At 68.4% G+C, this 56,946-nt stretch carries 50 protein-coding genes (2 of these 50 cut by a window edge); 29 read left to right on the forward strand and 21 right to left on the reverse strand.

What is annotated here, in order from left to right:
* On the forward strand, positions 1 to 496 hold the 3' portion of the coding sequence (locus G3T36_RS14270; RefSeq protein ID WP_163290488.1) for a glycosyltransferase. 491 nt of this gene lie to the left of the window's left edge; the window shows 496 of its 987 coding nt (coding positions 492-987); its start codon lies off the left edge, out of view; its stop codon occupies positions 494 to 496.
* On the opposite strand, the gene G3T36_RS14275 is transcribed toward G3T36_RS14270, so the two are convergent.
* Genes G3T36_RS14275 through G3T36_RS14285 form a run of 3 tightly spaced genes read right to left on the reverse strand, consistent with a single transcriptional unit; the run spans position 468 to position 4,270 of the window.
* Positions 468 to 1,778, reverse strand: a complete 1,311-nt coding sequence (locus tag G3T36_RS14275; RefSeq protein WP_163290489.1) for an O-antigen ligase family protein — start codon at positions 1,776 to 1,778, stop codon at positions 468 to 470. The genes G3T36_RS14270 and G3T36_RS14275 overlap by 29 nt on opposite strands.
* Positions 1,779 to 1,787: 9 nt before the next feature.
* Positions 1,788 to 3,074 carry an O-antigen ligase family protein gene (locus G3T36_RS14280; protein ID WP_163290490.1) on the reverse strand — a complete coding sequence of 429 codons (1,287 nt, stop codon included), beginning with the start codon at positions 3,072 to 3,074 and terminating at the stop codon, positions 1,788 to 1,790.
* A 17-nt stretch (positions 3,075 to 3,091) separates the two neighbouring features.
* A complete protein-coding gene (locus G3T36_RS14285) occupies positions 3,092 to 4,270 on the reverse strand; it encodes an acyl-CoA dehydrogenase family protein (RefSeq protein ID WP_163290491.1) in 1,179 nt (392 codons plus the stop codon).
* Positions 4,271 to 4,380: 110 nt separating this feature from the next.
* Between G3T36_RS14285 and manA the strand changes: the two genes are divergently transcribed.
* The 5 genes from manA (at position 4,381) to G3T36_RS14310 (ending at position 11,711) form a co-directional block, all read left to right on the forward strand.
* Positions 4,381 to 5,616: a mannose-6-phosphate isomerase, class I gene (gene manA, locus G3T36_RS14290; RefSeq protein WP_163290492.1), complete on the forward strand. Its 1,236-nt coding sequence runs from the start codon at positions 4,381 to 4,383 to the stop codon at positions 5,614 to 5,616.
* A gap of 45 nt (positions 5,617 to 5,661) precedes the next feature.
* Positions 5,662 to 6,624 carry a UDP-glucose 4-epimerase GalE gene (gene galE, locus G3T36_RS14295; RefSeq protein ID WP_163290493.1) on the forward strand — a complete coding sequence of 321 codons (963 nt, stop codon included), beginning with the start codon at positions 5,662 to 5,664 and terminating at the stop codon, positions 6,622 to 6,624.
* 188 nt (positions 6,625 to 6,812) lie between these two features.
* The gene (locus tag G3T36_RS14300) at positions 6,813 to 7,133 is read left to right on the forward strand and encodes a WhiB family transcriptional regulator (RefSeq protein WP_163290494.1); all 321 of its coding nucleotides are present in this window, start codon (positions 6,813 to 6,815) and stop codon (positions 7,131 to 7,133) included.
* 59 nt (positions 7,134 to 7,192) lie between these two features.
* On the forward strand, positions 7,193 to 10,279 hold the full coding sequence (locus tag G3T36_RS14305; RefSeq protein ID WP_163290495.1) for a glycosyltransferase family 2 protein: 3,087 nt from the start codon (positions 7,193 to 7,195) through the stop codon (positions 10,277 to 10,279).
* The gene (locus tag G3T36_RS14310) at positions 10,269 to 11,711 is read left to right on the forward strand and encodes a DUF5719 family protein (protein ID WP_163290496.1); all 1,443 of its coding nucleotides are present in this window, start codon (positions 10,269 to 10,271) and stop codon (positions 11,709 to 11,711) included. The genes G3T36_RS14305 and G3T36_RS14310 overlap by 11 nt, the downstream gene beginning before the upstream one ends.
* Before the next feature lie 32 nt (positions 11,712 to 11,743).
* Here the strand turns inward: G3T36_RS14310 and G3T36_RS14315 are convergent, their stop codons facing one another.
* On the reverse strand, positions 11,744 to 12,187 hold the full coding sequence (locus G3T36_RS14315) for a metallopeptidase family protein (protein WP_163290497.1): 444 nt from the start codon (positions 12,185 to 12,187) through the stop codon (positions 11,744 to 11,746).
* Between the two features lie 42 nt (positions 12,188 to 12,229).
* Here G3T36_RS14315 and G3T36_RS14320 point away from each other — a divergent pair, with 42 nt between their 5' ends.
* The 3 genes from G3T36_RS14320 to ahcY all read left to right on the forward strand — a co-directional run bounded on the left by G3T36_RS14320 (position 12,230) and on the right by ahcY (position 15,444).
* Positions 12,230 to 12,451, forward strand: coding sequence for a DUF3499 family protein (locus tag G3T36_RS14320; protein WP_163290498.1), 222 nt, complete (start codon positions 12,230 to 12,232; stop codon positions 12,449 to 12,451).
* On the forward strand, positions 12,448 to 13,887 hold the full coding sequence (locus tag G3T36_RS14325; protein ID WP_338031588.1) for a phosphomannomutase/phosphoglucomutase: 1,440 nt from the start codon (positions 12,448 to 12,450) through the stop codon (positions 13,885 to 13,887). Before G3T36_RS14320 ends, G3T36_RS14325 begins: the two co-directional genes overlap by 4 nt.
* Positions 13,888 to 13,950: 63 nt before the next feature.
* Positions 13,951 to 15,444, forward strand: coding sequence for an adenosylhomocysteinase (ahcY, locus tag G3T36_RS14330; protein ID WP_163290499.1), 1,494 nt, complete (start codon positions 13,951 to 13,953; stop codon positions 15,442 to 15,444).
* Between the two features lie 7 nt (positions 15,445 to 15,451).
* Here the strand turns inward: ahcY and G3T36_RS14335 are convergent, their stop codons facing one another.
* A complete protein-coding gene (locus tag G3T36_RS14335; RefSeq protein ID WP_163290500.1) occupies positions 15,452 to 16,360 on the reverse strand; it encodes a cyclase family protein in 909 nt (302 codons plus the stop codon).
* A gap of 1 nt (position 16,361) precedes the next feature.
* Positions 16,362 to 17,213, reverse strand: coding sequence for an RDD family protein (locus tag G3T36_RS14340; protein WP_163290501.1), 852 nt, complete (start codon positions 17,211 to 17,213; stop codon positions 16,362 to 16,364).
* Between the two features lie 17 nt (positions 17,214 to 17,230).
* Here G3T36_RS14340 and G3T36_RS14345 point away from each other — a divergent pair, with 17 nt between their 5' ends.
* The gene (locus G3T36_RS14345; protein ID WP_163290502.1) at positions 17,231 to 18,226 is read left to right on the forward strand and encodes a stage II sporulation protein M; all 996 of its coding nucleotides are present in this window, start codon (positions 17,231 to 17,233) and stop codon (positions 18,224 to 18,226) included.
* Between the two features lie 7 nt (positions 18,227 to 18,233).
* Here G3T36_RS14345 and G3T36_RS14350 read toward each other — a convergent pair whose 3' ends face one another.
* Positions 18,234 to 19,301, reverse strand: coding sequence for a glycosyltransferase family protein (locus tag G3T36_RS14350; protein ID WP_193571233.1), 1,068 nt, complete (start codon positions 19,299 to 19,301; stop codon positions 18,234 to 18,236).
* A 120-nt stretch (positions 19,302 to 19,421) separates the two neighbouring features.
* Between G3T36_RS14350 and G3T36_RS14355 the strand changes: the two genes are divergently transcribed.
* Positions 19,422 to 20,585 (forward strand): TDP-N-acetylfucosamine:lipid II N-acetylfucosaminyltransferase family protein, encoded by a 1,164-nt coding sequence (locus tag G3T36_RS14355; RefSeq protein WP_163290503.1) that lies wholly within the window; start codon positions 19,422 to 19,424, stop codon positions 20,583 to 20,585.
* Positions 20,586 to 20,611: 26 nt separating this feature from the next.
* On the opposite strand, the gene G3T36_RS14360 is transcribed toward G3T36_RS14355, so the two are convergent.
* From G3T36_RS14360 to G3T36_RS14380, 5 genes are read right to left on the reverse strand one after another with little or no spacing between them, the layout of a single operon-like run.
* Positions 20,612 to 21,943 (reverse strand): DUF58 domain-containing protein, encoded by a 1,332-nt coding sequence (locus G3T36_RS14360; protein ID WP_163290504.1) that lies wholly within the window; start codon positions 21,941 to 21,943, stop codon positions 20,612 to 20,614.
* A gap of 8 nt (positions 21,944 to 21,951) precedes the next feature.
* Entirely contained in the window at positions 21,952 to 22,959 is a 1,008-nt protein-coding gene (locus G3T36_RS14365; protein ID WP_163290505.1) for an AAA family ATPase, read from the reverse strand.
* Positions 22,956 to 24,176: a DUF4350 domain-containing protein gene (locus G3T36_RS14370; protein ID WP_163290506.1), complete on the reverse strand. Its 1,221-nt coding sequence runs from the start codon at positions 24,174 to 24,176 to the stop codon at positions 22,956 to 22,958. The genes G3T36_RS14365 and G3T36_RS14370 overlap by 4 nt, the downstream gene beginning before the upstream one ends.
* Positions 24,173 to 24,856, reverse strand: coding sequence for a DUF4129 domain-containing protein (locus tag G3T36_RS14375; RefSeq protein WP_163290507.1), 684 nt, complete (start codon positions 24,854 to 24,856; stop codon positions 24,173 to 24,175). Before G3T36_RS14375 ends, G3T36_RS14370 begins: the two co-directional genes overlap by 4 nt.
* On the reverse strand, positions 24,853 to 26,103 hold the full coding sequence (locus G3T36_RS14380) for a DUF7847 domain-containing protein (RefSeq protein ID WP_163290508.1): 1,251 nt from the start codon (positions 26,101 to 26,103) through the stop codon (positions 24,853 to 24,855). Before G3T36_RS14380 ends, G3T36_RS14375 begins: the two co-directional genes overlap by 4 nt.
* A 175-nt stretch (positions 26,104 to 26,278) precedes the next feature.
* On the opposite strand from G3T36_RS14380, the gene mtrA reads away from it, so the two are divergent.
* The 6 genes from mtrA (at position 26,279) to secA (ending at position 35,056) form a co-directional block, all read left to right on the forward strand.
* Positions 26,279 to 26,962 carry an MtrAB system response regulator MtrA gene (gene mtrA / locus G3T36_RS14385; protein ID WP_163290509.1) on the forward strand — a complete coding sequence of 228 codons (684 nt, stop codon included), beginning with the start codon at positions 26,279 to 26,281 and terminating at the stop codon, positions 26,960 to 26,962.
* Positions 26,963 to 26,970: 8 nt separating this feature from the next.
* Positions 26,971 to 28,749, forward strand: coding sequence for an MtrAB system histidine kinase MtrB (gene mtrB / locus G3T36_RS14390; RefSeq protein ID WP_420811052.1), 1,779 nt, complete (start codon positions 26,971 to 26,973; stop codon positions 28,747 to 28,749).
* On the forward strand, positions 28,746 to 30,464 hold the full coding sequence (locus G3T36_RS14395) for an LpqB family beta-propeller domain-containing protein (protein ID WP_338031589.1): 1,719 nt from the start codon (positions 28,746 to 28,748) through the stop codon (positions 30,462 to 30,464). The genes mtrB and G3T36_RS14395 overlap by 4 nt, the downstream gene beginning before the upstream one ends.
* A 106-nt stretch (positions 30,465 to 30,570) precedes the next feature.
* Positions 30,571 to 31,311: a ComF family protein gene (locus tag G3T36_RS14400; protein WP_163290510.1), complete on the forward strand. Its 741-nt coding sequence runs from the start codon at positions 30,571 to 30,573 to the stop codon at positions 31,309 to 31,311.
* A gap of 88 nt (positions 31,312 to 31,399) precedes the next feature.
* Positions 31,400 to 32,101: a ribosome hibernation-promoting factor, HPF/YfiA family gene (hpf, locus tag G3T36_RS14405; protein ID WP_163290511.1), complete on the forward strand. Its 702-nt coding sequence runs from the start codon at positions 31,400 to 31,402 to the stop codon at positions 32,099 to 32,101.
* Between the two features lie 147 nt (positions 32,102 to 32,248).
* Positions 32,249 to 35,056, forward strand: a complete 2,808-nt coding sequence (gene secA, locus G3T36_RS14410; RefSeq protein ID WP_163290512.1) for a preprotein translocase subunit SecA — start codon at positions 32,249 to 32,251, stop codon at positions 35,054 to 35,056.
* 66 nt (positions 35,057 to 35,122) lie between these two features.
* Here the strand turns inward: secA and G3T36_RS14415 are convergent, their stop codons facing one another.
* Positions 35,123 to 35,584: an Rv3235 family protein gene (locus G3T36_RS14415; protein ID WP_240148551.1), complete on the reverse strand. Its 462-nt coding sequence runs from the start codon at positions 35,582 to 35,584 to the stop codon at positions 35,123 to 35,125.
* Between the two features lie 222 nt (positions 35,585 to 35,806).
* On the opposite strand from G3T36_RS14415, the gene G3T36_RS14420 reads away from it, so the two are divergent.
* On the forward strand, positions 35,807 to 37,300 hold the full coding sequence (locus G3T36_RS14420) for a histidine kinase N-terminal domain-containing protein (RefSeq protein ID WP_163290513.1): 1,494 nt from the start codon (positions 35,807 to 35,809) through the stop codon (positions 37,298 to 37,300).
* Between the two features lie 3 nt (positions 37,301 to 37,303).
* Complete coding sequence (locus G3T36_RS14425; protein ID WP_163290514.1) at positions 37,304 to 37,702, forward strand: avidin-fold protein; 399 nt, start codon at positions 37,304 to 37,306, stop codon at positions 37,700 to 37,702.
* On the opposite strand, the gene G3T36_RS14430 is transcribed toward G3T36_RS14425, so the two are convergent.
* Positions 37,665 to 37,913 carry a WhiB family transcriptional regulator gene (locus G3T36_RS14430; protein ID WP_055890939.1) on the reverse strand — a complete coding sequence of 83 codons (249 nt, stop codon included), beginning with the start codon at positions 37,911 to 37,913 and terminating at the stop codon, positions 37,665 to 37,667. The two genes, G3T36_RS14425 and G3T36_RS14430, sit on opposite strands and share 38 nt — an antisense overlap.
* A 246-nt stretch (positions 37,914 to 38,159) precedes the next feature.
* Between G3T36_RS14430 and G3T36_RS14435 the strand changes: the two genes are divergently transcribed.
* The 7 genes from G3T36_RS14435 (at position 38,160) to G3T36_RS14465 (ending at position 44,453) form a co-directional block, all read left to right on the forward strand.
* On the forward strand, positions 38,160 to 38,552 hold the full coding sequence (locus G3T36_RS14435; RefSeq protein ID WP_338031590.1) for a hypothetical protein: 393 nt from the start codon (positions 38,160 to 38,162) through the stop codon (positions 38,550 to 38,552).
* Between the two features lie 47 nt (positions 38,553 to 38,599).
* Positions 38,600 to 39,373 (forward strand): DUF1684 domain-containing protein, encoded by a 774-nt coding sequence (locus G3T36_RS14440; RefSeq protein WP_338031591.1) that lies wholly within the window; start codon positions 38,600 to 38,602, stop codon positions 39,371 to 39,373.
* Between the two features lie 109 nt (positions 39,374 to 39,482).
* On the forward strand, positions 39,483 to 40,979 hold the full coding sequence (locus tag G3T36_RS14445) for an ABC transporter substrate-binding protein (protein WP_163290517.1): 1,497 nt from the start codon (positions 39,483 to 39,485) through the stop codon (positions 40,977 to 40,979).
* A 78-nt stretch (positions 40,980 to 41,057) separates the two neighbouring features.
* Positions 41,058 to 42,020 (forward strand): ABC transporter permease, encoded by a 963-nt coding sequence (locus G3T36_RS14450; RefSeq protein ID WP_163290518.1) that lies wholly within the window; start codon positions 41,058 to 41,060, stop codon positions 42,018 to 42,020.
* On the forward strand, positions 42,017 to 42,886 hold the full coding sequence (locus G3T36_RS14455; protein WP_163290519.1) for an ABC transporter permease: 870 nt from the start codon (positions 42,017 to 42,019) through the stop codon (positions 42,884 to 42,886). The genes G3T36_RS14450 and G3T36_RS14455 overlap by 4 nt, the downstream gene beginning before the upstream one ends.
* Positions 42,883 to 43,692 (forward strand): ATP-binding cassette domain-containing protein, encoded by an 810-nt coding sequence (locus G3T36_RS14460; RefSeq protein ID WP_163290520.1) that lies wholly within the window; start codon positions 42,883 to 42,885, stop codon positions 43,690 to 43,692. The genes G3T36_RS14455 and G3T36_RS14460 overlap by 4 nt, the downstream gene beginning before the upstream one ends.
* The gene (locus tag G3T36_RS14465) at positions 43,689 to 44,453 is read left to right on the forward strand and encodes an ABC transporter ATP-binding protein (RefSeq protein ID WP_163290521.1); all 765 of its coding nucleotides are present in this window, start codon (positions 43,689 to 43,691) and stop codon (positions 44,451 to 44,453) included. The genes G3T36_RS14460 and G3T36_RS14465 overlap by 4 nt, the downstream gene beginning before the upstream one ends.
* 22 nt (positions 44,454 to 44,475) lie before the next feature.
* Here the strand turns inward: G3T36_RS14465 and bcp are convergent, their stop codons facing one another.
* The 3 genes from bcp to aroA are packed head-to-tail and all read right to left on the reverse strand — an operon-like array spanning position 44,476 to position 47,455.
* Positions 44,476 to 44,952, reverse strand: a complete 477-nt coding sequence (gene bcp, locus G3T36_RS14470; RefSeq protein ID WP_163290522.1) for a thioredoxin-dependent thiol peroxidase — start codon at positions 44,950 to 44,952, stop codon at positions 44,476 to 44,478.
* Positions 44,953 to 44,961: 9 nt separating this feature from the next.
* Entirely contained in the window at positions 44,962 to 46,023 is a 1,062-nt protein-coding gene (gene rsgA / locus G3T36_RS14475; protein ID WP_163290726.1) for a ribosome small subunit-dependent GTPase A, read from the reverse strand.
* A gap of 58 nt (positions 46,024 to 46,081) precedes the next feature.
* Positions 46,082 to 47,455, reverse strand: coding sequence for a 3-phosphoshikimate 1-carboxyvinyltransferase (gene aroA, locus G3T36_RS14480; RefSeq protein WP_163290523.1), 1,374 nt, complete (start codon positions 47,453 to 47,455; stop codon positions 46,082 to 46,084).
* A gap of 150 nt (positions 47,456 to 47,605) precedes the next feature.
* On the opposite strand from aroA, the gene G3T36_RS14485 reads away from it, so the two are divergent.
* Together G3T36_RS14485 and G3T36_RS14490 are read left to right on the forward strand one after the other, a co-directional pair.
* Positions 47,606 to 48,199, forward strand: coding sequence for a sigma-70 family RNA polymerase sigma factor (locus tag G3T36_RS14485; RefSeq protein ID WP_193571234.1), 594 nt, complete (start codon positions 47,606 to 47,608; stop codon positions 48,197 to 48,199).
* Positions 48,196 to 48,441, forward strand: coding sequence for a zf-HC2 domain-containing protein (locus tag G3T36_RS14490; RefSeq protein WP_163290525.1), 246 nt, complete (start codon positions 48,196 to 48,198; stop codon positions 48,439 to 48,441). Before G3T36_RS14485 ends, G3T36_RS14490 begins: the two co-directional genes overlap by 4 nt.
* A gap of 23 nt (positions 48,442 to 48,464) precedes the next feature.
* Here the strand turns inward: G3T36_RS14490 and G3T36_RS14495 are convergent, their stop codons facing one another.
* Together G3T36_RS14495 and G3T36_RS14500 are read right to left on the reverse strand one after the other, a co-directional pair.
* On the reverse strand, positions 48,465 to 49,247 hold the full coding sequence (locus tag G3T36_RS14495; protein WP_163290526.1) for a VOC family protein: 783 nt from the start codon (positions 49,245 to 49,247) through the stop codon (positions 48,465 to 48,467).
* Positions 49,248 to 49,401: 154 nt separating this feature from the next.
* Positions 49,402 to 53,280 (reverse strand): multifunctional oxoglutarate decarboxylase/oxoglutarate dehydrogenase thiamine pyrophosphate-binding subunit/dihydrolipoyllysine-residue succinyltransferase subunit, encoded by a 3,879-nt coding sequence (locus tag G3T36_RS14500; RefSeq protein WP_338031592.1) that lies wholly within the window; start codon positions 53,278 to 53,280, stop codon positions 49,402 to 49,404.
* A gap of 136 nt (positions 53,281 to 53,416) precedes the next feature.
* On the opposite strand from G3T36_RS14500, the gene guaB1 reads away from it, so the two are divergent.
* A complete protein-coding gene (gene guaB1 / locus G3T36_RS14505) occupies positions 53,417 to 54,856 on the forward strand; it encodes a GMP reductase (RefSeq protein WP_163290528.1) in 1,440 nt (479 codons plus the stop codon).
* Between the two features lie 79 nt (positions 54,857 to 54,935).
* Here guaB1 and gap read toward each other — a convergent pair whose 3' ends face one another.
* Together gap and G3T36_RS14515 are read right to left on the reverse strand one after the other, a co-directional pair.
* Positions 54,936 to 55,931, reverse strand: coding sequence for a type I glyceraldehyde-3-phosphate dehydrogenase (gene gap, locus G3T36_RS14510; protein ID WP_163290529.1), 996 nt, complete (start codon positions 55,929 to 55,931; stop codon positions 54,936 to 54,938).
* A 173-nt stretch (positions 55,932 to 56,104) separates the two neighbouring features.
* Positions 56,105 to 56,946: the 3' portion of a GlxA family transcriptional regulator gene (locus G3T36_RS14515; RefSeq protein ID WP_163290530.1), read on the reverse strand. The gene runs 106 nt beyond the window's last position; only the last 842 of its 948 coding nucleotides appear in the window; its start codon lies off the right edge, out of view — the gene reads right to left on this strand; its stop codon occupies positions 56,105 to 56,107.

The raw sequence follows: 56,946 nt of genomic DNA on the forward strand, positions 1-56,946 counted from the left end.
GCGACGCAACCTGGCGACCGGCGCCACCGTGGTGTTCAGGCGTGAGCTCCTCGACCGGGCCCGGCCGTTCCCGCCCGACTGGGTACACGACGAATGGCTGGCCATCATGGCTGCGGCCACGGGCCGGGTCGGGGTCGTGCGCGAGACGACGATCGACTACCGGCAGCACGGGGCCAACCAGATCGGCGTCACCGAGCCGACGCTGCGGTACAAGGTCCAGCGGATGCTCGAACCGCGCGGCGACCGGAACATCAAGCTCGCGAAACAGTTCGCTGCGCTGGCCGACCGCCTCGAGACGCTCGGCGAAGCCGTTCCCGCGGCGTACATGAGCGCCGCGCGCCAGAAGGCCGACTTCGAGGCGACGCGGGCGGCCATGCCGCCGAACCGCATCCGCCGGGTCGGCACCGTCTTCGGACTCGCGCGACGGCGTCTCTACAGCCGCTTCGCGAGCCGCGGACGCCTGGACATCATCCGCGACCTTCTCCAGCCGGTCTAGGTTCGTGCCGCGGCAGGGCGCTGCGCCAGCTCATGCCCTGTGACGCCTTCACGGCGCACACGACGAGCAGCAGCCAGCCGGACTCGACGAGGATCGAACTCTCGAACACGCTGGTCACCAGGAGCGAGACGAGGACGAGCGGCGCCCAGACATACACCACGCTCCGCTTGTTGGAGGCGAGGAGCCACGACCGCCCGAACGCGAGGGCGATCAGGGCGACGAACAGGATGACCCCGATCAGGCCGACCTGGAGGTACACGTCGAGGTAGGCGTTCAGCCCGTTCGCGTGCTCCGCACCCGTGTTGGCCTGGATCGCCGTGAACGGGTACAGGTCTTCCGGCCACCCGCCGACCCAGCCCCAGCCGAGGATCTGGTTGACGGGGATGAGTTGCCAGATCTGGATCCAGAGGCGGTAGCGCACGAAGAAGTCGGAGCGTGCGTTCAGAAGGTCGATGACCCTGGTGCGGTACACGTACGCCAGCACGAGGGCGAGGACGGTGATCGCGGCCAGGCCCCACTGGTAGTACTTGCGCTGGTTCGCCGGGACCTTGCGCACGGCGTAGAGAGCGAGCGTCGCGAGCCCGACGAGGACGGACACGGCGGCGATCACCGGGGAGTGCGCGAGCAGGATGCAGAGCACGGACAACGCGATGCTCGCCGCCGCCGTCGCCGGCCGCACCGAGCGCGTGCGGAGTTCGACGAGGAAGGTGACGAACGCGATGAGGGCGACGATGCTGAGCTGGTTGCGGCTGCCGAAGAGACCCTGGATCGGTCCGCCCAGGGCGATGTTTCCCTGGATTCCGAGGAAACGGATCGGCAGGTCGATGAGCAGGCCGCTCAACACCTCGAGGGCGAGCGATACCGACAGGAGCACGCGCAGGACGTCGCCGACGACGCGCACGATCTGGATCGCGTCGCGCACGAGTGCGATGTAGATGCCGAGGAAGGCGAACGTCATCTGGTAGCCGATTCCGGCGAGCGTCGCCCACTGGTAGTTGCTCCAGAAGATCGACAGGGCGCACCAGCCCACGAAGACCAGGATCGAGATCGGGAGAAGGCCGTGCCACTCGATCGTCTCGCGCTGGGCGATGAACGAGATCGCAGCGAGGAGGACGAGGGCGGCGAGCGCTCCGATGAGCCCCGGCCAGCCCATGACGCTCCGGATGGCGTGGGTCGAGAACCCGACGCCGACCGCGACGAGAGACAGGGCGGACGCGAACCGGGCGGAGCCGAAGAACTCGGTGAAGGCGGCCGGCACCAGGGGTCGACGGGTCACGGCCATGCGCCAATCCTACGGCGCGGCACGTTTCGTCTTCACGGATACGACGACCAGGAGCATCCAGCCGGCCTCGACCAGCATCCTGCTCTCCGCCGCGCTCTGGGCGATCAGCGCCGCGATGAGGAGCAGGGGCAGAAGAGTGAGCGCACGGTACGGCAGGGTGTCGGACACCGCGACGCGCGGGCGGTCGACCGCGAAGAACCAGCTCCTCGTCAGCGTTGTGGCGACGAGGAGGATGAAGACGACGAGACCGACGACGCCGAGCTGGAGCCAGACGTCGAGCCACGCGTTGTGCGCCTGGAGATAGACCACGCCCTTGCGCACGGCGAGGGTCTTGAACGGTTCGACCCACGGCGCCCAGTAGCTGACCCAGCCCCAGCCGAAGACCGGCCGCTGGACGGCGAGTGCCGTGACCGAATGCCAGATGTCGAGCCTGCCGGTGAGGTCCTCGCTTTTGCCGAGGAGCTTGAGGAGCTGCCCCGAGAAGACCCAGACGGCGGCGACTCCGAGGACGACGGAGGCGAGCATGGTCAGGTAGACGGGGCGCCTGCGATCCGGTCGCACCCGCCGCATCCACAGGGCGAACAGGAGCACGACGAGCGTGAAGACGGCGGTGATGATGACGGTGGCCGAGCGGGTGAGTACCAGGGTGAGCGCGGCCACGACGAGCCAGGCGATGCCCGACCCGCGTCGAACGACACCGTCGGCGAACTGGATTCCGAAGACGACCAGGGCGAGGAGCGCGACCATCGCGAGCAGGTTGCTGTTGCCCTGGATGCCCTGGATCTGGCCGCCGTGGAAGAGAAGCCCCCGACTCCAGTAGAACGCCTGGGGGACCTTCTCGGTGCCGTAGTCGGTCCAGAACGGCAGGACCGGGTGGCGGATGAAGGCGGCGACGATGAACTCGAAGGCCAGTGAGAGCCCGAGGATCCAGCGGAAGGCATGCGACAGGGCGCGCAGCAACTGGGGCCACTCGAGGCACAGGGCCAGGAAGAGGGCGGTGATCGTCGTCACCCATTGCAGGAAGACGCCGAGTGCGCTCGCACCGGGGTAGTCCGACCAGGCGATCGACAGGGTGGCGAGCAGCAGGAACAGGGCGAGCGTGACAGGCAGCCGACGCCAGAGGAGCGGGGGGCGGATGCGCACCAGCAGCACCACGCTGCCGACCACCAGCCCGAGGGCGATCACCCCCCAGCCGTACCAGCTGAGCAGGTTGCGCCAGAAGTCGCCGGCGAACAGCGTGAAGACCAGCAGGGTCGAGAACGCGCCGACGGCGATCGGTTTACGCGCAGTGCTCATCAGGCAAGGCTATTGGATCAGACGAAGGCTGCCTTGCCCGTGATGCTGCGGCCCACGATGAGCGTGTTCATCTCGCGCGTGCCCTCGTACGAGTAGAGGGCCTCGGCGTCGGCGAAGAACCGGATCACGTCGTAGTCGAGCACGATTCCGTTGCCGCCCAGGATCTCGCGGCACCAGGAGACGGTCTCGCGCATCCGGGAGGTGGCGAACGCCTTGGCGAGGGCCGAGTGCTCGTCGCGCTGTTCGCCGCGGTCGAGCATCTCGGAGACACGGGTGCACAGGCCGATGCTCGCGGTGATGTTGCCGAGAGATTTCACGAGCAGGTCCTGGATGAGCTGGTGCGAGGCCAGCGGCTTGCCGAACTGCACACGTTCCGTCGCGTAGCGCAGGGCGGCCTCGTATGCGCCGACGGCGACGCCGATGGCGGACCATGCGACTTCGGCGCGGGTCAGGCGGAGCACCTTCGCGGTGTCCTTGAAGCTGTTCGCACCCTGGAGTCGCAGGCGCTCCGGTACGACCACGTTCTCGAGCGTGATGTCCGCGTTCTGCACCATCCGCAGCGACTGCTTGCCTTCGATCTTCGTCGCGGTGTATCCCGGCGTCGACGTCGGCACGATGAACCCTTTGACCTGGCCGTCCTCGGCGCTCTTCGCCCAGACGATCGTGATGTCGCTGAAGGTGGCGTTGCCGATCCAGCGCTTCGAACCGTTGAGCACCCAGTCCTCGCCGGAGCGGGTCGCGATCGTCTGGAGGCCCTGCGCGGAATCCGACCCCGACTGCGGCTCGGTGAGTGCGAACGCACCGAGTACCTCACCGGAGGCGAGTTTCGGCAGCCATTCGGCGCGCTGCTCGGCGGAGCCGGTGACACCGAGCGCACCGACCACGAGGCCGTTCTGCACCCCGACGTACGTGCTCACGCTCGCATCGACGCGACCGAGCTCCAGGGCGACCCAGCCGCGGAAGACCGCCGAGTTCTCGAACGCCTTCGTCTCGTCCCAGCCGAGACCGATCACGCCACGGCTGTGCAGGCCCGGGATGACGGCCGGAGGGAACTCCGCCCGTTCCCAGTGCTCGTTGACGATCGGCTTGACGTCGTTCTCGAGGTACTCGCGAAGAACGGCGATGAAGTCCTTCTCGCGATCGGTGAGGAGCTTCTCGTAGCCGTAGAAGTCGCTGGCGAGGGTCTCGAATGCCATGTCTGCTCCGTTGCGTCAGGTTGCTGGTCCGCACGTCAGCCTATTGACGTGCGCTGGGCGCGCAAAAGCGGTTGGTAGTTTGGTCTAACGATCGAAAGGGACCGTCTCGGATGTTTGTGCGCATCGGCAACACCCCTCGCGACTACGACTGGGGGTCGCGGACCGCGATCGCGGAACTGCTCGGATCCGTCCCGTCGGGGGCGCCGGAGGCGGAGCTGTGGCTGGGTGCGCATCCGGGTTCGCCGAGTGCCATCCTCGATTCTGCCGAGACGGATGGGGCGCGTGACCTCGCTACGTGGATCGACCGTGAACCGCGCCTCGCCCTCGGGGAGACCGCGGCGGCCGGCGAGAAGCCGCACCTCCCCTACTTGATGAAAGTACTTGCGGCAGACCGGCCGCTGTCGCTCCAGGCGCATCCGTCCAGCGGGCAGGCCGGAGAGGGCTTCGCCCGCGAGAACGCCCGCGGTCTGCCCCTCGATTCGCCGGAGCGCAATTACAAGGACGCGTTCCACAAGCCCGAGCTCATCTACGCGCTGAGCGAGACCTTCGACGCGCTGAGCGGCTATCGCGACCCGGCAGTGAGCGCACGCGTGCTCGACGCGCTCGCCGAGGGGTCGGACCCCGAAGGCCTCAGGCTCGTGGGCCTTCTGACGGGCCGCCTGCGGCACGCCCCCGCGGGAGAGGCGCTCCGCGACTCGACCGCGTGGCTCCTCGGAGCGGATCCGGACGTCCGGTCCCTCGTCGAGGTCGTGACCGGCGCTGCGGCACGACGCGGCACGGCTGGTGACCCTGAGGTCGCTTCGGCGGCCGACACCGTCGCGATGCTCGCGCAGGCGTTCCCCGGCGACCCCGGCATCGTGCTCGCCCTGCTGCTCAACCGGATCGCCCTGAGGCGCGGCGAGGTGCTCTACCTCCCGGCAGGAAACATCCACGCCTACCTGCACGGGCTCGGGATCGAACTGATGGCGGCCTCGGACAACGTTCTGCGCGGCGGCCTCACGAGCAAGCGCGTCGATGTGCCCGAACTGCTCGCGGTACTCGACTTCTCGCCGTTCACTGCGAAGCCCCTGGAGCCGGAGTCGCCGGCACCGGGGCTCGAGACCTATCGTCCCGACGTCCCCGATTTCGCGCTCGACGTCGTGCAGCTCGACGGCGCCGTGTCGTCGGTGACCGTCCGGCTACCGGGAGCTGCGACAGCTGTCTGCACCGAAGGGTCACTCGAGTTCCGGGGGGCGAGCCACGCCGTCCGCCTGTCGCGCGGCGAAGCAATGTTCGTGACACCGGACGAGCGCGAGCTCGTGATCTCCGGGTCGGGTACCGTGTTCATCGCCGTCCCGAACCGCTAGGCCGCCGCGATAGGGTTCTTGTTTCGGACCATCGAGGAGGGCGCCATGGCGTGGTTGGTGACGGGCGGGGCGGGCTACATCGGTTCGCATGTGGTCAGGGCGTTCCGCGAGGAAGGGATCGACGTCGTCGTGGTCGACGACCTGTCGAGCGGGCACGCCGAGTTCGTTCCGGTCGATGTTCCCTTCTATCGGGGGACGCTGCTCGACGGTGAGCTCCTCGAGACCGTCTTCCGCGAGCACAGAATCGCGGGGGTCGTGCACATCGCGGGGTTCAAGTACGCCGGCGTCTCCGTGCAGCGGCCCCTCCACACGTACGAGCAGAACGTCACCGCGACGGCAGTGCTGCTCGCCGCGATGCAGGAGGCGGGGATCGACGCGATCGTCTTCTCGTCGAGCGCCGCCGTCTATGGGACCCCTGACACCGACCTCGTCACCGAGGAGACGCCCCGGTCACCCGAGTCGCCCTATGGGGAGTCGAAGCTCATCGGGGAGTGGCTGCTGCGCGACCAGGGCGTGGCCGTCGGGCTTCGTCACACCTCTCTGCGCTATTTCAACGTCGTCGGCTCCGGCTCGGTCGAGCTCAGGGACACCAGCCCCCACAACCTGTTCCCGATGGTGTTCGATGCCCTCGTCGACGGGCGCACCCCGCGCATCAACGGGAACGACTACCCGACTCCGGACGGAACCTGCGTGCGCGACTACATCCATGTCTCGGATCTGGCGGTCTCGCATGTGGCAGCGGCGAAACGCCTGGATGCGGGCGAGCGGGTGGAGCCCGTCTACAACCTCGGGAGCGGTGACGGGGTGTCGGTGGGCGAGATCATGGCCACGGTGGCCTCCGTGACCGGAATTCCCTTCACCCCAGAAGTGGGGCCGCGACGAGCGGGGGATCCAGCCCGTATTGTCGCATCAGGCCAACTCGCGGCCAGAGACCTCGACTGGCGGATGCGCCACTCTCTGACCGAGATGGTAGACAGCGCATGGGCTGCACGGCAGGCCGTTTCCTGATCATTCACAGGAAACAGGGGTAGAACACCCGGGCGTGTCGCGATTGTTGCCGTCCGTCGGCGCGTCGCAAACCCTCGAGGGCCAGTTGAGGCTTTACGATTCGCGACTTGACTAGTGAGAATTACACGGGTGTAATTACTTACAACACGTCCGCTGACGTGGATGCACGATATGGGTGGGAGATCGATATGGCTGGTCCGGAATATCGCTCTGGGGTACCCGACGACTGGTTTGTCGATCCCGTCAGGCTGGGAGTGCCCGGGGTTCGACAGTCGGTCGACGACGACAACCCGCTGGCGTGGCAGTCGGATTCGTTGTGCGCACAGACCGATCCTGAGGCGTTCTTCCCTGAAAAGGGCGGGTCGACCCGCGATGCGAAGAAGATCTGCGCCTCGTGCGAGGTCCGCGCACAGTGTCTCGAGTACGCGCTCGCCAACGACGAGCGGTTCGGCATCTGGGGCGGCCTCTCCGAGCGCGAGCGCCGCAAGCTGCGCAAGCGCGCCGTCTGATTTCCGGCGCGCCCGTACGCTGACACGTGATCCACGGGCGCCAACTTAGGCTGTCTCCGATGTATCCGAGAGTCACAGCCGTCATCGTCGCCCGCAATGGAGGCGACCACCTTCAGCGCACGCTCGACGCCCTCGCAGCCCAGACGCGACAGCCCGACGTGATCGTCGCCGTCGACTGCGCATCGACCGACGATGCGGCCCAGCTTCTCGCCGCATCCGCCCCCACCCACCTCGTGTCGCTCCAGGAGAAGCTGCCCTTCGGCGCCGCTGTCGCGACAGGGCTCCGCGTCACGCCGCCCGCGTCCAGCGAGCACGACTGGCTCTGGCTCCTCGCTCAGGACACGGCACCGGAACCGGGAGCCCTCGAAGCCCTTCTCGGCGCGGTCGAGGTGTCGCCCTCGGTGGCGGCGGCGGGCCCGAAGCTCGTCGAATGGGACGACCGCAACACGATCCGCGAGTACGGCGAAGCGATGACCCAGTTCGGGACCGCCGTGAACCTGGTCGAGAACGAACTCGACCAGGCACAGCACGATGGCCTGAGCGACGTCCTCGCCGTCTCGCCCGCCGGGCTCATCGTGCGGCAGTCGGTCTGGGACGAACTCGGCGGCTTCGATCCGGCGCTTCCGGTGGTCGACGACGGCCTGGACTTCTGCGTGAGGGTGCGCCTCGCCGGTTTCCGGGTGGTCCTCGTCCCCTCGGCCCGCATCGCGATCGCGGGTGACGGCGTGGCAGGACCGAACTCGTCCCGCAAGGGCCGTGTGCGCCGGAGGCTGATCCGCGCGCGCCGCGCGGCGCAGCTCCATCGGCGGATGGTCTATGCGCCGGCCGCCGCTGTGCCGATCCACTGGCTCAGCCTGGTCCCCCTGGCCTTCTTCCGTTCGATCGGGCGTATCGTCGGCAAAGAACCGGGTGCGATCACCGGGGAGTTCGCAGCCGCGTTCCGGACGGCGTTCGCGGGAATCCGTGTCAGCTCTGCGCGGCGCAACCTGGCCCGCCACCGGGTGGTGGGCTGGGCGGCCATCGCGCCCCTGCGCATCCCGATCGCCGAGGTGCGGCGCGCCCGCGCGCTGAAGCGGGAGGCGGCCTACGTCACGCTCCAGGGCGAGCGGCGCGACCTCAACTTCTTCGGCGGAGGCGGCGCCTGGGTCGTCCTCGCCGCAGCAGTGCTCGGGATCGCGCTGTTCTTCCCGCTGCTCGGGTCCGACGCTCTCGCCGGCGGCGCGCTGCTTCCCATGCCGTCGAGCGTCGGCGACCTGTGGAACACGCTCGGCTACGGCTGGCGCGATGTCGGGCTCGGCTTCGTCGGCGCCGCCGATCCCTTCGCGGCTGTGCTCGCCGTGTTCGGGACACTGACGTTCTGGCAGCCGTCGCTCTTCCTCGTCGTTCTCTACTTCGCTGCGCTGCCGCTGGCAGCACTCGGTGCCTGGATGCTCGCATCCCGTCTCACCCAACGCTCCAGCCTGCGCGCGTTCGCCGCCCTGGCCTGGGCGATCGCGCCACCCCTTCTGATCGCCATGCAGACCGGCCGCCCCGCCGCGATCCTGGCCCATCTGCTTCTGCCGTGGCTGTTCTTCGCCGGTCTGTCGGCTGCGCGCTCGTGGGCTGCGGCAGGCACGACGGCACTGCTGGCCGCTGCGACGGTCGCCTGCGCACCCTCGCTCATTCCAGCGCTCCTCGTCATCTGGGTGATCGCCCTCGTGCTGAGCCGCCGTCGATTCGCGCGGCTCATCGTGGTGCTGATTCCGTCAGCCGTTCTGTTCGCTCCGCTGGTCTGGCAGCAGGCGCTGCGGGGCGCGTGGGTCTCGGTGTTCGCGGATCCGGGCGTGGTGACGGAGAGCAGGCCCGTCCCCGCCTGGCAGCTCGCGCTCGGGTTTCCCGACGGGATGCTCGGGGGATGGCATGCCGTGGCGACCGCCCTCCACATCTCGGGGGTCGCCCCGAACGTCGTCGTAGCCGTGCTGCTCGCCCCGCTGGCCATCCTGGCCCTGCTGTCGCTCTTCCTGCGCGGTTCATCGCGCGCCGTCCTCGCCCTCGTGGTCGCGCTGCTCGGGTTTGCGACGGCGGTCGCGGCCACCCTCGTCTCGGTCTCCGTGTCGGCATCCGTGGCTGTGCTCATCTGGCCGGGCACGGGAGTCAGCCTGTACTGGCTCGGGCTCGTGTGCGCCGCGATCATCGGGCTGGGAGCCGTCGGCCGGTTCGCCGCGCTTCCGGCATTCGCCGCACTCGCGACCATCGCCATCGCCGCCACCCCGGCCGCTATCGCCATGCCGCTCGGCGTATCGTCCGTCCGGGCGAGCGACGGACGCACGCTGCCCGCTGTCGTCACGGCGAACGCGTCGAGTGCTCCCCGAACCGGCACCCTGAGGCTCACGGCGCAGCCGGATGGCGGGATCGGAGCGGAGGTCCTGCGCGGTTCGGGTGCGACGCTGTCAGGCCAGAGCACGCTCAGCAGCACGGACCGCACCCTGTCCGACGAGGAACGCTCCCTCGCGACACTCGCCGGCAACCTGTCGTCGAAGAGCGGCTTCGACCCGACCCAGCAGCTGAAATCCCTGGGGATCGACTACATCCTGCTCGCGCCGCCTGTCACGGCTCTCGGCGCCGACGCCACTCCGGCGGCGAAGGCGACCGCACTGCGTGCCACGGTGGCGCTCGACGCCGACGCCGCACTCGTGCCGGTCGGCCCGACGGCGACGGGCGCACTCTGGAGCTTCGAGCGCGGAACGACGGACGCCCCGCCGGCAGCGCAGGTCCCGCCGGATGCGGGCGCCCCCTGGCGAACGATCGTTCTCGCTGTGCAAGCCGTGGTGATCGGACTGATCCTCCTGCTCTCCATCCCGACGCGGCGGACGTACGAGAGCCTCGCCGCGGAGTCCGTCCGCCGGCCGAAGGGGACGAAGAAGCCGGGTGGGGCGCCGGCCGCCGAGTCGGACGGCGAATCGGAACCCGATAGCGGTGACGAGGCTGAGGACGACGACGATGTCGTCGACTCCGGGTCGGCGCTCGATGCCGATCTGGCGGACGACGACGAGCCCCTCGCCTGGCCCGATGAACGCGAAGAGCTGTCGGCATACGATCCGGTCGACGAGTGGGATCATCGCGAACCGGCGGTCGCCCGAGGGAACGGAGGCGACAGTGCCGACTAGACGAGGAATCGCCCGCGAAAGTGCGCGCGCCATCGCCGGTGTCGCCGGGATCGGCGTCGCCGCGCTTGCGATCGCCGGCGCGACCTGGCTTCCGTTGCACGGTTTCACCGTCACGCCGCCGTCGTCGACGGTCGTCCCCGTACCCACCGCCCAGGAACGCACCTGCCCGGGACCACTCCTGACGCTCGCATCGAACTCCGCCGCAGCGACAGGGGCGGCCGCATTCGCTCCGCCGACCGTTGTCTACGGCACGAATACCGGAGCGGATGTGCGGACGCGTTCGCTCAAGCCCGTCGACGACACACAGGGCGAGAGCAACGGGACGCCGGTGACCCTGACCGTGCCGGCGCCGTCGGCGTCGTCCGCTCCACCACTCGTCGGGGCTGCGCAATCGCAGCAGGCCGCCCTGGAGGACTTCGCAGGCCTCGCGGCAGCGTCCTGCGACGAGGCGCGCCCTGACTCCTGGCTCGTCGCAGGCGCCACGACCCTCGGTGAGACGAGCCTCGTGCTGCTCAGCAACCCGAGCTCGGTCCAGGCAACGGTCGACCTCTCGATCTACTCGGAGACGGGAACGGTGACGGCGCCTGGTGCGACGGGGATCGTCGTAGCCCCCGGCACCCAGCGCGTCATCCCGCTCGCCGGGCTCGCGCCCTCGGTCGCCGCACCCGTTGTGCACGTCGTGTCGCGTGGTGGTCGCGTGGTGGCCTCGCTGCAGCAGAGCGACATCGTCGGGATCGATCCTCACGGTGTGGAGCTCGTCGGAGCGACGGCCGCGCCCGCCGCCCACCAGGTCATCCCCGGAATGGTCATCCGCTCGCTGGCCGCCATCCAGTCCGCCCAGGGCGGCGAAGGCTACGGAAGCGACCTCCCGGCGGTCCGGGTCTTCGTCCCCGGCACGCAGGCTGCGACCGTGCGTGTCGGCGCACTCGGCGAGAAGGGGACGGCCATGGGCAACTCGTACTCGGCGACCGTCAAGCCCGGCATCGTGACGGAGATCCCGCTCGACCATCTCAGCGACGGCAACTACACGGTCACCATCGACTCCACGCAGCCGATCGTCGCGGCCGCCCGAACCTCGACGGTCTCGGGCAAGGCCTTCGACTTCGGCTGGTTCGTCGCAACCGAGCAGGCCGACGACAGCTTCGTTGCGGCGGTGCCGCCCGGGCCCGGGGCGGTCCTGCACTTCGCGAACAGCGGAGAAGACGGGCCGACCGTGACGGTGAAGGTCGCGGTCAAGGGTGCGACGAAGACACTCGCCGTGCCGTCCGGTGGGAGCGCAGGGCTCACGATTCTCCAACCCGGCACGTACACGGTCACGGGAGCGAAAGGCCTCTACGTCTCCACCAGCCTCATCGGCAAGGGACTCGTGTCGTCGTTCCCGGTCAGCCCGCCCAGCCCGCTGGCGTCGCCGATCGAGGTCTACCCGAAATAGCCCTCGCCAGGCGATAGCGCCGAGCCGGCGGCTCAGTAGTGGCGGAAACGCTCCGGCGCGAGATCCCAGGGGTCTTTGCCGAGCAGTTCGGCGACCGCACGGAAGACGCAGCTCTCCACGAGCATCCGCTGGTGCAGTTCGTCGTTGCGGTGCAGCTTGCTGAGCCGCTGGATGGGGACGCGGAAGAGGATGATGCGGCGCTCGCGCGGGTCCACCCGCCAGCGCTCCACCCCGTCCGGACCGACCGCGTTGATCGGGGCCGCCGCGACTTCGAATCGAACGTGCTCGAGCTCCGCCGGCCAGATGCCCTTCAGATAGTCGGCCGTCGCCGCGACCGTCATGTCGAACAGGTCGATGCGGTTGTGCAGCATGGGCAGGTGCGGGCCGGTCACCGGCCCACGGGCGCCCCGGCCGTGACGGTTCCTCCAGCGCGCGGCCGCGGGCGGCTCACTGCTTGCGCGGCGGGAACGGGGCATGTCGTCATCCTACGACGCCGGGGCTCCGATAGTCTGGGCGCGATGCTGACCCGACCGTGTTCCCGTGTCGCGTGCCCCCGAGATGCGGTGGCCACGCTCACGTACGTGTACGCGGACTCCATGGCCGTTCTCGGCCCGCTCAGCAGCACCCATGAGCCGCACTCGTACGACCTGTGCGCGATCCACGCCGAGCGCCTTTCGGCACCGCAGGGCTGGCAGGTCATGAGGCACTCGGTGCTCGGTGAAGTAGGTTATGGGGCGTGAGCAACGCTATTTCGGCCGAACAGATCCACGCGAACTTCGAGGCAGCAGTCAAGACCTATGACGTCCGCGGGCTCGTCGGCATCACGCTGACGACCGAGATGGTCGAGGCGATCGGTGCGGCCTTCGTGGACGAGATCGGTGCGGCCGGACAGGATGTGGTCGTCGGCCACGACATGCGCGACTCGTCCCCGGGATTCGCCGCGGCCTTCTCCGAGGGCGCCCGCGCCCGGGGCGCGAACGTCGTCTCCCTTGGCCTGTGCTCGACCGACGAGTCGTACTTCGCGTCCGGTTACTTCGCGGCCGCCGGGGCGATGTTCACGGCCAGCCACAACCCGGCGACCTACAACGGCATCAAGCTGTCCCGTGCCGGCGCCCAGGGCATCAGCCGTGACACCGGCCTCGCAGCCGTGCGCGAACGCGCAGAGCAGTACGTCATCGATGGCGTGGTCGCCGTCGCGGAGCCCGGTGGCATCCGTGAGGTGGACGTGCTGGCCGACTACGCGGCGTTCCTCCGCGGCCTGGTCGACCTGTCCGGCATCCGGCCGATCCGGATCGTCGTCGACGCGGGCAACGGAATGGGAGGACTGACCGTTCCCGCCGTGCTCGGCGAGGCCGCCGGCCTGCCGGCGCTGCCGATCGAGATCGTGCCCCTGTACTTCGAACTCGACGGCACCTTCCCGAACCACGAGGCGAACCCGCTGGAACCTGCGAACCTCGTCGACCTGCAGAAGGCCGTCGTCGAACACGGGGCCGACCTCGGGCTCGCCTTCGACGGCGACGCCGACCGCTGCTTCGTCGTCGACGAGCGCGGGGATGCCGTCAACCCGTCCGCGGTGGCCGCCATCGTCGCCGTTCGTGAGATCGCGCGCGCCCGCGCGGCCGACCCGGATGCCGAGATCGTGGTGATCCACAACCTCATCACCTCGCGCATCGTTCCGGAGACCATCCTGGCTGCGGGCGCAATCCCAGTGCGCACCCGCGTCGGGCACTCGCTCATCAAGGACGCGATGCGCGAAACTGGAGCCGTGTTCGGTGGGGAGCACTCGGCGCACTACTACTTCCGCGACTTCTGGAGCGCCGACAACGGCATGCTCGCCGCGATGCACCTCCTCGCGGAGTTCGGCTCGCAGGATGAACCCCTCTCGGTGCTCGCCGACGCGTACACTCCCTACGCGCAGTCGGGCGAGATCAACTCCACCGTCGACGACGTTCCGGCCGCGTTCACGCGGATCGTGGAGGCGTTCACCGGCCGCGGTGAATTCGACGAGCTCGACGGGCTCACCGTCACCGGACTCGTTGCGGGCGACGAACCGTTCTGGTGGTTCAGCGTGCGCTCCTCGAACACCGAGCCGCTGCTACGGCTCAACGTCGAAGCGGCGGATGTCAGCACCATGGCGCGCATCCGCGACGAGGTCCTCGAGCTCATCCGCCGCTGAGTCGTGGGGCCTGTCGCCCTCCGCGCGAACGAGTGACCACCAGGCCGATGAGAGAATGACTGCATGGCCAACGCACTCTCCCTCGCCGACTCCGGCACCGCCCTCCCGTTCAAGGTCGCAGACCTGACCCTTGCTGAGGCCGGCAGGCACCAGATCCGCCTCGCCGAGAACGAGATGCCCGGGCTCATGGCGCTCCGCGCCGAGTTCGGCGAGTCGAAGCCGCTCGCAGGAGCGCGGATCGCAGGCTCGCTGCACATGACCGTGCAGACGGCCGTGCTGATCGAGACGCTCGTCGCCCTGGGCGCCCAGGTGCGCTGGGCGAGCTGCAACATCTTCTCGACGCAGGACGAGGCCGCCGCGGCCATCGCGGTGGGCCCGCACGGCTCGGTGGACGCTCCTGCCGGTGTGCCGGTCTTCGCCTGGAAAGGCGAGACGCTCGAAGACTACTGGTGGTGCACCCAGCAGATCTTCGACTGGACGGCCGAAGCCGCCGCCTCCGGCGCCGACTGGATCGGCCCGAACCTCATCCTCGACGACGGGGGAGACGCGACCCTGCTGGTCCACTCCGGGCGCGACTTCGAGCTCGCCGGAGCCGTTCCGGCGGATGCCGCGGGCGACAGCCACGAATACCGCGTGATCCTCGCCGCGCTCCGCGCATCCCTCGCCACGTCGCACGATCGCTGGACCCGCATCGCCGCCGGGATCATCGGCGTCACCGAGGAGACGACCACCGGTGTCCACCGCCTCTACGAGCTCGCGCGCGACGGCAAGCTGCTCTTCCCGGCGATCAACGTCAACGACTCGGTCACCAAGAGCAAGTTCGACAACAAGTACGGCATCCGGCACTCGCTTCCCGACGGGCTGAACCGTGCGACCGACGTGCTCATCGGCGGCAAGGTCGTATTCGTGGCCGGGTACGGCGACGTCGGAAAGGGCGCTGCCGAGGCCCTGCGCGGCCAGGGCGCCCGGGTGATCGTCAGTGAGATCGATCCGATCAACGCACTCCAGGCCGCCATGGACGGCTTCCAGGTGGCCAGGATCGAATCCGTCGTCGAACAGGTGGACATCTTCATCACCGGCACCGGCAATCTCAACGTCATCACGACCGAGCACCTCCTGCGGATGAAGCACCTGGCAATCGTCGCGAACGTCGGGCACTTCGACAACGAGATCGACATGGCAGGGCTCGAAGACCTCGCTGGGGCCGAGAAGATCGAGATCAAACCGCAGGTCCACGAGTGGCGCCTGCCGACTGGCCGCAGCGTGCTGGTGCTCTCCGAGGGGCGACTGATGAACCTGGGCAACGCCACGGGTCACCCGAGCTTCGTCATGAGCAACTCGTTCACCAACCAGGTCCTGGCGCAGATCGAGCTGTACTGCTACCCGGAGAAGTATCCGGTCGGCGTGTACGTGCTTCCCAAGCACCTGGACGAGAAGGTGGCGCGACTGCACCTCGACGCCCTCGGCGTGGAGCTGACCGAGCTGACGCCGGAGCAGGCGGCGTACATCGGCGTAAGCGTTGATGGTCCATACAAAGTGGACCACTACCGCTACTGAGGCGACCTCAGGAGAGTTCTGCGAACGCCCGCACGGGGAAGGTCCCGAATCCCTCGACCTTCGGGGGAACCGCCGTGAACCGCGCTCCGCGTGCGGGGACCTCGCCCAGCGCGGTCAGGTGCTCCACCACGTGGATTCCCGCGGCCAGGAGGAGGGTGTGAGCGGGGCGTTCCCCGCCGGCCTCGGTGTCGTCGATGTTGAGCGAATCGATCCCCACCAGGGCCACCCCGGCGTCCACCAGGTGGCGCGCACCGTCCTCGGTCAGATACGGAGCACCGGATGCGTAGGCCGGCGTGCCGAAATGACGATCCCAGCCGGTGTGCAGCAGCACGGCAGCGCCTGCGAGATCCCGGTCGAAGAAGACCGACGACGGGATGCCGCGCTGAAGCGCATCCGTCAGGTGGAAGACCTCGGCGGGCAGCCCCACGAGGGTCTCCAGCCGGAGCGAGGCCAGGTCTCCGCCCTCGGCGTAGCGGTGGAATGGGCTGTCGAGGTACGTGCCCGTGTTGCCGATCATCGTGATCACATCCATCGCGAACTCCGTGCCCGGAGCGTAGCGCGCCCGTGAAGCCTCACGGGTGAGGTGCGGGGTGATGACGGGCTCCGGGAGGCCCGGATAGGTGACGAGGCCAGCGCGCACGGTGTGGCTGAGGTCGACGATCCGCGACCGCGCCGACGACTCGGAGTGTTCACTGACCACGCCCCGGCTCCCGCGATGCGGCTCTTCGACGATGGCGAGCGAATGGAATTCCACTCCTCCCACGAGCGCGAGCCCGAGATGCTCGACGAGCAGGCGCGCGACATCGGCCTCTTCGACGTCCTTCGAAGGAAGGTCGAGGCGGAATCCGGTGGCTTCCAGGCTCCCGCCGTTCACGAAAGCGATGGTGGCGTCGAAGTGAGCGCGGTAGTCGGTCATGTCACCTTTCAGGGAATCCGTGGGGGAGTGCATCGAGCACGGGGGCGAGTCGCTCGAGTCGTTCCTTCTCGAGTGTGAGCGCGCGGAAGTCGCGGTCCCGACGGAGGGCCGCCACTCCCGCGAGGAAGGTCTCGGCGTCCACCGCGGGCAGCGGTGAGACGTAGGCGCCTGCTTCGCCGGCGAGTTCCGCACTGAGTCCCGCACGGGCAGTGAGTGTCATCCCCGGTGCCTGGTTCAGGAACTGGGCGATGCGCCGCGAGAGCCGGTCGGGGAGTCGTGCGACATCCGCGATGGCCGCCCATCCGGCGAGCTGGGGCGGCATCGCGAACCCGACCGCGTCGATCGCCGGAACGCGCTCCAGCTGGCTGTACGTGCCGGCGATGAGGTCGCCGAGGCGCTTGGAACGCCCGTTCAGCAGGCCGACGAGCGCCGCCAGGCCGCCGAAGGTCATGTAGATCTCGACGACACCGGTGAGTGCGCGGATGAAGGCGTGGCGCAGCTGGGTGGCGCCGCCGTCGTCGCGGACGATGCGGGCGCCGACCGCGAACTTGCCCACGGAACGTCCGTGGGTCGCGAACTCGACCGTCATCGGCGCGATCACGAGAGCGAAGACGAGGCTGACCGTGACCAGCGCTCTTCGCAGTGCGTCGTCGAGCCCTCCCGCGGTCAACACGATCATGAGGACGAGGCCGACGAAGAGCAGGACGTAGATGAGCCAGTCGAGCGCCGCGCCGGCAGCCCGGAGGATGTAGGAAGCGGGCTTGACGTCGAGCGCGACGGCCTCGCCCGTCACCACTTCGCGTTCGACACCCCCGTCGACGAGGTCGATCCGCGGAGCCCCCGGTGCAGCCATGGCTATCATCTAAGCAGATGGACCTCGACGCATACTCCGCAGCGCACCGCGCCGAATGGGACCGGCTTGCCGCCCTCGCCAGGCAGCGGTCGCTCAGCGGTGAGCAGGCGGACGAGCTCATCGACCTCTACCAGACCGGCGCGACCCAGCTCTCCGCGATCAAGACGCAGGCCGGCTCGACGACACAGGGCGACAGGCTCTCGGTCGCCCTGTCGACGGCGCGCCTCCGCTTCACGGGCACAGGCGCGAACATCCTGTCCCAGCTGCCCCGGTTCTTCGTGCTGCAGCTGCCTGCCGCCCTCTACCGGCTTCGCTGGCTCACGCTCGCCGTCGCGGTCGCCTCGCTCGTCGTCGCGGGTCTCTTCGCGTGGTGGGCGCTCGGCAACCCTCAGGTCATGGCGAACTTCGGGTCGGATGCGCAACTGAAGCAGATCGTGAACCACGAGTTCATCGACTACTACTCCAACAATCCCGCAGCGTCTTTCGCCGGTCAGGTCTGGACGAACAACGCGTGGATCGCAGCCCAGTGCATCGCGTTCGGGATCGTCGGCTTCTATGTGCCGGCCGTCCTGCTCCAGAACGCCCAGAACATCGGCATCTCGGCGGCCGTGCTGTTCGCATACGGCCGGGGTGACGTGTTCTTCCTCTACATCCTTCCGCACGGCCTGCTGGAGCTGACATCCATCTTCGTCGCCGCGGCTGCCGGCCTGCGGATCTTCTGGTCCTGGATCGCTCCGGGTCCCCGCACGCGTGGCCAGGCGCTCGCCGAGGACGGGCGGGCGCTGTTCACCGTCGCTGTCGGCCTGATTCTCTCGCTGTTCGTCTCCGGGCTCATCGAAGGGTTCGTCACGCCGTCCGATCTGCCCTGGCCGGTGAAGATCGGTATAGGGGTGTTGGCGCTCGTCGCGTTCCTCGTCTACATGCTCGTCGTCGGCCGCCGCGCCGTGCGGCTGGGCGCGACAGGCGACCTGGACGACTTCGAGGCGGGCGCGCGCAGGATCGTCGCCGGCTGAACGGGCGCTACGGCGTCGTGTTTCGCGGCTGCGGATGGAGGGTCAGGCCCGGGATGCTCGGCGTGACGACCTGTCCGGTCGCGGCCGCGCGGTAGACCTCTTCGAGGGCGGGTATCCACCGGTCCGGCGTGTGTTTGCCGAGTACCCAGGGCCTGGCGTTCAACCGAGCGGACGACGCGCGAGGATCCTCGAGCGCGATCAGGCACTGTTCGACGATCTCCTGAACGGTTCCCAGCAGCACGGGCGGCGGGTCGCCGTCGTCCGCGAGAGACGGCACCGGACAGAGCACGGTGGGGCCGATGGCCATCGCCTCCAGTTCACTCACCGCAATGATGCCGGCCGCCTGGCCGATGGCGACGTCTGCCGACGCGACCAGCTCGAGGAATCCGGGATGGTCCTGGCGCGGCACCAGCTCGATCCCCAGTTCGGCCGCAGCCGCGGCGCCGGGTCCCCAGTCCAGTCCGACGAGGCGTGTTCCGGTCGGCAGGGCCGAGCGCAGCGCCCTGGCGGTCTCGAGCTGTGTCTCGACCCCTTTCGTGTCGTCCCAGCGGGAGACGAACAGCACGGTCGGGTCGCCGTGCTCCGAGCCGGGGCGCCACACCGGGTGCAGCTGGGGCTCGACGAAGGCGGGCATGTATGTCGCGTCCGCGCGCGCGGTCGTGGCTTCCTCGACCGTGTCGAGGTTCGTGTAGTAGACGGCGCTGGCCCCGTCGATCGCCCGCTGGATCTGGTCGTGCGTCGCGGGGGACTTCCAGAGCCGTCGGATGTCCGTGCCATGGAGATGCAGCACATACGGGCGCTTGGGGATCCACGGCCGCTGCAGCAAGTGGACGGCCGTCGCGTAATGGACATGGATGACGTCGCTCGTCCGCGCGGTGCGCAGGTGGCGGAGCACGTGCCTGAACTCCCCGAGCCTGCCCGTGCCGCTGCCGAACCCGCTCGCCGGTCGCACCTGCGCGGGCGGCACGTATCCCCAGGTCAGCCCGGCTCTGGCCGCCGCGTCGACGAGTGCGCGCGCGACGTACGCGCAGTCGTTGAAGTGTGTCACCCTGGGCGTGGGTGTACGGGAGGCCATCGGGCCATTCTGCCATCTCACGGTGGGGGCGGTGGTCACCCGGACAGGGGCCGATCCGAGATCCGGATAGGCTGGATCACCAGACATGGCACGTGATGGCTTCCGCAGTAAGGAATCGGTATGGATGCACCACCGCGACGTCTGAAGATCGTTCACATCGGCCCCGATTCGCCGCACCTGCGGTTCGCGGCGAACATCTTCGAGTCGGTCGCGCCCGGGGCGAACGAATACGTCGTGGTCGGCACAGCCGGAGCGCTGCGCTACCCGGTGTCGCGAGGCGTCGTGACGGTCGTGTCGCCCTCGCCGCTCGGTGTCCTCTCCATCCTGGCCCGGCGCCCGAAAGGCGACCTCATCGTCGCGCACTCGATGACGGCGCACGCGACGGCGGCCTTCGCCCGTGCCGGCAGGAGGACCGCGACGGTCTGGAGCGGATGGGGCTACGACTTCTACGGCCCGGAGACGGAAGGATCGCTGCTCGGGCCGAAGACGCGCGCGCTCGTCGACGAACTCGCGCGATCGCGGTCGGTCGTGCACCGCCCCCTATGGCGACGTTCCCTCACCGGCGCCTGGAACGGGTTCGCTCGCACGCTGAAACGAAGGGCGGCGGCCCGGACGGACTACCTCTCGGTTCCCGTGCCAGGCGAGGAGGCCGTCTTCCGCTCGCAGTTCCCGCAGTTCCGGGGACAGTCGAGCCAGCTCAGCTACTTCAGTCTCGAAGAGAGCTTCGCCACGCACGGAGCCGATCGCCCGAGCGGCACAGGGATACTTCTCGGCAACTCGGCGACTCCGACCAACAACCATCTCGAGGCGTTCGACCTGCTGGCGGGTCGGGAGCTCGGAGGGCGTCGGATCGTCGTGCCTCTGAGCTACGGCGATCCCGCGTACCGCGATGCGATCGTCGAGCGGGGGACGCAGATGTTCGGAACCGATTTCGTCCCCGTTGTCGAGCGGATGCCGCTCGAGGAGTACAACGCGCTCGTCGCGGGCTGCGACGTCGTGATCATGAACCATCGGCGGCAGCAGGCGCTCGGCAACATCGGGACCGCCTTGAACGCCGGCGCGACGGTGTATCTCGATGAGGCGAATCCCGTCTACCCGTTCTTCCGGCGCTCAGGAGCGTCGGTGCGGTCGACCTCGGAGCTGGCGACCGCGAGTTCCCTCGCACACCCGCTCAGCGACGACGAGCTCGCCGCCAACCGGAGCTTCCTGAAGTCGTTCTGGGGAACGGAGCAGGTTCGCGAGAACGTCGCCGCCCTGCTCCGCAGAATAGGCGAGGCGAGCTAGCCCGGAGGTCGCTGCCAGGGAGCAGGTCACAGCCGCCCGGCGGCCTTGAGCGCAAGGTAGTGGTCGCTGAGGGCAGGCGGAAGATCGGCGGGTGCGCCGGTCACCACATCAGCGCCCAGGCGCCGGATCGCGGCGGAGATGCGGGCGATGTCCAGAAGCGCACGCTCCGCTGCCGCCGCGCGGTACACGGTTGCCCGGTCGTCCCGCTGCCTCGTCGCCCGCAACGACTCCGGGTCGGTCACGGATGCGACGACGACGGTGTGCTTGCGGGTGAGCTGAGGGAGCACGGAAAGGAGCCCGTGCGATGCCCCAGGGGCGTCGATCGACGTGAGGAGCACGACGAGGGCTCGCTGGCTCGTGAGGGACGACACTTGGGCGGGCACGGCCGCCCAGTCCATCTCGATCAGCTCGGGATCGATCCCCGCCATCATGTCGACGGTGCGTGCGAGGAGCTCGGGGCCGCTCGCCCCCTGCACCCGGCCGCGCACACGCCGGTCGTAGGCCATCACGTCGACCCGGTCTCCCGCCCGGGTCGCGAGCGCTTCGAGGAGAAGCGCGGATTCGTACGCCGTGTCGATGCGCGGTTCGTCGTCGACCCGCGCTGCCGCGGTGCGCCCGGTGTCGATCAGGATGATGACCCGGCGGTCGCGCTCGGGTCGCCACGTGCGCACCATCACCCGCTGGCCGGCGCCACCCGATGGATCGTGCCGTCGAGCCGTCGCGCGCCAGTCGATCGATCGCACGTCGTCGCCGCGCACGTATTCGCGCAGGGAGTCGAACTCGGTGCCCTGACCTCGGAGCATCACGCTGGTCATGCCGTCGAGTTCACGCAGCCGTGCGAGGCGGGAGGGGAGGTGTTTGCGGGCGTTGAACGCGGGCAGGACCCGGATGCGACCGGGCGCCGCGAGGGTCGCCTGGCGTGCCCACAGGCGCAGCGGCCCCCACGCCCGCACGGTCACCTGCTCGACCCGCCGTTCACCGCGTCGAACCGGGACCAGTGTCGTGGTCACCCTCCTGCGCTCGCCGGGCGGGATGCTGACGCTGCTGCGCGTCGGGGATGCGCCTGCTGACGGCTCCCAGGCATCGCGGACGACCCCGCGCAGCATCCGCTTCCCGGTGTTCGTGACGTAGAGCTCGCTGAGGGCATCCGCCCCCATCCGGACCCGGCCGGGAACGCGGCGGTCGATCGCGACGCGACGAGGTGAGGCGGCCAGAGCGAGGTCGATCGCCCCCGCGGCCAGTGCGAGCGCCACCCACCCGGCGAGGATGAGCATGGCCGTGCCGCTGTCGGCGCCGAAGAGCACCAGGGGGACGACGCCGATTGCGATCAGCGCGACGAAACGGCCGGAGACGGTCACGATGCCCTCTAGATCGGGACCTGGACCTGTTGGACGATCGAGCGCAGGATCGCATCCACCTCGACGCCTTCCAGCTCGGCCTCGGGGCGAAGCTGCACGCGGTGACGCCAGACAGGCAGGAGCATCGCCTGCACGTGGTCGGGGGTGATCGACTCGTAGCCGGACAGCCACGCCCAGGCTTTCGCCGCGGCGAGCAGTGCGGTCGTCCCGCGCGGACTGACGCCGAGCTTCACCGACGGGCTGCGACGTGTCGCACGCGCCAGATCGACGATGTACGCGAGCACGTCCGCCGAGGAGCCGACGGACGCTGCTGCGGCACGGGCGGCTGCCAGCTCTGCCGGGCCGAGCACAGGGGTCACGCCGGCGGCCGCGAGGTCGCGCGGGTTGAATCCTGCGGCGTGGCGCCGGAGCACCTCGACCTCGCTCTCGCGCTCCGGGATGTCGAGGGTCAGCTTGAGGAGGAACCGATCCAGCTGGGCTTCGGGGAGGGTGTACGTGCCTTCGTACTCGATGGGGTTCTGGGTCGCAGCGACGATGAACGGGTCGGGGAGCATCCGGCTGACGCCGTCGACGCTCACCTGGCGTTCTTCCATGGCCTCGAGCAGGGCCGACTGGGTCTTCGGAGGCGTGCGGTTGATCTCGTCGGCGAGCAGGATGTTCGTGAACACCGGCCCCTCGCGGAACTGGAAGCCGCCGCTCTGGCCGTCGTAGACGAGCGAGCCGGTGACGTCGCCCGGCATCAGGTCGGGAGTGAACTGGATGCGACGGGTCTGGAGGCTGAGCGCTTGGCTCAGCGACCGCACGAGCAGGGTCTTCGCCACCCCCGGCACGCCTTCGAGCAGGACGTGGCCACGTGCCAGCAGAGCGATGATGAGTCCGGTCACAGCGCCGTCCTGGCCGACCACCGCCTTGCCGACTTCGGTGCGGACCCGGCTGAGGGCGGTGCGAAGCGCGGCGGCGTCCGCACCGGGATCGGCCGAAGCCGGCGATGTCGTTGCCGTGGTGACGTCGGTCATGGTTCCATTCTTCCGGTCGGACGGTCGTTTGCGGGATTGACGGCGTTCAGCGTGGCCGATTCGAGCCGGGCGAGCCGGTCGGACAGTGAGACGAGCTGGGCGTCGGTGCGCGGCTGCGCATCGACGAGGAGGTCGCGCACGACGCTGCGATCGGTGCCGGTGAGCGCGGCGACCGTGTCGCAGACCTCCCACACGGAGGCCGTCGAGGGCAGGCCCACGGCCGCCCCCAGACGCCCGATCGTGCCGATGCGAATGCTGTCGAGGGCCCGGAGTCGCGCGGATGACCGCTGGTAGAGGCGCGCCCGCCCTTCCATCGTCTCGCCGCTGCGCACCACGACCGGGAGGTTCTCGACGACGAGCGGACCGAACCGGCGCCCCCGCCAGACCGCAGCGGCGATGACGACCACGACGAGGAGGAGGACGAGGGGGGTGACCCAGCCGGGTGTGAGGGCATTGAGGTCGGGCGGCCCGTTCGCCGCGACATCCCGCAGTGTCGGCAGGTACCAGACGAGCGAAGGGTGCTCGCCCAGGAGGTTGAGCGCGAGCGCGGCGTTGCCTGCCCGCACGACTCCCTCGTTGTCGAGGAGGCTCGGCGACCCGACCAGGTGGAGGGTCGTTCCGTTCGCGGTGCTGCTGACGAATGCGAAACCACCGTTCCCGGTAGAGAAGCATCCCGTAGCCGGTGCGGCGCCGGAGGTCACGCGCAGCGTCGGCGATTTCACGGTCGGCTCGATCGTCTGCGCACGGTTCGCCGCTGCCACCGGACAATCGGCGGTCAGGATGCCGTTGCCGGCGGCCGCTCCCGCGTTGTGGACGTCGGGTGCGAGCGCATGGAGGGCCGCGAATCCCGGATCGACGACGACCAGGGTGGCTGCGTGCGTCTGGAGTTCGGTGAAACGGCCCTCGTCGAGGTAGCCCTGCGGGTCGTAGACGAGGATCGTCCCGTCGCCGGGCGCCAGGTCACGCACCTGCGCGAGGGAGGATGCGGACGTCACGTCGACGCCCTGCTGCCGAAGGACCTCGGCGAGCGCTTTGGCTCCTGCGGGGGCGGCGTTCGAGGCGTCGAGCGCGACCCCGGGGCCATGGCCGCCGGTGGTCAGGAAGCCGATCGCGGCGACCAGGATCGCGATGGCGCCGACCACGATCCACCCGACGCTCCGTCGGGCGACCTGTCTGGGCGACGAGGAGATCGCCGGCGCGGGACCGGTGATCGTCATCGTACCGTCACCTGGTCTACCGGCTGGGCAAATGCCGCAGGACGAGCGGACTGGAGTGCCGCATCCAATGCGACGAATTCGTCGTACTGCTCGGGCGAGGCGGCGCGTCCGAGGTAGCGCACGCCGTCGAAGGTGCGCGCTGCGGCCCCGAGTCGCGCGCCTTCCGCGGGCACCGCGATCGACGCTCGGGCGGCGAAATCGTTCGCGGTCGTCCCCGGCATGAGCAGCACGATCGTGCGTTCGTCGAGCGACTGGGCGATCGCGCGGAACCGTTCCTCCACCGCGAGCGTCCAGTCACCGGTCTTCGCCGCCCGCTCCGCCGACCGCCGGAGCGTCGCGGCATCCCTCGTGTCGTCCGCGCCGAACAGGGCGTCGACCCGTGCGCGGCTCCGGCGGTTGAGACGCGGAAGACCGAAGACGACGAACGCGACGGTGAGCAGCCCCACAGCCAGCACGACGACCACGATCAGGAGGATGCCGCTGAAGCTGCCGCTCCCCGCCGAGAACAGGGAAGCGAGCCAGTCCTGGACGGCCTTGGAGGCGAGGTCGAACCAGGTGGGCTTCGCCGCCTGGTATTCGGGTCTCGCAAGCTCGCGCACGAGCCAGTCGTGCGCCTCCGGGGCGTCGGGATCGACCGGGATGGACGCCGACAGGCGTGCCGGGACCGTCAGGGCGGTCATCTGCCGGGATACGCGGTGGCTCCAGCCGGATGCTCGGCCGGCTGATACGGATCGGGCAACCCGGTGGCGCCCGCCTGACGCGCTTCGACGAACCGGATGAGCTGCAGGTCGAGCCCCTCTTTGCGCATCCGCAGGTCGACGTAGATCAGGGCGACGGCCGAGGACTGGACGACGGCGAGGACGGCCCCGATCACGGCGGTCACAACCGTCGAGACGACGTTGATTCCGAGCTGTGAGAGGAAGACCTGCCCGACGGACGGGTCCGATGCGCTCGCCCCCAGACCGGTCGGGTTGACGAGCAGGGTGACGAAGCTGCCGATGAGCGCGATCGGGAAGGTGATGATCTGCGTGACGGCGTACACGATCAGGCCGATCAGCACGATGACGCCGAGGGTCCTCCAGAAGAAGCCGGCGGTGAGGCGCCACGAACGCTTCATCGCATCCCTGATCCGCAGGCGCTCGAGGACGATCGCGCTCGGGACGAGGGCGAGCTTCGTCGACAGCCAGACCGCGATGACGACCGCCCCGAGGCCCGCGAGTACCGAATACGCGACGCCCACCCCGATCATGGCGCCGCCACCGGCGAAGAGGAGCACGGCGATGATCGCGAGCACGAACACGCCGGCTCCCAGCGCGACGGACAGCAGCAGCGTCCAGCCGATGAGCGCGCCGACGCGCGACCGGGTGAGGCGCCACAGGGATCCGAGCGTGAGCTTCTCACCCAGGGTCTCCCGTGCCACCTCGTTGACGACGATTCCCTGCAGGAGTGACGTGGAGACGGCGGAGACCACGAGCGAGACGATGCCGAGCACGATCGCCCAGCCCACCGCTCCGGCCTGGAGGGCTCCCTGGTCGGCGGCCGACGCATTGTCGGCCCGGCTGAACAGGATGGTCACGCCACCGATGATGAGAAGGGAGACGATCGCCTGCGGCACGCCCTGGATGAGGAGGGCCGCGCCCACGGTGACCTTCGGGTTGCGACGGAGCACCTGGAACGGCGCTCCGATGAGTGTTCCGAAGCTGAGAGGACGAAGGGGCACCAGCCCGGGCTTCGGTGGGGGAGTCCAGCCGGGCTGCTGGCCGAACCCGTAACCGGGCTGGACGTAGGCGGGCTGGCCGTATGGCGGCGGGGGCGGCGGAGGCGGCACGCTGCCCGGCGCGTACTCGCCGTAGCGGGGCTGCGGCGCGGGCGCACCACTGGGTGCCTGCCAGTGCTCCTCGGCGGGCCCTGGTTGCTCTCCACTCACGTGATCGCTCCTTCTACCCCGGTTCCGGTGCGGATTCCGCTACCCATGCTGGCACATCCCTGCGCATCCGCTCGTCAGGCGTTCACGATCCGTGCAGGTGTCTCGACTACTCTTGTGCAAGAAGTTCTATGGCTTGCCGCGCACATTATGCGGCGCCCCAGTGGGAAACGGGTATATGAACGGTCGCATCCTGGTTGTCGACGACGACACCGCCCTGGCCGAGATGATCGGCATCGTGCTGCGCACAGAGGGTTTCGATCCACAGTTCTGCGAGGACGGCGCGCTCGCCCTCGATGTGTTCCGCACGTCCAAGCCCGATCTCGTGCTGCTCGACCTGATGCTTCCCGGTGTCGACGGCATCGAGGTGTGCGGGCGCATCCGTGCCGAATCGGGGACGCCGATCATCATGCTCACGGCGAAGTCCGACACGGCGGATGTGGTCAAGGGGCTCGAATCCGGCGCCGACGACTACATGGTCAAACCCTTCAATCCCAAGGAGCTCGTGGCGCGCATCCGGACCCGGCTCCGCCCGGCCGCGCCGGCCCCCGCGGTCGACACGCTCCGGATCGGCGACCTGGTGCTCGACGTGGCAGGCCACGAGGTCAGGCGCGGAGAGACACGCATCAACCTCACACCGCTCGAGTTCGACCTCCTGCTCGCGCTGGCATCCAAGCCGCAGCAGGTCTTCACCAGGGAGATGCTGCTCGAACAGGTCTGGGGCTACCACTACAAGGCGGACACCCGGCTGGTGAACGTCCATGTGCAGCGCCTTCGGGCCAAGGTCGAGGACGACCCGGACAACCCGAGGATCGTCATGACCGTGCGCGGGGTCGGATACCGCGCAGGCGCAGTCACGTAGGAGTGGTGGTGGCTGAGGATTCCCGTACCCAGACGAGGGGTGGGCCCCGCGGGCTGGGCTGGCGGCAGTGGTGGACGGCTGCCGGGTCGCGCCTGGCGCACCTGTGGCGTACCTCCCTCCAGGTGCGCACGGTGACCATCACGCTCGCGCTCACGGGCATCGCCATCCTCGTCACCGGCATCTACATGTCGCTCAGCATCGCGAACGACCTGTACCAGTCGCGACTCGATCAGGCGCTCCGTGATTCGAGCAGGGCGACGACAGCGGCGCAGACTACTCTGAATGCCTCGGACATCACGGGCGGGGACTCGGTCAGGAACCTGCTCGATTCGGCACTGCGGACGGCGTCGACGTCGTCGTCCAGCCGGCTGATCGCCGCGTTCCGCGTGCCCGGACAGGAACCGACTTTCCTCGCTCCGGCCGATCGCCTGAGTCCCGGACTCTCCGGCGACGTCATCTCCAAGGAGCTCCGCACGGCCGTTCAGCACGGTGGCACGAAGCAGTTCTACCAGTCGGTGAAGCTCGTCTCGGCCAGCGGTTCGTCCGACCCCGGGATCGTCGTCGGATCGCAGCTGACCCTCCCCGTCGTCGGGCATTACGAGCTGTACATCGGCTACGACCTCAGCGACGCCGAGAGCACCCTGGTCTTCGTGCAGAACACGCTGCTGCTCGCCGGTCTGGCACTGATCCTGCTGATCGGCGCCGTGACGTGGGTGATCGTGCGGTTCGTGGTGCGCCCGATCCGGGTGGCGGCGCAGACGAGCGAGCGGCTCGCCGCAGGCGACCTCGCGGTCCGGATGCCCGAGAAGGGCGAAGACGTCTTCACCTCGCTCGCCCGGTCGTTCAACGGGATGGCCGACAGCCTCCAGAGCCAGATCAACCAGCTCGCCACCCTGTCGCAGCTGCAGCAGCGGTTCGTCTCCGACGTGTCGCACGAACTCAGGACCCCGCTCACGACCATCCGCCTCGCCGGCGACGTCATCTACGACCAGCGCGAGAGCTTCCCGCCTGCGACCGAGCGCACGGCGGAACTGCTGCACACCCAGATCGAGCGATTCGACCTGCTGCTCTCCGACCTCCTCGAGATCAGCCGCTACGACGCAGGATCGGTGGTGCTCGACCCCGAGCCCACCAACCTCGTGCGTCTCGCGGAAGATGCGATCGACGGCATGCACACCCTCGCCGAGCAGAACGGGAGCGAGCTGCGGCTCGAGGCGCCCGGCGGCTACTTCGAAGTCGGGATGGATCCGCGCCGCATCCGCCGCATCGTGCGGAACCTCCTCGGAAACGCGATCGAGCACGGCGAAGGCAAACCGGTCGTGGTGATGGTCGACAGCAACGAGAGCGCGGTCGCCCTCTCGGTGCGCGACTACGGGCTGGGGATGAACCAGCAGGAGGTCAACCACGTGTTCGACCGGTTCTGGCGCGCCGACCCGTCGCGTAAGCGGACCATCGGCGGGACAGGACTCGGGCTCGCGATCTCACTCGAAGACGCCACACTGCACTCGGGCTGGTTGCAGGTCTGGTCGGCGCCCGGGGCGGGCTCCTGCTTCCGGTTGACCCTGCCCCGCGTGCCAGGGCGGGGGATAGCGTCGTCACCGCTTCCGCTACCGCCGGAGGATGCCGCGACGGCGGGAGACGCGGGGGATCGCAGCGGACGGAGCGCGTCCCCGGGCGACACGACGGCGGGCGGCACGGCTGCGGGCGGGGCGCGCGCATCCGGAGACCGAGGCAGGCCGACCGACAGCGAGGCCGTGGAGAAGGCGGAAGCGGAGGTGCACCCGTGAGGTCTCGCTTCGCCGCACGCCTTCGCGTCGTTGCCCTGCTGACGGCGTTCGCCGCAGCGCTCGCCGGCTGTGCGAGCATCCCCGACTCGGGCCCTGTTCGCCAGGGTGCGCCGATCGCGCAGCGCAACGACACCCTCGACCTCGACTTCAACCCGTCGCCGCCCGCGAAAGGCGCCACGCAGGACCAGATCGTCCACGGATTCATCGACGCGGCATCGAGCCCGAAGAACGACTTCAACGTAGCGCGGCAGTACCTGACCGCCGCGATGTCCTCATCGTGGAACCCGAACGAGTCCGTGACCGTCGACCAGGGGACCGGCCGCCTCTACAACCAGCTCTCCAACGGACCGGCGGCCGCACGCTGGCAGGTCGACGTGACCCCTGTCGCGAACGTGGACTCGGTCGGCGCCTACCACGGGGTCTCGTCGACCGCACCGGTCTCGCTCCGCTACGACCTGGTCAAGGTCGACGGGGAGTGGCGCATCTCCGTCGCGCCGAACGGCGTCGTCATCGACGACCCCACGTTCCGTGCGGTGTATGCGCCGCAGACGCTGTACTTCTACAACGCGTCGTTCACCTACCTGGTGCCGGACCTGCGCTGGTTCCCGTCGCGCGTCGGCAATGCGGCGACGCGGGTCACCAATGCGGTGCTGGCCGGTCCGGCCAAGTGGCTGGTGGGCGCGGTCGCGTCGGCCTTCCCGCCCGGCACCCAGCTCGCGCTGCCGTCCGTCACGATCTCGAACGGCAGGGCGGACGTCGATCTCAGTTCGCAGGCCGGCCAGGCGGACGCGCTCACTCTGCAGCGGATGAAGTTCCAGCTCCAGCAGAGCCTCGGTTCCATCGTGCAGTCCGTCCAGTTGTCGATCGAGGGCACGACGCAGTCGGTGGAAGATCTCTCGGCCGCCAACACGCCCATCCAGGATCCGCAGGTCGACAACCACGCGCTCGTGTACCGCGGAGGGCAGTTCGGCCTGCTCACCGCCACAGGGGTCGAGGACATCCCCGGTATCTCCCCGAAGGTGGCCGCGCTGCATCCGACCTCCGTGTCGCTGACGGCCGGACATGACAGCGCCGTGGCGCTCGCACAGGGCCACGTCTACCTCGTCCGCAAGGCGGACGCGGCCGCGAAGCGGGTGGATGCGCGCCCAGGGCTCATCGCACCGGCACTCGACAACTACGGCTATGCGTGGTCCGTGCCGGCCGACCGGCCGGGGGCTCTCGTCGCGATAGGAGCGGACGGGGTCCAGAAGGCGATCAAGACGAACTGGCCGAACGCGACGCAGATCGTTTCGCTCGAGGTCTCCCGTGACGGAACCCGGGTCATCGCCGTGCTCCAGTCCGGGGCGTCCTACTCCCTTGTCGCCTCCGGCATCGTGCGCGCCCAGGGCAACCTGCCGGCCTCGCTCACCGAGCCGATCGAACTCGGACTGGGCACAGGGCGCCCGCTCGCGGCGACCTGGATCAGCCAGCTGAACGTGGCCGTGCTGAGCAACACCGGCGAGGACAACACCGCCATCGCACTCCAGCAGATCGGCGGCACGCTGAACTCGACGGGCGGCCCGGCGAACGGATCCACGATCGTCGGCGCCTCTGGGCTGTCGTCGTACCTGGTGCTGACGGCCGACGGATCGCTCCAGGCGCCGACGGGCACGGGCTGGCAGGCGCAGACCGACAAGCTCGGAGCTCTGGGGACGCAGCTGGGGCAGCCACAGTAGCGACACAGCTCCACAGCACGCCCTCCACAGTGAGGCGGAGCGCTCGGCTGTCCACAGATCCTCCGGCGCGGCCCCGGGATGCGTTGCGGGGCAGGAAGATCGGGGAATGCCATCCCTGCCGCCGTTCGTGCGCGAAGCCGTGCTCGACGCTCTCGCCGTGCTGGCGCCGACCGAGTGCAGCGGATGCGGTGAGCCCGACCGCGCGCTCTGCGCCTCCTGCCGGGAGGCCCTCGAGCCCGTCCCTGCGCTCGTCGAGCTTCCGGAGTTCCGCGTCTGGGCCGCCCTCGACTACGCGTCCGCGCCGAGGGCGGTGCTCCTCGCCTTCAAGGACGGTGGTCGAACGGATGCCGCCCGTGCGCTCGGTGCAGCGCTGCGAGCGTCGGTCGTCGCCGCGCTGCACGACGCCGCCCTGCACGACGCCGCGCCGCGCGACGCCGCGCCGCGCGATGGGCCGGGTGGCGTCCACATCGCAACCGTTCCCTCATCGCGGGAGGCGTTCCGGCGCCGCGGCTACCGCCCGGTCGAACTCCTCCTGGCCCGGGCCGGCCTGCGAAGCGAACGGGTGCTGCGGCCCGTCAGGCCGACGGCGGACCAGGCCTCGCTCGGCGTCGCGCAGCGAGCTCTCAATCGGGCCGGGTCGCTGCGCGCAGTGCCGCGTGCGGCGGGCCGCAGCTACCTGCTCGTCGACGACATCCTGACCACTGGATCGACCCTCCGGGAGGCGGCCAGGGCGCTCCGGGCGGCCGGCGCCCGCGTCGTCGGCGGTGCCGTCGTAGCCCGAACGGAGCGCCGCGATGGGCTGAACGGATGGGATGGCGATACAGGTAGATTCACGGGTGACTTATGAACGGGTCGGCACTACGGTAGGGGAAAAGGCGTGGATGACTCGCCCTTCGTGATCCGGGCGGTGTGACACGCCGGTCAGGGAGGCCCTCATGGAAATCAACATCGTCGGACGCAACCTCGGCATCACTGATCGATTCCGTGAATACGCGACGGAGAAGGCCGCCAAGGTCACTCACCTCGCGGAGCGCGCGATCACTTTCGAGATCAAAGTGAGCCGCCACAACGAGAAGCTCGGCAGCCAGAACGGCGATGACCGCGTCGAGCTCACGTTGGTAGGGCCGGGGGCCGTGGTGCGCGCCGAAGCGACGGGCACCGACAAGTACGCTGCGTTCGACGTTGCCATCGCCCGACTCCTCGAACGTGTGAGACGCGCGAAGGACAGGCGCAAGGTGCATCGCGGACAGCATCGCCCGACATCCCTCCGCGAAGCGAGCACCGGCGGGTTCAGCGTCGTCGACATCACTCCGGCGCCCGTGGCGGTGCTCGACCAGGTACGTACGGGGTCGGTGCCGGTCGTCGCGGATGAACCGAAGGCGAGTGAGGAGTCCGACGACTACTGCCCGGTGGTCATCCGCAAGAAGGTGTTCGCCTCCGTACCGATGACCGTCGACGACGCTCTCTACTACATGGAGCTCGTCGGGCATGACTTCTATCTCTTCATCGACCAGGAGACGACCAGGCCGAGCGTCGTCTACCGCCGCAAAGGCTGGGACTACGGTGTGATTTCGCTCGACGAAGACGCCGACGAACTGCAGGAGGTCGCGACAGCGAGCCGCAAGCTCAGCCACTGAGAACCTGAACGTGTTCGGGGGCTGAGCAGGCTCAGCCCCCGAACAAGTAGCATTGCTATAGTTGCCGGCTGCGGTCGGTTAGTACGCGTGCGTCCGGCCGGACGACAGGCGCATGACGCGCCCAGACATACAAAGTGGAGTGCATCAGTGGCCTCAGTACTGGAAAAGGTTCTCCGTGTCGGCGAGGGTCGCATCCTTCGCAAGCTCGAGGGGTACGCCAGGGCGGTCAACGCTCTCGAAGACGACTTCCAGGAGCTCACGGACGACGAGCTGAAACACGAGACCGTCGAACTGCGTGAGCGGTACAGCAACGGCGAGTCGCTCGACGACCTGCTGCCCGAGGCGTTCGCCGCAGTGCGGGAAGCGGCGAAGCGGACCCTCGGCATGCGTCACTTCGACGTGCAGATCATGGGCGGCGCGGCCCTTCATCTCGGCAACATCGCCGAGATGAAGACCGGTGAGGGCAAGACCCTCGTCGCGACGACGGCCGCCTACCTGAACGCCATCGCCAGCCGCGGCGTCCACGTCGTCACGGTCAACGACTACCTCGCGAGCTACCAGAGCGAACTGATGGGCCGCGTCTTCCGTGCTCTCGGCATGTCGACAGGCGTGATCCTCGCCGGCCAGACGCCCGAGGAGCGACGCGAGCAGTACGCCGCCGACATCACCTACGGCACGAACAACGAGTTCGGTTTCGACTACCTGCGCGACAACATGGCGTGGCAGGCGGCCGACATGGTCCAGCGCGGGCACTTCTTCGCGATCGTCGACGAGGTCGACTCGATCCTCATCGACGAGGCCCGCACGCCGCTGATCATCTCCGGTCCGGCATCCGGTGAGGCCAACCGGTGGTTCAACGAGTTCGCGAGCCTCGCCAACCGCCTCACCGCCGACGTCGACTACGAGGTCGATGAGAAGAAGCGCACTGTGGGTGTGCTCGAGCCCGGAATCGAGAAGGTCGAGGACTACCTCGGCATCGACAACCTCTACGAGTCGGCGAACACGCCGCTGATCTCGTTCCTGAACAACGCGATCAAGGCGAACGCCTTGTTCAAGCGCGACAAGGACTACGTCGTGATGAACGGCGAGGTGCTCATCGTCGACGAGCACACCGGCCGCATCCTCATGGGCCGCCGCTACAACGAGGGCATCCACCAGGCGATCGAGGCGAAAGAGGGCGTCGCGGTCAAGGCCGAGAACCAGACGCTCGCCACGGTGACCCTGCAGAACTACTTCCGCCTGTACAAGAAGCTCTCCGGTATGACCGGTACCGCCGAGACCGAGGCGGCGGAATTCATGAGCACGTACAAGCTCGGAGTCGTGCCGATCCCGACCAACAAGCCCATGCAGCGGCTCGACCAGTCGGACCTCGTCTACAAGAACGAAGAGTCCAAGTTCGCACAGGTCGTCGAAGACATCGTGCGACGCCACGAAAAGGGCCAGCCGGTACTGGTGGGCACCACGAGCGTCGAGAAGAGCGAATACCTCTCCCGCCTGCTCGCGAAGAAGGGCGTGCGCCACGAGGTCCTGAACGCCAAGAACCACGCTCGCGAGGCCGCCATCGTGGCTCAGGCCGGGCGACTCGGATCGGTGACCGTCGCCACCAACATGGCAGGTCGTGGAACGGACATCATGCTCGGCGGGAACGCCGAGTTCATCGCCGTCGCCGAGATGAACGCCCGAGGCCTCTCGCCCATTGAGACGCCTGACGAGTACGAGGCCGCGTGGGACGCCGTCTACGACGAAGTCAAGGCGAAGGTCCAGGAAGAGGCCGACAAGGTCATCGACGCAGGCGGGCTGTACGTCCTCGGCACCGAGCGACACGAATCGCGACGCATCGACAACCAGCTGCGCGGACGCAGCGGCCGCCAGGGCGACCCGGGCGAGAGCCGCTTCTACCTCTCCCTGACCGACGACCTGATGCGCCTGTTCAACGCCGGTGCAGCGGAAAGCCTGATGGGTCGCGGGAACGTTCCAGACGATCTCGCGATCGAGTCGAAAGTCGTGAGCCGCGCCATCCGCAGTGCACAGTCCCAGGTCGAGGCCCGCAATGCCGAGATCCGCAAGAACGTCCTCAAATACGACGACGTTCTGAACCGCCAGCGCGAGGCGATCTACAGCGACCGCCGTCACATCCTCGAAGGCGACGACCTGCACGAGCGCACCCAGAAGTTCCTCACCGACGTGATCGACGAGGTGCTCGATTCGCACACCGGCGACGGAAACGGCGACGACTGGGACTTCGACGCGCTCTGGAACGAGCTCAAGACGCTCTACCCGGTCGGTGTGACGATCGACGAGGTCATCTCGGAGGCCGGCAACCGCGGGCGGATCAACCGCGACTTCATGCGGCGAGAGATCCTTTCGGACGCGCGCCTCGCGTACCAGCGTCGTGAGGAGAGCCTCGGCTCGCCGGCGATGCGCGAACTCGAGCGTCGTGTCGTGCTCTCGGTGATCGACCGTCGCTGGCGTGACCACCTCTACGAGATGGACTACCTCAAGGACGGCATCGGGCTCCGCGCCATGGCCCAGCGTGATCCTCTCGTCGAGTACCAGCGCGAAGGCTATGCGATGTTCCAGCAGATGATGGGACAGATTCGCGAGGAGACCGTCGGCTTCCTGTTCAACCTCGAAGTCGAGGTGAACCAGGCGCCCGGCGAAGTCGCTGGGCCGTCGGTCGCAGCGAAGGGCCTCGCCCGCGCCGAAGCCGAACAGCAGCGGCTGAGCTATTCCGCCCCGAGCGATTCGGGCGGCGTCGAGGTGCGCGACCAGCGCGGCCAGCTCGAGCAGGCGGCCACCGCCCGCGCCCAGCGAGCCCAGGCCGAGGCGAACGCTCCGGCGCAGCCGCCCGCCCAGGGCGCGACCCAGCGCGGCGCGTTCGGGCAGCGAGTCGAAGAAGGGCAGGCGCCGGTCAACCGCGCCGAGCGACGTGCACAGGAGAAGAAGCGCCGCTGAGCCGGCCAGGCGTCACGAACGCCGACGCCGGGGAGCTGACCTCCCCGGCGTCCGTCCTCGGTGCGGTCAGAGGACGTTGATCGCGCTCGCCCGCCAGCGCCCTTCGAAGGATTCGAGCCGGATCGCGACTGCGCGCGAGCGGGAACGCTGGTGCACGACGACGACCGCCTCGATCGCGTCTTCGCGCGGATAGGTGATGCGAGGCTCCCCGACGGTCAGCTGCGGACGGCGCACCGTGCCGCCCGTGACCTGCCGGGCGCGACTGGCGAGCACCACGCGTTTGAGCAGGTGACGGTACACGTCGTCGGTCACCCAACGGGAGAGCTGGTCGAGGCCGCGCACGCCTGCGAGGACTTCGACGACGCAGCGCGCCAGGTTCAGCAGCAGCGTCGACGGGTCGGGCAGACCGAAGCGCGACGGAACGCGGGTTCCGAAATAGTTGTCACGCAGGCCGCTCGCTGCCTCGAGCCGCGGCCGGCGGACGGCCTCGCGTGCGTGCTCGCGATGTTCGTGTAGAGCGTGACTCATGGATTCCCCTCGGTTCGTGCCCGCGGAGTCGCGGACAGCACGTGTGGCGCGATCGTCGCAGTCGACGTACGGTCAACATCCGGGGCCCGCCCTGCCCGGTGACCTGTCGCGTTGGTCAGCAACTCAAGCAGCTACAGCGTGCTGCTGTCCAGAGACCACGAACCGTGTGGATAACTCCGGGCGCCGAACGGAGCACAGGACGCGGCTGCCTAGACTAGGTGCGTGTCGACGCTCAGTGATCTCGTGCTTGCCCAAGGACGCTCTTCGGAGGTCGATGTCGACTGGCTGCACATGCTCGTCGGCGACTGGCAGCTCCTCGCCGACCTGGCGTTCGCCGACATTGTGCTCTGGGTGCCCACCGATGACGGCAGTTTCGTCGCCGTCGCCCACGCTCGTCCGTCGAGTGCGGCGACCCTCTTCTACCGCGACTTCGTCGGGCAGCGCATCAAAGCCGACTGGCGCCAGCAGGTGACGGAAGCGTTCGAGACGAAGCGGATCATCGACACCTCAGCACCGGACTGGTTCGAGGAGACACCGACCCGGGTGCGCGCAGTGCCGGTGATCCGCAGGCTCAGCGCCGTCTCGCCCGACACGGCCGACCAGCCGGTCGCGGTGATCACACGCCACTCCAACCTGAGCGAGGCGCGCACCCCGAGCCGCCAGGAGCTCACCTTCAACGACTGCGCAAACGACCTGTTCACCATGATCGCGACCGGGGACTTCCCCGATCTGGGCGCTCCGGCGGGACCTCGCAGGGGAGCGCCTCGTGCGTCCGACGGCCTGCTCCGCCTCGACGTCGACGGTGTCACGACGTTCGCGAGCCCCAATGCGCTGTCAGCGTTCAACCGCATGGGCTTCACGGACGAACTCGAGGGCGAATCGCTCGCCGAGGTCACCACCCGCCTGCTGAGCGGCCGGATGGCCGTCGACGAGTCCCTACCGCTCGTCGTCACGGGCCGGGCGCCGTGGCGCACCGACATCGAAGCGCGCGGAGTGACCGTATCGCTGCGTGCCATCCCGATCCGCAACCGCGGTGAGCGGATCGGCGCGATCGTGCTGTGCCGCGATGTGAGCGAGCTGCGCCACCAGGAGCGCGAGCTCATCACCAAGGATGCGACCATCCGCGAGATCCACCACCGGGTGAAGAACAACCTGCAGACGGTCGCGTCGCTGTTGCGCATCCAGGCCAGGCGGACGCATTCGGATGAAGCGCGTGAGGCCCTCAGCCAGGCGATGCGTCGTGTCGCCGCCATCGCGGTCGTGCACGACACGTTGTCGACCGGGCTCGCGCAGATCGTCGACTTCGACGACGTCTTCGACCGCGTGCTGCTGCTCGTCGCCGAAGTCGCGTCGAGTCACAACACCACCGTCCACCCCAAATCGTCGGGAAGTTTCGGCGTTCTTCCCAGCGAATACGCGACCCCGCTCGCACTCGCCCTGACGGAGCTCGTGACGAACGCCGTCGAGCATGGTCTAGCGGGCCGAGAAGGCCAGGTCGAGATCATCGCCGACCGCTCGGACGACATGCTCACCGTCAAGGTCGTCGACAACGGGTCGGGCCTTCCGGAAGGCAAAGTCGGCTCCGGACTGGGCACGCAGATCGTCCGCACCCTGATCCAGGGCGAACTGGGCGGCACGATCGACTGGCACACGATGATGGGGCAGGGAACCGAAGTGACGATCGACGTACCGCTGCGCTACCTGACGAAGGCCTGACGGATGAGCGGGAGCGATGTGCTCGACGGGAGGATCTTCGACATGGTCTCGTCGACGGCGAGCGTCGTGTCGGGCGTCGCTCCGACACGTTTCCGCTACAGCGAACGCGACGGTGTGGTCTGGGGTGAGTACCGGGGCGACACGGTCACGGAGGGCCGTTTCTGCGGCAGCCGCGACGGAGACGAACTGCGCGTCGCCTTCGTCCACCGGTCGACGACGGGAGCCCTGGTGTCCGGCGAGGCGACGTCCACCATCTCGCGCGAGGCGGATGGGAGACTCCTGCTCACCGAAGACTTCGCCGGGGCGGACGGGTCACCACAGGTCAGCGTGTGCCGCGAGATCCTCGACGGCGGCGGCGACGCGGTCAGGAAGCGCGACGGGCGCGCGCGGCGCGGCGCTTGAGCGCGCGGCGCTCGTCTTCGGACAGACCACCCCAGACGCCGGAGTCCTGCCCGGTCTCCAGCGCGTACTGGAGGCAGATCTCAGTGACCGTGCAGCGTGCGCACACGGACTTCGCCTTGTCGATCTGGTCGACGGCGGGCCCGGTGTTGCCGACGGGGAAGAACAGTTCCGGGTCAGCGGTGAGGCAGGCTGCCTTGTCGCGCCAGTCCATGGGGGTGCTCCTTTGTAGCTGGGTGCATGGCCGAACGGCCTAGAATGCGGTGGGGTAAGCGTCGAGTTACAGGGTGAATGATCCGTGGGGATGAGACCTGCCCACGACCCTGTGAGCGTCAACTCGACCTCAAATATGCTCCCATACTGGTAAATGCAAATCAACAGTTTTGGATGAGATAACCCTGTGAACACAAGCGCGCAACCTTCGGATGGTATGCCCCCGGCCGAAGGATCCCCGTCCCCGGTGCGTCCGCCGCTCCTCATTGCGCTCGCCGTGCTGCTTTTTCTCGAGGCGCTCGGGGCGATCGCGCTGGTCGTCTGGCTGGTCGTCGAACTCGTCGCAGCGGGTCCGGAATCGTACGCGAGCGGCGTCGCGCTCCTCGTGCTCGCGGTTCTCGCTGCGGCGTGGATCGCATTCACGGCTGTCTCGACACTTCGCCTGAAGTCGTGGGTACGCGCCTCTGCAGTCACCTGGCAGGTGCTGCAGATCGCCGTCGCGATCGGAAGCTTCCAGGGGCTCTACGCCCCGCCCGACCTGGGCTGGGCGTTGCTCGTCCCCGCCCTCGCCGGCATCGGTCTCGCCCTGTCACCATCGGTCGTACGGGCGACGACGCGCAACAAATCGGAACACGATTAGCTTCTGCCGGGAACAGAAGCGAGACTCGAAGGGTTATGCCTGAGACCGTGACTGATTCAATTCCTGCCACCCTTGTGCCTGCATCCATCGTCGACGCCGCAAGGGCGGCCCACCCCGAATGGCGCGCGTGGCGTCTCGAATCGGTCACCGGCCCCACGGGCAACCTGAGCCTCATAGAGACCCGCTGGCTTCCTGACGGCGCCGAGACGACGCCGGAGGCGGCGCTCGCGGGCCAGCCGGCGTCGGTCGTGGCGACCCTCATCCAGCGGCGCAACCTGGACACCGGCGCCCCCGAGCGGGGCGTGCGGCTGTGGGATGCAGACGCGCCCGCCATCCGCGCGTTCGAGACGGTCACGGCCTTCCCCTTCAATCCGGACTGGGTCATCGAGGCCGAGTTCACGCCGGTCTCGGCAGAGCGCTCCGTGCCGTTCGAGCACATCCGCGACAACGGCGGCACCCGTGACCTCGTCGTCCCCGGCGACATCACCTTCACCCGCGACCGCGTCGACTACTCGCTGAGCGCCTTCGACGACGACGGGACGCTGCTGCTCGTCTTCGGCGACGCGAGCAATGGGGCCGACGGACCGGACGGAACCTACGCTTCCGGACGTTTCCTGTTCGTGCATCGCATCGACGGCGAGCCGGGCCGCGTCCTCCTCGACTTCAACCGCGCGTTCGTCCCGCCCTGTGGTTTCTCCAGCCAGTACAACTGTCCGCTGCCGCCGCGGAACAACCGCTTCGGTCTCGTCGTCGACGCAGGCGAGAAGCGGGTCGTCTTCCGCGACGGCTACGACATGTTGACTCAGACTGACGCAGCCTGACGGCGACCCTTTCGCACCACCCGCGCAACGACCCGCGCACCATCTCATCCCGCACGACCCGGCGGGGCGGACACCGCCCTGCCATCAGCACACAGCACAGGAGATCACTTTGAGAAAGTCAACGACGGCGGTCATCGCGACAGCCATCGCAGCAACACTCGCACTCGCCGGTTGCTCGGGCGGCGCATCGCAGACCGCATCCGGAAGCGGCGCATCCATCGCCGTGGGTTCGCTGTACGAGCCGCAGAACCTCGACAACACCGGCGGCGGCGGCCAGGGCGTGACCGAGGCGTTCAACGGGAACGTCTACCAGGGCCTGTTCCAGCTGACCGACGATGGCAAGGTCGTGCCGCAGCTCGCAGCCAAGACGGCCGTCTCAAGCGACGGACTCACCTACACGTTCACGCTCCGCGACGGTGTGAAGTTCCACTCCGGCAAGGCGCTCACGTCGGCCGACGTCAAGTCGAGCATCGAGCGTGTCGTCGCCCCCGACTCCCAGTCGGCCCGCAAGTCGAGCTTCGCCGTCGTGTCCTCGATCGCCACACCCGACGCCAAGACGGTCGTGGTGAAGCTGAAGAGCCGCTCGATCTCGTTCGTCTACAACCTCAGCTACATCTGGATCATCAACGCCGAGGCGAAGAACCTGAAGACCACCGAGGACGGCACGGGCCCCTACAAGCTCGGCTCGTGGAAGCGCGGAAGCTCGCTGAGCCTCGAACGCTGGAGTGGCTATTGGGGCACGCCCGCGAAGAACAAGGAAGTCGTCTTCGACTACTTCACCGACGCGACCGCGCTGTCGAACGCGCTGCTGACCAATCAGGTCGACGTCGTGACGAGCGTGCAGAGCCCGGATGCCCTCGCCCAGTTCGAAAGCAACAAGGATTTCGTCGTCAACAACGGCAAGTCGACCACCAAGGAACTCCTCGCATTCAACGACCGCGTCGCGCCGTTCAACAAGGCCGAGGTGCGCAAGGCCGTCTACTCCGCGATCGACACGAAGAAGCTGCTCAACTCCATCTGGGGCAACTACGGCACACTCATCGGCTCGATGGTGCCGCCGACCGACCCGTGGTACGAGGACCTCACCAAGGTGAACCCGTACGACGTCTCGCTCGCCAAGAAGGAGCTCGCCGCGGCGGGCTACCCGAAGGGCTTCACCTTCACGCTCGACACCCCGACGTACGACCCGCACCCCGCGGTGGCCGAGTTCCTCAAGAGCGAGCTGGCGAAGGTCGGCATCACGGTGAACATCAACTCGATCTCCGCCGACCAGTGGTACAGCAAGGTGTTCAAGGACCAGAACTTCCAGGCGACGCTCCAGGAGCACGTCAACGACCGCGACGTCGTCTGGTACGGCAACCCGGACTTCTACTGGGGCTACAACAACCCGCAGGTGACGAAGTGGGTGAACGAGGCCGAGCAGTCGACCACGGAGGCGCAGCAGACCGCCAAGCTGAAGCTCGTCAACGAGCAGATCGCGAAGGATGCGGCGAGCGCCTGGCTCTACCTCTACCCGCAGATCGTGGTCGCGTCGAGCACCCTCAGCGGTTACCCGCTGAACGGCCTGAACTCGCAGTTCTACGCCTACGACATCGTCAAGAAGTAACCGAACCATCCGTTTCGGCGCTCCGGGGCGCGCGAGCCGCAAGGACCGCGCCCCGGAGCGTTCAGCCGTGAGAACGCCATGACCATCTACCTCCTCCGACGATTCGCCTTCCTGGTCGTCTCGCTGCTGCTGGCGATGGTCGTGCTGTTCCTGCTGCTGCGGGTGCTGCCCGGCGACCCGTCCAATGCGCTCCTGTCGGTCAACGCGACGCCGGAGCAGATCGCCGCGGCCAAGGCGCAGGTGGGCTCCGACCAACCGCTCCTGCAGCAGTTCGCGACGTGGTTCGGGGGCATGCTCTCGTTCGACCTGGGCCGATCGTTCATCACGTCGCTTCCGGTCGGGCCCGAGATCGCCTCGCGACTGGCGGTGACCATTCCGCTGACCCTGCTCGCCTTCATGGTGGCCCTCGTGCTGGCTCTCGTCATCGGCTTCGTCGCCGCCTGGAAGTCGGACACCTGGTACGGCATCGCGCTCTCCGCCATCTCGCAGCTCGGGATCGCGGTGCCCGTGTTCTGGGTGGGCATCCTGCTCGTGAGCGCGTTCTCCATCAACCTGCGGATCTTCCCGTCCGGCGGGTTCCCCCGCGACGACTGGGCAGACCCCGCTGCCGCCCTGAACTCCCTGGCGCTTCCCGTCATCACCGTCGCCGTCGTGATGAGCGCATCCATCGCCCGGTACGTCCGGAGCGCGACACTCGATGTGATCGGCAGCGACTACCTGCGCAACGCGCGGGCACTCGGTTCGGGCTTCGGCCAGGCGATGCGGCACCACGGGATCCGCAACGGGTCGGTCCCGGTGATCTCGATCCTCGGAATCGAGCTCGCCACGACGTTCCTCGGCGCCGTCGTCGTCGAAAGCGTCTTCACCCTCCCCGGGCTCGGCAGCATGCTGCTCAAAGCGATCGCGCAACACGACTACCCGAACATCCAGGGCATCCTGTTCGTCAGCACGCTCGCCGTACTGATCATCGGATTCGCCGCCGACGTCGTGCAGCGGATCATCGACCCGCGCCTGCGCCAGAGCATCTCGGGCAACCGATGAGCGCCGTCGTCGAACAGGCTGCCGGGGGTGTGGTCGCGCCGACGAGGAGGCGCCGGAGCCGCTCGGCCACCCTCGGCATCGGCGCCGTGCTTGTCGGCATCGTCGTGGTCGTCGCCGTGGTGTCCTTCGTGTGGCTTCCGTACGCCCCGTCGGACATCTCGGGCAGCCGGCTCGCGGGCCCGGGAGCGGCGCACCTGCTCGGCACAGACAAGCTCGGGCGCGACCTCCTGACCCAGCTGATGATCGGCGCGCGCATCGCGCTCGCCGTCGGCATCGGATCGGTGGCGATCGGTGCTCTCATCGGCGTGACGCTGGGGCTGCTCGCAGCATTTGCGAGCACCTGGCTGGACGACACCATCTCCGCGGCGCTCGACATCGTGATCGCCTTCCCGACACTGTTGCTCGCCATGCTGATCGTGGCGGCGCAGGGTGCGTCCCTCGGCTCGGCCATCCTCGCCATCGGGCTGGCCATGTCCGCCGTCGTGGCGCGACTCACCCGTGTACTCGCCAAACGCATCCTGTCGCAGCAGTATGTGACGGCGGCCCGTACGTCCGGGACAGGCTGGCTCGGGATCGTCGGCCGGCACATCCTCCCCAACATCTGGCCGACGCTCAGTGTGAACCTCGCGCTCCAGTTCGGTGTCGCCGTACTCGCAGAAGCGAGCCTCTCCTACCTCGGTCTCGGCGCTCCGCCGCCGAACGCCTCGTGGGGGCGCCTGTTGCAGGAGGCGCAGGGCACCGTGTCGACCGCGCCGGTGGGGGCGATCGCACCCGGAGTCGCCCTGGTCGTGCTCGTGATCGGTGTGAACCTGGTCGCCGACGGACTGCGCGATGTCGCCGACCCGACGAGGAGGAGAGCGCGATGACCGGTCTGCAGGCCGCCAGGCTGCTCGACGTCCGATCGCTCGGGGTCGCGGCGGCAGACGGCACGCCACTGGTGCACGAGGTGAGCCTCACCGTCGAACCGGGGGAGCGCGTCGGTCTGATCGGAGAGTCGGGTTCGGGCAAGTCCCTCACGTCGTTCGCCGTCACCGGCCTGCTTCCGTCCGGTCTCACCGCGTCGGGGAGCGCGATCCTCGACGGCGTCGAAGTCGTCGGCGCACGAGAACGCGACCTGGTCCCGCTGAGGGGGCGCACCGCATCCGTGGTCTTCCAGGAGCCCCTGACCGCACTCGACCCGCTCATGCGGCTCGGCAAGCAGGTCGCCGCGCCTTTGAAGCGTCACCTCGGACTCCGTGGGGCGGCCCTCCGCAGCGCCGTGATCGACGCGCTCGCTGAGGTCAGCCTGCCCGACCCCGAGCGGATCGCGAAAGCGTACCCGCACGAGATCTCCGGCGGGCAGCGCCAGCGGGTCGCCATCGCCGCGGCGCTCGCCTGCCGTCCGCGACTGCTGATCGCCGACGAGCCCACCACCGCGCTCGACGTGACCGTTCAGGACGAGATCCTCACCCTTCTCGACAGCCTGGTCGCCGAGCGGGGGATGGCCCTGCTCTTCGTCAGCCACGACCTGGCCGTCGTCGCGCGGATGACCGACAGGGCCCTCGTGCTGCGGCACGGCCGCGTCGTCGAGGCCGGTCCCGTCGAGACCCTCCTGTCGGCGCCCACCGACCCGTACACCGTCGAACTGGTGCGGAGCGCACGCGCCCTCGACGCAGCCCTGGAGGTGTCATGAGCGCCATCCTGGAGCTGCGCAAAGCCGGGTATGCGTACCGGGGCAGCGTCACGCCTGCGCTCGAAGACATCTCCTTCGCCGTCGAGCCGGGGCAGAGCGTGGGTCTCGTCGGCGAGTCGGGAGCGGGGAAGACCACGCTCCTGAAGCTCATGCTGGGCCTGACCGCTCCGACCACAGGTGAAGTGCTGTTCGACGGTGAACGACTCGACCCGAAGGACAGAGCGAGGATGCGCGGCTTCCGGCGCGCGGTCCAGACGGTCTTCCAGGATCCGTACTCCTCGCTCGATCCCCGCCAGAGCGTCGGCCGCATCGTCGCCGAGCCTCTCCGTTCCCTCGGGATCGCGCGGGGTGCGGATGCATCCGCACGGGTCGCCGAAGCGCTCGGGTCGGTCGGCCTGGCGCCCGACGCGGCGTCCCGTTATCCGCACGAATTCTCCGGTGGTCAGCGGCAGCGCATCGCCATCGCCCGTGCGGTCGTCGGGCATCCGCGCCTGCTGCTGGCGGACGAGCCGGTCAGCGCGCTCGACGTGACGACGCGCATCCAGATCATCGACCTCCTGGCGGAGCTGGGGCAGACGCGGGGGCTGACCGTCGTGATGGTCTCCCACGACCTGAGTGTCGTCGCCGCGCTCTGCCGGCGGACGGTCGTGCTCCGCAACGGCCGCATCGTCGAGCAGGGTGAGACAGCGGAGGTGCTGGGCGCGCCCCGCGAGGACTACACCCGCCGCCTGCTGGAGTCGGTTCCCCGGCTGCCCGCCTAGCGCGCGGCGCAGCGGTCGAGCGTCAGGCGTCGATTCCGAGCTTCTTGCGCAGGCTCGCGACGTGGCCGGTGGCCTTGACGTTGTAGAGCGGCAGGCGGATCGAGCCGTCCGGGTTCACGACGAACGTCGAGCGCAGGACTCCGGTGACTGTCTTGCCGTAGAGGGACTTCTCGCCGTAGGCGCCGTACGCGTTGTGCACGGTGAGGTCTTCGTCGGAGAGGAGCGGGAAGTTGAGGCCATCGTGCTCCTGGAATTCCTTGTTCTTCGCGGGGGCGTCTTTGGAGATGCCGATGACCTGGTAGCCGGCCGATTTCAGCGAGTTGAGATTGTCGCGGAAGTCGCAGGCCTCCGTCGTGCAGCCCGGCGTCATCGCGGCCGGGTAGAAGTAGACGATCACATTCTCGCCCGCGAAGTCGGCCAGCGACACGTCCTTCGAATCCTGGTCCTTCAGCGTGAATGCGGGTGCGATGTCGCCGGTTTCGAGTCGTTCAGCAGTCATACCTCAACGCTACCGCGAGCCGCTCGGCGTGGAAGCCGCGAACGTGGTCAGGAGGCGCTGGAGCGAGTCGAGTCGTGCGCGGCCGGTCGGGCCGAGGCGGCCCTCCTCGACGGCTTCCTCGATAGCGCAATCCGGGGCGTCGGGCAGGTGGGTGCAGCCGCGCGGGCAATCCTCTGCGACGGCGGCGAGGTCGGTGAACGCCTTCAGGATGCTGTCGGTGTTCACGTGCCCCAGGCCGAACGACCGGACCCCCGGTGTGTCGATGACCCAGCCGCGACCCTCCGGCGTCTCGACGCGCAGCGAGACGGTCGACGACGAGGTGTGTCGTCCGCGGCCCGTCACGGCGTTGACGACGCCGATCGCGCGCTTGGCCCCAGGGACGATCTCGTTGACGAGCGTGGACTTCCCGACCCCCGAGTGACCCACGACGACCGTGTCGTGGCCGACCAGGGCGGCGCGGATCTCCTCGACGGGGATGGCGTCCTCGCGGCTCGTGAACACGGGCAGGTCGAGACCGGCGAAGTTCTCGAGGAACTCCGAGGGGTCGGCGAGGTCGATCTTGGTCACACAGAGCATCGGTTCGATGCCCGCATCGTAGGCGGCGACGAGGTAGCGGTCGACCAGTCGGGTGCGCGGCTCGGGGTTCGCGGCCGCGACGACGATGAGCATCTGGTCGGCGTTCGCCACGATGACCCGCTCCACCTCGTCCGTGTCGTCGGCGCTGCGCCGGAGAAGGGTCTTCCGTGGTTCGATGCGCACGATGCGGGCGAGGCTGCCCTCCTCGCCGGTCGTGTCGCCGACGATGGCGACCCGGTCGCCGGTGACGATCGCCTTGCGGCGCAATTCGCTGGCCCGTGCGGCCGTCAGCTGGCGTTCATCCGCCGTGTTCTCGTCGAGCATGACCGTGTACCGGCCGCGGTCGACGCCGAGCACGCGAGCGATCCGGGCATCGGAGTGTTCGGGCCTGGTCTTCGTGCGCGGGCGCGAACCCTTGCGGTTCGGACGGCTGCGGATGCTCGACTCGTCGAATTCGTCATCCTCGTCGTCGTCCGCGCTCTCCCACCAGGTCACGGCGCCCACCGGGTCGGCGCCCACCACGTCGGCGCCCGCCGGGTCGGCGCCCGCCAGGTCACGGGGCGCCTTCCGTCAGCATCGCCTGCCACAGCTGCGTGAACTGGGGGAGCGTCTTCGCGGTCGTCGCGACGTTCTCGATCTCGACACCGGGAACAGCGAGGCCGATGATCGCGCCCGCTGTGGCCATGCGGTGGTCGTGGTAGCTGCGCCAGACGCCGCCGTGGAGAGGTCGTGGCACGATCCGGAGGCCGTCCTCGAGCTCGGTGACGTCGCCGCCCAGCCCGTTGATCTCGGCGGCGAGTGCGGCCAGGCGGTCCGTCTCATGGTGGCGGATGTGGCCGATGCCGGTGATCTCGCTCGGCCCGTCCGCGAGGGCGGCCAGCGCGACGATGGCCGGGGCGAGTTCTCCGCCCGTGGTGAGGTCGAGTGCGACTCCGCGGATGCCGCCGGCCGCTGCGCCGTCGCCCGAGACGGTGAGGCGGTCCCCACTGCGTTCGACCGTGGCCCCGAGCAGTGGAAGGAGGTCGGCGAGATCCGCACCGACCTGCGTCGTCGTGGCCGGCCATCCCGTGATGGTGACGCTTCCACCGGCGACGAGGGCGGCCGCGAGGAACGGTGCGGCGTTGGAGAGGTCGGGCTCGATGGCGATGTCGGTCGCCCGGATCGAGCCGGGGGACACCATCCATTCGCCGACCGCGGGCGACGCCACCGTGACCCCGCGCGCGGCGAGGGCCGCGATCGTCATCTCGATGTGGGGGAGGCTCGGGAGCCGTTCGCCCTCGTGGACCAGGTGCAGCCCGTCGTCAAAACGCGGCGCCGACAGCAGCAGGCCCGACACGAACTGACTGGATGCGGACGCGTCGATGGTGATCGAGCCGCCGCCGACCCGCCCCGTGCCGTGAACGGTGAACGGCAGGCTTCCACGGCCGTCGTCGTTGATGTCGACGCCGACGGCGCGCAACGCCGTGATCATGGTCTTCATCGGGCGACCGCGAGCCGAATCGTCTGCGTCGAACGTGGTCGGCCCCAGAGCGAGACCGGCCACCGGTGGAACGAACCGCATCACCGTGCCCGCCTGGCCGCAGTCGATCGTCGTGCTGCCGAACAGCTCGTCGGCCGGGGTGACCAGGAGGTCGGCACCGAACGGACCGGAACCCGGTCGCTCCTCGATGACCGTTCCCAGCGCACGGAGCGCCTGCACCATGTTCTCGCTGTCGAGGGAATGCAGGGGCGACCGGAGCAGCGATGGTCCGTCGGCGAGTGCCGCCAGGACGAGCTCGCGGTTGGTCAGCGACTTCGAGCCGGGCAGCGCGACGGATGCCCGGAGGGGGCCGTCTGCGACCGGCGCGGGCCACGGCACGTCGGGGTTGGCGGACGCCCTGTCGCCGTACGGGTCGAAGTCCGGAGCGGAATATTTCGAGATCAGCATTGTTGTCAAGATTATCCGCGATCGGCCGCGGGAGAGGCGTAGAACCAGAGGAAGGACGGACTGAGCATGACGGCAACCGCTGTTCTCACAGCTGAGCGTCCCTCGGAACTCGCAGAACGCGCCCTGTTGGCAGAACTAGACTGGCCCGTGATGACCACCGCACCAGAAGATCTCGGATCCCTCTTCGAAGAGCAGGCACTCCCGTACATGGACCAGTTGTACGCGGCGGCCCTCCGCATGACGCGCAACCCCGCCGACGCTCAGGACCTCGTGCAGGAGACGTTCGTCAAGGCGTACGCGGCGTTCCGCCAGTTCGAGCAGGGAACGAACCTGAAGGCGTGGCTGTATCGCATCCTCACCAACACCTTCATCAACACGTATCGCAAGAAGCAGCGCGAGCCGTACCAGGGCACCATCGACGAGCTCGAGGACTGGCAGCTCGGCGGCGCGGAGTCGACGACGGCGTCGACCACGCGCTCGGCTGAAGCCGAGGCGATCGACCACCTTCCGGACAGCGCCGTCAAGGACGCTCTCCAGGCCATTCCCGAAGACTTCAGGATGGCCGTGTATTTCGCTGACGTCGAGGGATTCTCCTACCAGGAGATCGCCGACATCATGAAGACCCCCATCGGCACTGTGATGAGCCGCCTCCATCGCGGTCGCCGAATGCTGCGGGAACTGTTGACTGACTATGCGCACGAGCGGGGACTCTCGGCCGTGCAGACACCCAGGAGCGCGAAATGACCGACTGCGGCTGCGACAAAGCCAAACAGGACCTCGAGGAGTACCTGCACAACGAGCTCTGCAACGAAGACGCTGCAGACATCCGCGAGCATCTCGAGCACTGTGCCGACTGCAACCACGAAGCCCACATGGGTGTGGTGCTGACCGAGGTCGTGCAGCGGGCATGCAAGGAGACCGCGCCGGAGGTCCTCCGGGCCCAGGTGCTGCTGAAGATCCGCGAGCTCCAGGCGCACTCCGTCTGAGCGCTCGATCGGCGTCAGGCGCCTCAGTCGGCCATGACCGAGCTGAGGACGAAGAAGCCTCCCGTGGGGTCGGTGACCTGGCAGAACCGCCCGAACTCGCTGTCCCACGGTTCGCGCACGACCGCGCCGCCGAGTTCGATGACCCGTGCTGCACTGGCGTCGACATCGTCGACCCCGAAGTACACCAGCCAGCTCGAGGGCATTCCGGCCGGAAGGACCGCCGCTGCGTCGTAGACGCCGCCGACCGGGCTGTCCGGCGAGGGGCCGAACGTCACATAACGGAAGTCCTCGGTGTCGCTGAGCACAGCGGGCTGCCAGCCGAATGTGTCCGTGTAGAAGCCGAGCTGGGCGTCGAAATCGCGGGCGTTCAGCTCGTGCCACACGACCGACCCGGCCTCCTCGGCTAGTTCGTAGCCCCGATGCTCGGCGGCCTGCCAGAGTCCGATGACCGCGCCACCCGGATCGGCGACGACCGCGAGCCTGCCCTGATCACCGACGGTCATCGTCGGTGCGAAGACCTGGCCGCCGGCGGCGACGACCGACGCCTCGGTCGCCTCGGAGTCCTCGACCAGCAGGTAGGTCATCCACGCGTCCGGTGCGTCGGAGCCGCCCATCGCACCACCAAGGCCTGCCACGTTGTGTCCGTCCTTGTGGAACGTGATGTAGCCGCCGTACTGCTCGTCGTCCGACACCCGGGGCTCCCAGCCGAAGAGTGCGGTGTAGAAGTCGCGCGAGGCCGCGACGTCGTTGCTCATGAAGTCCACCCAGCACGGTTCGCCGAGTCGGTGGGTTGTCAGGACGGGCATGTCGTCTCCCTACCGCCGGGTCGACCCGGCCACGCGATGGCACCGATCGGATGCCCTCCGCCAGCCTATGACCGACCGCCCACGTGAGGAAGGGCCGCACGCGACAGGCCCCGGACGTGCTGTCCGGGGCCTGTCGTCTGTCGTGCCGGGCCTGCTACTGGAGCGTGAGGGCCCGCTGGATGAGCTGCGCCTGCTCCTGCGCGTGACGCTTCGCCGACCCTGCGGCCGGTGAAGCCGACGGTGCGCGGGAGATCACGCCGAGGGGACGGGAACCGAGCTTCGACGTCTCCAGGATCATGTACGGCCAGGCGCCCTGGTTCTCGGGCTCGTCCTGCACCCACACCAGTTCGGCGTTCGGGTAGGAGTTGACGACCTGCTTGAGCTGGGTCGCCGGCAGGGGATAGTACTGCTCGACGCGGACGAGGGCGATCTCCGGGTTCGGGTTCTTCTCGAGCTCGTTCAGCAGGTCGTAGTAGAGCTTGCCCGCCATGAGGAGGACACGGCGTACCGCACCGCGGTCGGTGATCCGTGCGTCGTCGATCACCGGCTCGAACTTGCCCGAGGTGAAGTCGGGCACATCGCTCGATGCACCGCGGAGGCGGAGCATCGCCTTCGGGGTGAAGACGACGAGCGGCTTGCGCGGCCGGGCGTACGCCTGGCGACGAAGCAGATGGAAGTATGACGCCGGGGTCGACGGACGTGCGACGGTCATGTTGTTCTCCGCGCACAGCTGGAGGTACCGCTCGATCCTCGCGGAGGAGTGGTCAGGGCCCTGGCCTTCGTAACCGTGTGGGAGCAGCAGCACCAGCGACGAGCGCTGGCCCCACTTCTGCTCGGCCGATGACACGAACTCGTCGATGATCGTCTGTGCGCCGTTCGCGAAGTCACCGAACTGCGCTTCCCACAGCACCAGTGCATCCGGTCGCTCGACCGAGTAGCCGTACTCGAAGCCCATGGCTGCGTACTCGCTCAGCAGCGAGTCGTAGATCCAGAACTTGGCCTGGTTGTCGCTGAGGTTCGCGAGCGGCAGCCACTCCTGGCCGTTCTTGCGGTCGTGGAGCACGGCGTGACGCGACACGAATGTGCCGCGACGGGTGTCCTGGCCCGCCATGCGCACGGGCGTGCCTTCCAGCAGCAGTGAGCCGAGCGCAAGAAGCTCGCCGAAGCCCCAGTCGATTCCGCCGTTGCGGCTCATGTCGAGGCGCTTGGTCAGCAGCTGCTGCAGCTTCGGGTGCACCGTGAAGCCCTCGGGCGGGTTGTTGAACGCGTCACCGATGAGTCGGATGACCGCGTCGCTCACCCCCGTGGTCTCCGGTTCGCCCGCGCCGTCCTCGTGCTGCTGGGCTGCCGGCCGTTCGAGGTCGGCGACCGCTTTCGCATCCGCCGTGATGACCGGCATCGAGTTGGTCTGGGCCGCGTGCGTCTCCATGAAGGCGCGCTCGAGGCGCTCCTGGAAGTCGCGGTGCGCCTGCTCGAACTCGTCCTGCGTGATGTCGCCGCGTCCGACCAGGGCCTCCGTGTAGAGCTTGCGGACGCTGCGCTTGGCCTCGATGAGGTTGTACATCAGCGGCTGCGTCATCGACGGGTCGTCGCCCTCGTTGTGTCCGCGGCGGCGGTAGCTGACCAGGTCGATGACCACGTCGCGCTTGAACTCCTGGCGGTACTCGAACGCCAGCTGCGCGACGCGCACGACGGCCTCGGGGTCGTCGCCGTTGACGTGGAAGATCGGCGCCTGGATCGTCTTCGCGACATCCGTCGAATACACCGACGAACGCGCCTCGGACGGGGAGGTGGTGAACCCGACCTGGTTGTTGATGTTGACGTGGATGGTGCCGCCCGTGCGGTAGGCGCGCAGCTGCGACAGCTGGAGCGTCTCCATCACGATGCCCTGGCCGGCCATCGCGGCATCGCCGTGGATCAGGATCGGCAGCGTCAGGAAGGTGCCCGCGGGGCGCCGGTCCTGCTTCGCGCGGACGATGCCCTCGAGCACACCGTCGACCGCTTCGAGGTGGGACGGGTTCGCAGCGAGGTAGACCGGAATCTCCTCGCCGTTCGCGCCCTTGAACGTACCCTCGGTCCCGAGGTGGTACTTCACGTCGCCGGAGCCCTGCACGGTGCGCGGGTCCTGGGTGCCCTCGAACTCGCGGAAGATCTGGCCGTACGTCTTGCCCGCGATGTTCGTCAGGACGTTGAGCCGACCGCGGTGCGCCATACCGATCGCGACCTCGTCGAGACCTTCCTCCGCCGCACCCTGGAGGATGGTGTCGAGGGCCGCGATCGTGGACTCGCCACCCTCGAGGCTGAAGCGCTTCTGGCCGACGTACTTGGTCTGCAGGAACGTCTCGAAGGCCTCGGCCTCGTTCAGCTTGCCGAGGATGCGCAGCTGCTCGTCGTGGTCGAGACTCTCGTACTTGCGCTCGACCTTCTCCTGGATCCACCGGCGCTGTGCCGGGTCCTGGATGTGCATGTACTCGATGCCGATCGTGCGGCAGTAGGAGTCGCGCAGGACGCCGAGGATGTCGCGGAGCAGCATCTGGCGCTTGTCGCCGCCGAACTGCCCGGTGACGAACTCGCGGTCGAGGTCCCAGAACGTCAGGCCGTGGCTCGCGATGTCGAGGTCGGGATGCGAACGCTGGACGTACTCGAGCGGGTCGATGTCGGCCATGAGGTGCCCGCGTACGCGGAACGCGTTGATCAGCTCCTGTACGCGCGCCGTCTTGTCGACGGCGCTCGCCAGGTCGACGCTGATGTCGGGTGCCCAGTGGATCGGGTCGTACGGGATGCGCAGCGCCGCGAAGATGTCTTCGTAGAAGTTGCGCTTGCCGATCAGCATCTCGTGCACGATCTTGAGGAACTCGCCCGAACCTGCGCCCTGGATGACCCGGTGGTCGTAGGTGCTCGTCAGCGTGATCGTCTTGCCGATCGCGAGCTCGGTGAGTGTGTGCTCGCTCGCGCCCTGGAACTCGGCAGGGTACTCGAGCGCTCCGGCTCCGATGATCGCCCCCTGGCCCTTCATCAGGCGGGGGACCGAGTGCACGGTGCCGATGCCGCCCGGGTTCGTGAGCGAGATCGTCGTGCCGGCGAAGTCCGTCGCGGTCAGCTTGTTGGTGCGGGCTCGCGTGACCAGGTCTTCGTATGCCGCGAGGTATTCGCCGAAGCCCATCGTGTCCGCGCGCTTGATGCTGGGCACGAGGAGGGCGCGGGTGCCGTCCGGTTTGGGCAGGTCGATCGCGATGCCCAGGTTGACGTGTGCGGGTGCGACGACCGACGGCTTGCCGTCGACCTCGTCGTAGTAGACGTTCTGGCTCGGGAACTCCTTGAGCGCCTGGATCAGTGCCCAGCCGATCAGGTGCGTGAACGACACCTTGCCGCCGCGTGCCCGGCGCATGTGGTTGTTGATGACGATGCGGTTGTCGATGAGGAGCTTCGCCGGGATCGTGCGGACGCTGGTGGCCGTCGGTACCGACAGGCTCGCATCCATGTTCGTCGCCAGCGCCTTGGAGAGGCCGCGCAGCGGCGTCACAACGTCTTGCGGGGCGACCTCTTCTTCTTTCGCGGCGGTGTCGATGACCGGCTGGGGGGCGGTGACGGGTGCATCGGCCGGGACCGGCTGGGGCTTCGGTGCGATCGACGTCGTGCGTGCGACAGGCTGGGCGCCGATCACCGGGATCGGTGCCGTCACCGGACGTGGCTCGACGGGGGGTGCGGCGGTCTCGGGTGCGATCGGCGTCGACGGCTCAGCCGGTGCGGGCGGATTCGGCTCGGTCGGTGCCGGGATCGTCGGTTCCGCCGGGGTCGGCACGGTCGGTTCGCTCGGTGTCGGCGCAATCGGCTCCGTGGAGGTGGCCGGCGCCGACGCGCTGTCGTCTTTCACGGTCGGGTGGTAGGTCTCCAGGATCGGCCACCACGACTTGTCGACCGAGTTCTTGTCGACGATGAACTGTTCGTAGAGTTCGTCCACGAGCCACTCGTTGGCTCCGAATTCGCCCGAGGATCCGTCGTCGGTTCCCACTCCGGTCAATTGGCTCGACACAGCCGATCGCCCACTCTCTCCATTGATTTCGCATTCGATCGGGTGGCTCGTGGCCACCCTTTTCTGTCCAGTGCTCAAGCCTAATCCCATTGCCGGAGGGCTGCGGGCGACTGGGTATCGGGATAGCGTTATTCTCATGCAGTTCTATGGGACGACCCCCAGCCACGATCTGACGTACTCCGATGTGTTCCTCGTCCCGTCCCGCTCATCCGTGACGAGCCGCCTGGATGTCTCGCTCGCCCCGGGCGACGGCACCGGTGCGACCATCCCCATCGTCTCGTCCAACATGAACAGCGTCACAGGTAAGCGCCTCGCTGCGACCCTGGCCCGGCGTGGTGGGCTCGGCGTGCTTCCGCAGGACATGCACCTGCAAGACCTGGACGACGCCATCCGCTGGGTCAAAGCACAGCCGGTCGCTTTCGACACGCCGTATGTGCTGGCGCCGGACGACACCGTCGCCGCCGCGTTGCGGCGTGTTCCCGCCGTCGAAGGGCACGGCATCGTCATCCGCGACCAGTCCGGCGAGTACCTGGGCTGTCTCTCCGCCTCCCAGCTCGGGACGGCACTTCCGGATGCGCGGCTCGGCGACCTCCTGCACGGCGCGCTCACGTCCCTCGACGCCGACGACATTCCCGACGGCCGTGCCGCGTTCGAGGTCATGAGTGCCGCCGGACTCGAATTCGCGCCGGTTCTGCAGCACGGTCGAGTCATCGGCACGCTCAGCCTGCGAAGCGCGCTGCGGTCGACCATCTACGAGCCCGCCGTCGACGCGCACGGGCGCCTGCGGGTCGCTGCGGCCGTCGGTATCAACGGGGATGTCGGTGGCAAGGCCAAAGCGCTCGCCGCGGCTGGAGTCGACGTCATCGTCATCGACACCGCGCACGGTGATCAAGAGGGCATGCGCCGCGCCATCGAGATCGTCAAGGGTCTCGGGCTCGGTCTTCCGATCGTCGCAGGAAACGTCGTCACCGACCAGGCCGTGCGCGATCTCGTGGAAGCCGGAGCCGACATCCTCAAAGTCGGCGTCGGACCGGGAGCCATGTGCACGACGCGAATGATGACGGCGGTGGGCCGGCCCCAGTTCTCGGCGGTTCTCGAAGCGTCGGCGGCGGCGCGCGAACTGGGCGCGCACGTGTGGGCGGATGGCGGGGTGCGGTACCCGAGGGACGTCGCGCTCGCGCTCGCCGCTGGTGGCGCATCCGTCATGATCGGTTCGTGGTTCGCCGGAACCATCGAAGCGCCCGGAACCCTCGACCGTGACGAGAACGGTGCGCTCTACAAGGAGAGCTGGGGGATGGCGAGCACGAAGGCCGTGCAGCAGCGCTTCGAGCGGCTGGATGCGTATGAGCTTGCGCGCAAGACGCTGTTCGCCGAAGGCATCTCCAGTTCGCGGATCTACCTGGACCCGCTCCGGCCGTCGGTCGAGGACCTGCTCGACATGATCACGACAGGCCTGCGGAGTTCGTTCACATACGCGGGTGCGCGGAGTGTCGTGGAGTTCCACGACCGGGCTCTCGTCGGCATCCAGTCGGCCGCCGGGTACGAAGAGGGCAAGGCGCTTCCCGTCAGCTGGTGAGGCGCATCCCGCACTAGCTTCGTCCGAGCGCACTAGGTCTACGTAGTGCGCTCGGAACGAAGTAGTGCGCCGACCCCGGTCAGCGCGCGAGCAACTCGAGCGTGTCGACGACGCGGTTGGAGAATCCCCACTCGTTGTCGTACCAGGCGACGACCTTGACGTGCCTCCCGTCGACCCGCGTGAGAGCGGCATCGAAGATGGACGACGCGGGCTGGCCGGTGATGTCGCTCGAGACGAGGGGCTCGTCCGAATAGTCGAGGATGCCCGCGAGCCACCCGTCGGCAGCCTCACGATACGCGGCGAGGACGTCGTCGCGGGTGACGTCTCGTGCGACGGTCGTGTTCAGCTCGACGATCGAACCGACCGGGACGGGAACGCGGATCGAGTCGCCGGAGAGCCTTCCGTCCAGGCCGGGCAGGACGAGACCGATCGCCTTGGCCGCACCGGTCGTGGTCGGAACGATGTTCACAGCGGCGGCACGTGCCCGGCGGAGGTCGCGGTGCGGGCCGTCCTGCAGGTTCTGCTCCTGCGTGTACGCGTGGACCGTCGTCATGAAGCCGTGTTCGATTCCCGCGAGCCGGTCCAGCACGGCGGCGAGCGGGGCCAGGGCGTTCGTGGTGCAGGAGGCGTTGGAGACGATCACATGCGTGCTCGGGTCGTACGCATCCGTGTTGACGCCGTAGGCGAGGGTGACGTCCGCACCATCCGAAGGGGCGCTGACCAGGACCCGCTTGGCCCCGGCATCGAGGTGGGCGCGTGCAGCGTCAGCGGACGTGAAGCGGCCGGTGGACTCGAGCACGATGTCGACCCCGAGCTCAGCCCACGGCAGGTTGGCCGGCTCACGTTCGGCGAGCACGATGATACGCCGACCGTCGACGATGAGGTCCGTTCCGTCGACCTCGACCGGACGACCGAGTCGGCCCATCGAACTGTCGTATGCGAGCAGGTGTGCGAGCGTCTCGGGTGCGGTCAGGTCGTTGACGGCGACGACTTCGAGGTCGCTGTCGCGCTCGAGCAGAGCTCGGAGGGTGTTGCGTCCGATACGGCCGAATCCGTTCACGGCGATGCGGGTCATTGAGGGGTTCCTTTCGTTCTGCCGTCCATGTTCGCTCGCGGGAGGAGACGCGGAAAGTGGCCTGAACGACAGCATGCGCAAGAATCCGGCCATCAGTGCGGACAGAGAACGCAAGGTTCCCGCCAGAGCGCAGGACGAGTAAGACGCTCGGGCCGCTCGCTCGCCCAGGCAGCTCAGGCCGAGAAGGTGTGCCGGTATTCCGTCGGTGAGGTGCCGAGGATGCGCTGGAAATGCATCCGCAGGTTGGCGCCGGTCCCGAGGCCGACCCGGTCGGCGACCTGCTCGACACCGAGGTCGGTGCGCTCGAGCAGTTCACGGGCGAGGTCGACCCTGGCGCGAAGGACCCATTGCATCGGTGTGTAGCCCGTGTCTTCGATGAACCTCCGCGAGAACGTACGCGCGGAGACGCGTGCATGTCGGGCGAGCACCTCGAGGGTCAGCGGTTCGGCGAGATGTGCGAGCGCCCACTCGCGCGTGCTCGCGAACAGGTCCCCGAGGGGTTCCGGCATGCTCCGCGGAACGTACTGGGCCTGACCGCCGCTGCGATACGGCGCTGCGACGAGACGCCGAGCGACGTGGTTGGACAGCCCGACACCGTGATCACGCCGGACGAGGTGGAGGCACAGGTCGATTCCGGATGCGGCACCTGCGGAGGTGAGGACGTCGCCCTCGTCGACGAACAGCACGTTCTCATCCACCTTCACGAGCGGATGCTTCTCAGCCAGCGCCTGCGCGTAGTGCCAGTGGGTGGTGGCGCGCTTTCCGTCGAGCAACCCCGTCGCAGCCAGGGCGAACGCTCCGGTCGAGATCGCGGCGAGCCGTGTCCCGCGCTCGTGCGCAGTCTTCAGTGCCTCGACGACGGATGCGGGTGGCTCGGTGGAGACGGGCTCCCGATAGCCGGGGATGAAGATCGTGTCGGCGAGTTCGAGCGCTTCGAGCCCGTCGGCGACGTGATACGAGAGGCCGTCCCCGCCGCTCACGAGACCCGGAGCCGCACCGCATACGCGCACGTCGT

This window comes from Leifsonia tongyongensis (genome assembly GCF_010686705.1).
Taxonomy (GTDB): Bacteria; Actinomycetota; Actinomycetes; order Actinomycetales; family Microbacteriaceae; genus Diaminobutyricibacter; species Diaminobutyricibacter tongyongensis.

What these genes read in the sequence shown, in the direction of transcription:
- G3T36_RS14275 (WP_163290489.1), bottom strand. Translation starts at nt 1,778, where the DNA reads ATGGCCGTGACCCGTCGACCCCTGGTGCCGGCCGCCTTCACCGAGTTC.
- G3T36_RS14280 (WP_163290490.1), bottom strand. Translation starts at nt 3,074, where the DNA reads ATGAGCACTGCGCGTAAACCGATCGCCGTCGGCGCGTTCTCGACCCTG.
- G3T36_RS14285 (WP_163290491.1), bottom strand. Translation starts at nt 4,270, where the DNA reads ATGGCATTCGAGACCCTCGCCAGCGACTTCTACGGCTACGAGAAGCTC.
- manA (WP_163290492.1), top strand. Translation starts at nt 4,381, where the DNA reads ATGTTTGTGCGCATCGGCAACACCCCTCGCGACTACGACTGGGGGTCG.
- galE (WP_163290493.1), top strand. Translation starts at nt 5,662, where the DNA reads ATGGCGTGGTTGGTGACGGGCGGGGCGGGCTACATCGGTTCGCATGTG.
- G3T36_RS14300 (WP_163290494.1), top strand. Translation starts at nt 6,813, where the DNA reads ATGGCTGGTCCGGAATATCGCTCTGGGGTACCCGACGACTGGTTTGTC.
- G3T36_RS14305 (WP_163290495.1), top strand. Translation starts at nt 7,193, where the DNA reads ATGTATCCGAGAGTCACAGCCGTCATCGTCGCCCGCAATGGAGGCGAC.
- G3T36_RS14315 (WP_163290497.1), bottom strand. Translation starts at nt 12,187, where the DNA reads ATGCCCCGTTCCCGCCGCGCAAGCAGTGAGCCGCCCGCGGCCGCGCGC.
- G3T36_RS14320 (WP_163290498.1), top strand. Translation starts at nt 12,230, where the DNA reads ATGCTGACCCGACCGTGTTCCCGTGTCGCGTGCCCCCGAGATGCGGTG.
- ahcY (WP_163290499.1), top strand. Translation starts at nt 13,951, where the DNA reads ATGGCCAACGCACTCTCCCTCGCCGACTCCGGCACCGCCCTCCCGTTC.
- G3T36_RS14335 (WP_163290500.1), bottom strand. Translation starts at nt 16,360, where the DNA reads ATGACCGACTACCGCGCTCACTTCGACGCCACCATCGCTTTCGTGAAC.
- G3T36_RS14340 (WP_163290501.1), bottom strand. Translation starts at nt 17,213, where the DNA reads ATGGCTGCACCGGGGGCTCCGCGGATCGACCTCGTCGACGGGGGTGTC.
- G3T36_RS14345 (WP_163290502.1), top strand. Translation starts at nt 17,231, where the DNA reads ATGGACCTCGACGCATACTCCGCAGCGCACCGCGCCGAATGGGACCGG.
- G3T36_RS14350 (WP_193571233.1), bottom strand. Translation starts at nt 19,301, where the DNA reads ATGGCCTCCCGTACACCCACGCCCAGGGTGACACACTTCAACGACTGC.
- G3T36_RS14355 (WP_163290503.1), top strand. Translation starts at nt 19,422, where the DNA reads ATGGATGCACCACCGCGACGTCTGAAGATCGTTCACATCGGCCCCGAT.
- G3T36_RS14365 (WP_163290505.1), bottom strand. Translation starts at nt 22,959, where the DNA reads ATGACCGACGTCACCACGGCAACGACATCGCCGGCTTCGGCCGATCCC.
- G3T36_RS14370 (WP_163290506.1), bottom strand. Translation starts at nt 24,176, where the DNA reads ATGACGATCACCGGTCCCGCGCCGGCGATCTCCTCGTCGCCCAGACAG.
- G3T36_RS14375 (WP_163290507.1), bottom strand. Translation starts at nt 24,856, where the DNA reads ATGACCGCCCTGACGGTCCCGGCACGCCTGTCGGCGTCCATCCCGGTC.
- mtrA (WP_163290509.1), top strand. Translation starts at nt 26,279, where the DNA reads ATGAACGGTCGCATCCTGGTTGTCGACGACGACACCGCCCTGGCCGAG.
- G3T36_RS14400 (WP_163290510.1), top strand. Translation starts at nt 30,571, where the DNA reads ATGCCATCCCTGCCGCCGTTCGTGCGCGAAGCCGTGCTCGACGCTCTC.
- hpf (WP_163290511.1), top strand. Translation starts at nt 31,400, where the DNA reads ATGGAAATCAACATCGTCGGACGCAACCTCGGCATCACTGATCGATTC.
- G3T36_RS14415 (WP_240148551.1), bottom strand. Translation starts at nt 35,584, where the DNA reads ATGAGTCACGCTCTACACGAACATCGCGAGCACGCACGCGAGGCCGTC.
- G3T36_RS14425 (WP_163290514.1), top strand. Translation starts at nt 37,304, where the DNA reads ATGAGCGGGAGCGATGTGCTCGACGGGAGGATCTTCGACATGGTCTCG.
- G3T36_RS14430 (WP_055890939.1), bottom strand. Translation starts at nt 37,913, where the DNA reads ATGGACTGGCGCGACAAGGCAGCCTGCCTCACCGCTGACCCGGAACTG.
- G3T36_RS14450 (WP_163290518.1), top strand. Translation starts at nt 41,058, where the DNA reads ATGACCATCTACCTCCTCCGACGATTCGCCTTCCTGGTCGTCTCGCTG.
- G3T36_RS14455 (WP_163290519.1), top strand. Translation starts at nt 42,017, where the DNA reads ATGAGCGCCGTCGTCGAACAGGCTGCCGGGGGTGTGGTCGCGCCGACG.
- G3T36_RS14460 (WP_163290520.1), top strand. Translation starts at nt 42,883, where the DNA reads ATGACCGGTCTGCAGGCCGCCAGGCTGCTCGACGTCCGATCGCTCGGG.
- G3T36_RS14465 (WP_163290521.1), top strand. Translation starts at nt 43,689, where the DNA reads ATGAGCGCCATCCTGGAGCTGCGCAAAGCCGGGTATGCGTACCGGGGC.
- bcp (WP_163290522.1), bottom strand. Translation starts at nt 44,952, where the DNA reads ATGACTGCTGAACGACTCGAAACCGGCGACATCGCACCCGCATTCACG.
- aroA (WP_163290523.1), bottom strand. Translation starts at nt 47,455, where the DNA reads ATGCTGATCTCGAAATATTCCGCTCCGGACTTCGACCCGTACGGCGAC.
- G3T36_RS14485 (WP_193571234.1), top strand. Translation starts at nt 47,606, where the DNA reads ATGACCACCGCACCAGAAGATCTCGGATCCCTCTTCGAAGAGCAGGCA.
- G3T36_RS14490 (WP_163290525.1), top strand. Translation starts at nt 48,196, where the DNA reads ATGACCGACTGCGGCTGCGACAAAGCCAAACAGGACCTCGAGGAGTAC.
- G3T36_RS14495 (WP_163290526.1), bottom strand. Translation starts at nt 49,247, where the DNA reads ATGCCCGTCCTGACAACCCACCGACTCGGCGAACCGTGCTGGGTGGAC.
- guaB1 (WP_163290528.1), top strand. Translation starts at nt 53,417, where the DNA reads ATGCAGTTCTATGGGACGACCCCCAGCCACGATCTGACGTACTCCGAT.
- gap (WP_163290529.1), bottom strand. Translation starts at nt 55,931, where the DNA reads ATGACCCGCATCGCCGTGAACGGATTCGGCCGTATCGGACGCAACACC.